Raw genomic sequence first — 57671 nt, forward strand, 5'->3', positions numbered from 1 at the left:
TCACTTTGGGGTATGACCTAGGTAGCCTGCTGAACAACACTAAGATAGCCAAGAGCGCCCGCATTTATGTAAGCGCAGAGAACTGGTTTGGGTCCGACAAGTATGACGGCGGCTTTAACCCGGAGGCAGTGAACACCGGAGGCGACGACTATGGCGCTTTCCCGCTTTCCAAATCCATAACTGCCGGATTAAACGTCACCTTTTAATTTAAAGCTAAACCTATCGTGATGAAAAAGAAATCAATCTACATATGCGCACTGCTGGCGCTAAGCCTGGGCTCCTGCAGCGACAAGCTCGACCAGGCCCCTTTATCGGATGCCAGTACCGCGAACTTTTACCGCAACACCGACGATTTTGTGCAGGCTGTGAACGGCACCTACGCCCAACTGCGCCCATTCCCGGACCGGTATTACGACCTTTCCGAAACCAGGTCAGACAATGTGTACGGCTCCTCTTCTACGGGCGTGCGCGACTGGGACCCGATCAACGATTTTGCCATTACCCTGGCGAACAATGCCTTGATCGCTGAAGCCTGGAACAACAACTTCAACGGCATTATGCGGGCCAACACCGTGCTGGACAAATTGAACGCGAGCGTGGTGCCCGATCCGGTGCTCCGCGGCCGCTTGGAAGGGGAGGCAAGGTTCCTGCGGGCGCTCTATTACTTCGACCTGGTGCGCTGGTTCGGTAAGCTGCCGATCATGGACAAAGTGGTGTCGCCGGCCGAGGCGCTGGAGATTTCCCGTAGCCCGGTGGCCGATGTATACAAGCTGATTATGGACGATCTGAAAAAGTCCATAGAACTGCTGCCCGACACCAGGTATGCCGGCACCAACATAGGCCGGGCCAACTCCTGGGCCGCGCAGGCCTTGCTGGCCCGCGTGCACCTGACCCGTTCGGGTCCTACGTACAACACAGAGGGGCCGGGGCTTGGCGTGAGCGAATACTCGGATGCGCTTACGCTGCTGAACAACATCATCAACAACAGCCCCTATGCCTGGGTAAGCAATTATGCCAGCATCTTCTCTTACAAAAACGAGAACAACAGCGACATCATTTTTGATGTACAGTTCCAGAGCGGCAACGGCCTGGGCACTACCCTTCCGGGGTATATGGGCACACCGGCCTACTTTAACGCCACGCCAGGTATTCCGCTGCCACAGTCGAGTGTGGAGATGCGCGAGATCTCCGATGATTTGCTGAACGCTTATCCGGAAAACGACGTGCGGAAAGCCGTGACGGTGCAGCAGGGGTTCACGGATGCGAACGGCTTTACCGAAACCCGCGCCTTCTACCGTAAATTCTTGGATGAGACCAGCCCGGGAGCCGACCGCTTCGACTGGCCGATCAACTTCCCGCTGATCCGGTACACCGATGTGCTGCTGATGAAGGCGGAGGCCATCCTGCAGGGCGCCTCCGGGGGCTCGCAGCAGGAAGCGCTGGACATTGTGAACAGGGTGCGGGCAAGGGCAGGGGTAGCGCCGCTTGACAACCTGACGCTGGACTTGCTGCTGGAGGAAAGAAGGCTGGAGTTTGCCGGCGAGGGGCTACGCTGGCATGACCTGGTGCGCACCGGCAAAGCCATCGAAACGATGAACGCCTGGCTGCCACAGGAGGATGAACTGAACCGTATGCCGGAGTCCATCGAGCCTTTCAACGTTATTTACCCGATCCCTTTTACCCAGCTCACCGTGAAGGACGGGCTGTACCAGCAAAACCCAGGGTATTAGGTATAAAGCCATACATGCATCATTTCTCAAAAGGAGCGGCCCCTGTTGGTGCCGCTCCTTTTTTTATGGCCGGGATTTCCTGTTTCACGGGGTGCAGCGGTATGTCTCCCCATGCAGCCACTAGGCCAGACCGGACAGAGCAGGATAGCTGCGCTGGAAGAATTGCCTATATTTATCCAGGTGCCAACCCTTGCTACTGCTATTCTCCTGTTTTGTAGAGGGAACTGGCAGCTGGGGGGAAGTCCTTGTGTTTTGTCCTTCAATAGTTTAGACGATAAAAAAGATGTTGTATCGCTTGAAGCAGATCTTTGCGATTTTGTTTGTTCTGCAGGGGGTTTGCCTGTCTGTGCAAGCCCAGCAAAATGCAGGGAATTACCAATCGGGCTTCCGAAAACAGGGCAATGAGGTGTTTTTTAGGAACGCCAACGCTGACGTGACGCTAGAGTTTATCACCCCGATTGTGTTCCGGGTTCGGGCCAGTTGGGACAAACAGTTCGCGCCGAACGAGCCTTACATGGTCGTGCGGTATGATTGGCCCTCCGTTGCGGTAAAAACTGCGGAACAGGCCAGCCATTTCCTGCTCCAGACCGATAGCCTCGATATCAAGGTAAGCAAAGCACCCTTCGGGATAGCCGTTTATACCAAGCAAGGCAAACTGCTGACAGCGGATGCCTCAGGGAGCAGCCTTGCCAAAGACGGACAAGCCGTGTCGGTGCGCAAGCAGTTGGCCCCTGACGAGCATTTCTTCGGTTTTGGCGAGCGCATGGACTTCCTGGACCAGCGCAACAAGAAACTCAGCATGAACGTGGGGCGTGGCAAAGGGCTGCCGCACCACGTGGGAGCCTATAATGTGCTGGAAGCGAACTATGCGCCGGTGCCCTTTTTCATGAGTACCCGCGGTTACGGCATCTTCTTCCATACAGCCTATCCAACGGAATGGGACATGGGGATGAGCCAGCCAGACACCTACAGCTTCAAGGCTGAAGGCGGCGAGCTGGACTACTACTTTATGTATGGCCCGGACTTCAAAACACTTTTGGGTAGCTATACCTCCCTCACCGGCAAATCGCCGCTGTTGCCTGACTTTGCACTGGGCCTGCACATGGGCACCTACAGTGGCGGCACCTGGGGCCACGAAGCCGAGACCTCCGACCAGTATGTAGTGGCGCTGGGGCGCAAATTCCGTACCCACGGCATCCCGGTGGATATCCTTCACCTGGACTCCACCTGGCGCATCTTCGGGAAGGAAGGCGGAAAGGGCGCAACCTCTTTTGAGTGGCGGCCTACCTTTAAAGACCCCAAAGGTATGTTTGATAGCCTCTATGCGATGAATTTCAAGATGGTGGGCCTGCACCTGCGCCCCCGCTTTGACAACGGCAACACGCTGAACCTGCTGGCCATGGCCCAGGAAAAAGGCTTTGTATACCCTGAGCAGGGTAAGCCGGGGGAGTTTGTGAACTTTTTTGACCAGAAAGCGGTGGACTGGTGGTGGCAAAACGGCGTGAAGCGCATTGCCGACCAAGGCGCCATGTTCCTGAAAACGGATGAGGGCAGTGCCTTTGGAGCGCTGGCCAACGAAAGCGAGAAAGTGGGCCCGACCGGCGAGGATATCAAGTGGAAGCACAATATTTTCCCGGTCATCTACACCAGGGCCTCTTTTGAGAAATTCCAGGAGCACAACGGCATCCGGGGTATGGCCCATACCCGCGAGGGGTATGCCGGCATCCAGCGCTACCCCTTCATCTGGGCCGGCGACTGGCCAAGCGAGTGGCAGTACTTTGCGCCGGTCATCAAGGCCGGGCTGAACATCGGCCTGTCGGGCATAAGCTATTGGTCGCATAACATGGGCGGCTTTGAGCACGTGGCTGACCCGGAGCTCTACATCCGATGGGTGCAGTTCGGCATGTTCAGCCCCATCGCGCACCTGCTGGGTATGGAGCACCCCACCTACAAAGAGCCCTGGAACTACGGCGAGGATGCCCTGCGGAATTTCAAGAGATACGACCTGCTGCGCTACCGGCTCATCCCCTACATCTACAGCAACGCCTACGTGAACCATTCCACCGGTGTGCCGCTGATGCGCGCGCTGGTGCTGGAAAACCAAAACGATCCGAACGTTTACGACATCACAGACCAGTACATGTTCGGCAACAGCCTGCTAGTGAACCCTGTCACAACCAAAGGGGCCAAAACCCGCACCGTGTACCTGCCCGAGGGCACCTGGTTCGATTACTGGACCGGGAAAAAGTACGAAGGCAAGCAGTACGTGCACGTGCTGACCCCACTGGATACCATCCCGGTGTTTGCCAAAGGCGGCGCGATCATACCCATGCAGCCAGAGATGAAGTACTTCGGGGAGAAGCCCGTCAAAACGATCACGCTGGAAATATTCCCGCACGGCGCCTCCAGCTTCGAGCTGTATGAGGATGACGGCAAAAGCCTGGACTATCAGAACGGGGAATATGCCACCACGAAAATCACCGCTGATTTGACAGATAAAGAATTAAACCTGGCCATCGGGAAACCGGCGGGCAAGTATAAAACCACGGAGCATGATTACCTGGCCAAAATCCACTGGAACGACCGGAAAGCACCTGCCAGCATTACCGAAAACGGGAAGAAAACAAAGGCTGCGGCCAGCGCGGCAGCTCTGGAACGCGGGGCAGGATGGTATTATGATGCCCAAAACAACCTGCTCTGGATCAGGACCAAGCGTACCAACAAAGACGCGATTACACTGCGGGTGCAGCACTAACCTGGGCAAGGTATAGGCTGCTGAAGGCTACCCGCAAAGGCAGTTGTTGGTTGACATGGCTACAAGAAATAAGATAAACGCTAACTGGATGATGAAGAAACGTATCCTGAACCTCTCGCTCATTTTTGCGACTGGACTTCTGCTGAGCCTGTCGCCGCAGGAAAAACGGCCCAACATCATCGTGATCCTGGCCGACGACATGGGCTATTCGGACATCGGCAGTTTTGGCTCTGAGATCGAGACCCCGCACCTCGACGCGCTGGCAGACGGCGGCCTGAAGATGACGCAGTTTTACAATGCCTCCCGCTGCTGCCCTACGCGTGCCTCCCTGCTTACGGGGCTTTACCCGCACCAGGCGGGGGTAGGGCATATGGTGAATGAGCGCGAGCAGCCCGGCTACCGCGGCATGCTGAACGAGGAGTGCGTGACCATAGCCGAGGCGTTGAAAGAAGGCGGCTATAGCACCTATATGGCCGGCAAATGGCACCTCAACGACCGCCCCGAGCACTGGCCTGTACGGCAGGGCTTCGACCGGTACTTTGGCCTGCTGGACGGTGCCAACAGCTATTTTGGCAACCGCCCATACCGGCCCAACCAGAAACTGACTTACGCCCTCGATGACAAGGAATACACGCCCGGCAAAGATTTTTATGCCACCGATGCCTATACCGACTATGCGTTGAAATTCATGGAGGAAGGCAGGGGAAAGGGTAAACCATTCTTTTTATACCTGGCCTATACCGCTCCGCACTGGCCCTTGCACGCCTTGCCCGAGGACATCGCCAAATATAACAACCACTACATGAAAGGCTGGGACAAGCTGCGCGAGGAGCGTTTCCGGCGGATGCAAAAGATGGGCATCATCAGCCGGGACACGCAGCTGTCGCCCCGCGACGAAGACGTGCCCGCGTGGGCCTCAGTAACAGCGCAGGACAAGAAGCGATGGGCAGGGAAAATGGCCGTTTACGCGGCGATGGTAGACCGGATGGACCAGAACATTGGCAAGATCCGGCAAAAGCTAAAAGAACTTGGGCAGGACAAAAACACAGTAATCATGTTCCTGTCTGATAACGGCGGCAGCTACGAAGCAATTGAGGGGCCGGGCTTTACACCTGAGATTCTGGCGGCCAGCAAAAAGCCTGCTGCCGACCCTACCTCGTTCACAGCCTACCAGCATGAGGGTGCCAACCTGAGCAATACCCCCTTTCGCAAATTTAAGCGTTGGGAGCACGAAGGTGGAATTTCTACGCCGTTCATCGCCCACTACCCGGGCGTTATACCTGCCGGTCAGGTAAACCACCAACCCGCGCACCTCATCGATTTGATGGCCACCAGCCTGGACCTGGCTGGGGTGCGCTATCCTGAGGCCTACCGTGGCAAAGCCATCAAGCCGCTGGAGGGTATAAGCCTGGTGCCGCTGCTGAAAGGGCAGCCCTGGCAAGGGCATGAGGCGATTTTCTTTGAGCACGAGGGCAACCGCGCGGTGCGGCAAGGCGACTGGAAACTGGTCTCGGTTTACCCGGAAGATGACTGGGCGCTGTACAACATGCAATCCGACCGGTCAGAGCTGAACGACCTGAGCCACAAGTTTCCGGAAAAGGTGAAGGCGATGGAAAAACTATACACTGCCTGGGCGAACCGTTCGGAAGTACTGCCTTTTGCAGAACTGGAGGCATATGACCGCGCGCGAAAGCGCAGGTAAGCTGCTTTCAAAAGCTTGTTCACAGCCATTGATTCTGGCCCGCTGCCCCACTCAGATTATAAAACTGACATGATGGAAATGATAGAGCCATAGCGGGTACGCTTGATCCCCTTCCACGGATTTAGGGTGGGGTATCGCACCAAAAAATAGATTATCAGACTAAAGAACAAAATATACCCATGCAGCGAATCGCATTTAAGATGAAACTAAAGCCCGGCTATGCGGCCGAGTACCAAAAGCGGCACGATGCAATCTGGCCGGAGCTTTCGCAACTGCTCCGGGAAACCGGTATAAGCGACTATTCTATTTTCCTGGAGGAAGAGACGAATACGTTGTTTGCCGTGCAAAAGCAAAGCGGAGCCTCCTCTCAGGATCTGGGCAGCACTGAGGTGGTGCAGAAATGGTGGGCTTACATGGCCGATATCATGGAAACCAACCCGGACAACTCGCCGGTTAGCGCCCCTCTGCGGGAAGTGTTTTATCTGGCGTAGTCAGCTTGTACAATCAAGCGGACCACTGAACTACGCCTGCTCCTCAGATGAATAGGGGTAGGTTGATTTATACCTTGCAGCAGCTGATACTTATAATTTGAGGTACCAGCAGCAGCTTATCGTAAGATTTTGATACGACACATGATGCATAAACTTAAACTCTTCCCGGCATTTATCCTGTGCGGCATGCTCCTGACCAACTGCCGCCAGCCGCAGGCCAGCGATACAGCAGCAGCCACCACAGCAACCCCTGAGGCGGCTGCACAGGTATGGCCGGAAGTTCAGACCAAAATGCGCCCCTGGACCCGCTGGTGGTGGATGGGAAGTGCCGTGGATGAACAGAACATCGAAAGGCTGCTGAAGGAGTATGCCGATGCAGGGATAGGAGGCGTGGAAATAGCGCCGATTTATGGAGCCATGGGGCATGAGAACCGCTACATAGACTTCCTCTCTCCCCGCTGGATGGACATCCTGGACTACACCGTGAAGCAAGCGGGTAAGGAGGGAATGACCGTGGACATGACCCAGGGGACGGGATGGCCCTTCGGCGGTCCGCAGGTGACGCCGGAACACGCCGCTTCCAGGTTGCTGGTGCAAACCTATACCCTCCGCGCCGGACAAAAGCTGCAGGAGAGAATACAGGCAAAGGACCCGAAGCAGCAGGAAGTAAAGGCCGCTTTGCAGGCATTGATGGCCTACGGCAGCAAGGGGGAAGTGCTGAACATCACGGATCAGGTAGGGCCGGACGGCACGCTGAACTGGACTCCGAAAAGTGGGAAATGGAACCTTTATGCCGCCTTCAACGGAAGAACCCGGCAGATGGTGAAGCGCGCCGCCCCCGGCGGCGTGGGCTATACCCTCAACCACCTCTCAAAAGACGCCGTGGCAGCCTACCTGGACCGGTTCAGCAGGACGTTTGGCAGCCAGAACTATGGTGTGCGGGCCTTCTACAACGACAGTTACGAAGTATACGGCGCGGACTGGTCGGCAGGTTTTTTCGAGGAGTTTGAGCAGCGCAGGGGGTACGACTTGCGCCGCTACCTGCGGGAGTTAGTTAGTGGAGAGCATACCGAAACCGTGGCACGGCTCAAGGCAGATTACCGCGAAACGATGGGCGAAATGCTGCTCGACAATTTCTACGAACCCTGGAATGCCTGGGCGCATGCGCGTAACAGCTTCACCAAAAACCAGGCACACGGCTCCCCAGGCAACCTGCTCGACCTGTACGCCGCCGTGGACATCCCGGAGTGCGAAACCTTTGGCTCCAGCTACTTCCCGATTCCGGGCCTGCGCCGCGACAGCGCTGACGTCCGCAATGTGGACCCTGACCCGATTATGCTCAAGTTTGCCTCTTCGGCAGCGCACGTAACGGGTAAAAAACTTATCTCGAGCGAGACATTTACCTGGCTCGGCGAGCATTTCAAAACCTCGTATTCCCAAATGAAACCGGAGGTAGAGCAGGTGTTCCTTTCCGGTGTTAACCATGTGTTTTACCATGGCGTCACCTATTCGCCGGAAGATGTGGCCTGGCCGGGATGGCTGTTCTACGCCTCGCTTAACCTGACGCCGGCCAACAGCCTGTGGCCACAGTTCAATGGGTTTAACAACTACATCACACGGGTGCAGTCGGTGCTGCAGTCCGGGCAAGCGGATAATGAGCTGCTGGTCTACTGGCCCATCCACGACGTGTGGAGCAAGCCGGAAGGTATGGAAATGCTGATCAAGGTGCACGACATCGACGAGTGGCTGCACCCGACACAGTTTTATAAGCAGTCGCAGCAACTGATGGATGCGGGCTACTCCCTGGATTTCGTATCGGATAAAATGCTGCAGGAAACCAGCGTGAAAGACGGCCAACTGCTGACTGCGGCCACGGCGCCGACGCATAAGGTGCTCATCATTCCGAAGGCGAAGTACATGGCCGTGGAAACCTTGGAGCGAATCATTCAGTTGGCCAGGCAAGGCGCTACGGTGGTGGTGCAGGAACTGCCTGCCGACGTGCCGGGCCTCCACAACCTGGAAGCCAGGCGCGCGCAACTGAAGCAACTGAAAGCGTCCCTCGCCTTCACGGACGCTGGCAGCGGCATCAGGCAAATGAAGACAGGTGCCGGAGAAATCCTGTTGGCTACGGATGTGCAGCGCGCACTGGAGCACAAGGGCGTGCAGCGGGAAGCCTTAACCGATACGGGCCTGAAGTTTATCCGTCGGCAGCTGCAGGACGGGAAATACTACTACCTGGTAAATCATACCCCCAACGCCATCGACACAACCGTGCCGCTGAACTTACAAGCACCTGGTGTTGTGCTGCTGGACCCGCAGAGCGGGAAAACCGGGATGGCCATGGCAAACGCGGCAGGAGACAAAACAAATGTGCGGGTGCAACTGCAGCCCGGGGAGGCACTGATCCTGCAGGCCACCTCCAAGCCCAGTGCGCAGCTAATGGCATGGCGCTACCTCGAACAGGCGGGCAGCCCGCAGGAGGTAAAGGGTGAGTGGGCGCTGCACTTCACAAAGGGCGGACCGGCGCTCCCCGCCGACCAAAAGTTGAACGAGCTGGTATCCTGGACGAAGCTCAGCGATCAGAAAGGACAGGCATTCTCCGGCTCCGGCGAGTATACCACCACCTTTAATCTGCCGGCCAAGCAGGCGGAGGAATATGTGCTGGACCTGGGCCAAGTGCGGGAAAGCGCCCGCGTTTGGCTGAACGGGCAGGAAGTAGGAACCTTATGGGGCATTCCGTTCCGGGCCAGGGTGGGGCAGTATCTAAAACCAGGCAAGAACACCCTGAAGGTTGAGGTAGCTAACCTCATGGCCAACCGCATCCGGCACATGGACCAGCAGAAAATTGAATGGCGGAAATACCACGAGATCAATTTCGTGAACATTGACTACAAACCCTTCGACGCCTCTGTCTGGCTACCCATGCCCTCAGGTTTGCTGGGGCCGGTAACCATTACCCCCTACAGCGTATCGGCACCACAAAAAGCACGCACATTGGGGTATAAGTAACAATGCAATCGATAGATTATGAATTGAATGGCAGCCAACCTCAAATTTGCCTGCCATTTTCATTGCTCCTGCCTTTGCGCCCTTACCAGGCGAAGCGTATACCTGACAGGATGCCGCAGGATGCATTTATGTTTGGTATGCGTTAGCTTTAGCGTACCTCGAACGCTACATTCATACGCAATGCAACGACGCTCCTTTATTTCTTTCCTGGCCATCGGAACCCCGCTGCTGGCAACTGGCCCCACGCTTTTTACGCTACCCGGCATTCGGCAGCCGGATGAGCTAGCTTCTCCCTTCAGCAAAAGGCTGAAGCCGCTTGGGCGCAGGTTGGAAATGGAGGGCTATTACGTATGGGGTACCAGCCCGATCATCGGGCCGGACGGGAAAGTGCATGTGTTTTTTTCCCGCTGGGCCGCTGATAGGAAAATGGGTGGATGGATCAACAGTTCTGAGATTGCCCATGCTGTAGCTGACACGCCGGAGGCTCCGTTTCAATTTGTCTCCACGGTGCTGGCACCCCGGGGCGAAGGCTACTGGGATGGCACCACCTGCCACAACCCGCACATCAAGCTGGTGGACGGCAGATACTGCCTGTTTTATATGGGCAACGCCAACAGAAAAACAGACACAAAGCGCGTGGGGCTTGCCGTGGCCGATTCCCCTTACGGGCCATGGGAGCGACCAGACCAGCCGCTGCTGGAGGCCGGTACAGGCAATGCTTGGGACAACCACTGCACCTCTAACCCCTCCTTTATCAAACACCCCAACGGGGAGTACTGGCTCTACTACAAATCCTGGAATACTGAAGAATACGAAAACTATACTGACCCCAAGATCAGGGGAAACCGGAAATACGGCCTGGCCACTGCCGATAAGTTACAGGGCCCCTATACCCGGTTCGAGGGCAACCCGATTCTGGACTACTCCGGCAGGGGAAACAACGTGCAGGCAGAGGACGGGTATGTATGGCACGAGAGCGGTAAGTTCAGGATGATCATGCGCGACATGGGCATCTTCAACCACCAGTACGGCCTCTACCTGGAGTCTGGGGATGGTATAAAGTGGAGCGAGCCTAAAATAGCGTATTACAATACCGACCATTACTTCAGTCAGCCGCCCGCCCCCGCGCACCTCTCCAAATACGGCCGCTTCGAGCGGCCGCAACTCCTGCTGCAAAACAATCGGCCCACGCACCTTTTCCTGGCATCGCAGGGTGGCAAATACAATACCTCCAGCGCCTTTGTCTTCCAAATCAGCCCTGGAGGCTAATATGAGCTAGACCTGACAGGCAGGTTCCCCAGGAAGCATGTTCGCACCATCTTATACCGCCTTTGCTGTGTCATTTTGATTTGCAAGAAATGCCAAGGCAGTAATCGCTTGTTGGTAATCGCGGGAACAACGGCTAAGTTCTACTCCCAAAAAAATGTTACGCTAATCAGCTTCAACTTATGTACAAGCAGTACGCTAATCTTCTCCTCCAAAAAGCTGCCCTGTTGGCAACTGTCGCTTTCCTCTCCGGTTGCAGTTCCTCCGAGCCCTCCACGAGCCGCAAAAGCACCGCCATAGACCGCCATGCGTTGGTCAGCCGCCATAATATCACCTTGACAGCACCGGATACCCTCGCCTCCCTGTCGGTGGGCAACGGCGACTTCGCCTTTACCGTGGATGTGACGGGGTTGCAGAGTTACCCGGAGTACTATGAGAACGGGGTGCCGCTGGGCACGCAATCGCAATGGGGCTGGCATAGCACCCCAACAGCCCAAAATTATACCCTGGCAGACGTGACCCGCTACGACACGACCGAAACCGGCCGGGTGATCCCTTTCCCGGTGCAGCACAAAGGCATTGGCCGCAAAGTGGAGGCGATGAACTGGTTGCGCGCCAACCCGCACCGGCTGCACCTTGGGCTGGTTGGTTTGGTACTGCTGAAGGAAAATGGGGAGCAGGTGCCGGTGCAGGAACTGCAGAAAGTCAGCCAGACACTTAACCTCTGGACCGGAAAAATAGAGAGCAGGTACGAGGTAGATGGTGTCCCGGTAAAAGTGGAACTGTTCGGACACCAGGAAAAGGATGGCTTTGCCGCCCGTGTTACCTCGCCGCTGATTGCCCAAAACAGGCTGAGGGTATCGTTCAGGTTTCCGTATGGGGCGGAGTGCCATGTGTGCCCCGGTTACGATTGGCAGCACCCCGGCGCGCATACCACCACGCTTTCCGGCGCTGAGGGAGATGCCAGCCAGGTGCAGTTAAAGCGACAGTTGGATGCCACTACCTACTACACCGCTGTGGACTGGCAACAGAAAGGCAGCTTCAGCAAAAAAGGAAAACATCATTTCGAGCTAACCCCCTATCCGGCAGCGGATACCCTGGCGTTTTCCGTTCTGTTTGGCCGGGAGCCGCAGCTTGATATACCAGACTTTGAGCAGACGCAGGCGAACAGCAAGGCGCAATGGGACGAATTCTGGAAAGAAGGGGGCGCGGTGGATTTTTCAGGCTCCACAGACCCGCGCGCCCCCGAGCTGGAGCGGCGCGTGGTGCTGTCGCAGTACCTCACCAAAATCCAAGCTTCAGGAGATCTGCCGCCACAGGAAACCGGGCTGACCATGAACAGCTGGTATGGCAAGCCGCACCTGGAGATGCACTGGTGGCACGGGGTGCATTTTGCGCTGTGGAACCGCCTGCCGCTCCTGGAGAGAAGCCTCGGCTGGTATGAAAAGGTGCTGCCCAAAGCCCGCGCAACAGCGGCATGGCAGGGGTATGAGGGCGTGCGGTGGCAGAAAATGACAGAGCCGGGCGGCAGCGAAAGCCCTTCCAGCATCGGGCCCTACCTCATCTGGCAACAGCCGCACATCATCTATTTCTCGGAACTGGTATACCGGCAGAAACCCACTCAGGCAACCCTGGAGAAGTATAAAACGCTGGTGTTTGAGACCGCGGATTTTATGGCCTCCTTGCCAACTTACGCCGAGAAGGAACGGCAATATCACCTGGCGGCACCGCTCATACCGGCCCAGGAGCTTTTCCCGGCCAGCGAGACCAATGACCCGCCTTTTGAGCTGGCTTACTGGCAGTATGGGTTATCGGTGGCGCAGGAGTGGCGCAGGCGGCTGGGGCTGTCAGCAAACAAGAAATGGCAGGAGGTGCTAAATCAGCTGGCACCACTGCCCGTGAAAGACGGCTTATACCTGCCAAGCGCCACGCATCCGCAGGCCTATGCCAGCGATTCCTTCCGCCGCGACCACCCGGTGGTAGTGGGCGCATACGGCCTCCTGCCGCTTAGCCCGAAAGTAGACACGGTTATCATGAAAAACACCTTCGGGGAAATACTGCGAAACTGGCAATGGGACACTACCTGGGGCTGGGACTACCCGATGATGGCGATGAGCGCCGCCCGGTTGAATATGCCTGAAAAAGCGGTGGATGCGCTGTTAATGGACGTGCAGAAAAACACCTATTTACCCAACGGGCACAACTACCAGGATGAGCGCCTGCGCATCTACCTGCCGGGCAACGGCGGCCTGCTCACCGCAGTGGCCATGATGGCTGCCGGCTGGGACGGTGCTCCAGACAAAACTGCGCCTGGCTTCCCGGACAATGGCAAATGGAAGGTGAAGTGGGAAGGCCTGCAGCGAATGCCCTGATTCAAAACGATGCCTTTTGCAGCGTTGCCTTAGCGTGCTAAAAGAAAGCGAAGTTGCCTAACGCAAGTGAAGCCGGGATTAAGCTGCACACTGGCAGGACAGTGCAGGATGCCCTGGCAGAAAATAAAGTGTAGCTTAGCTAGTGTTAGAGATTTAGCGGGCAACTGTTAAAAAAGTATAGTGAGTAGAGTGTGGTTTATTTTGAAATGAGGCTGTCCCGGAAGGTCACTTTTAGGGCAGCCTCTTTTTGTTGCCACACACCATAGCGAAGAAGCGGGTTAGCTGTGCCAGTGGCGTGTATTCCGCAGCGTTCCTCCTAGGCCAGCCTTTTGAAATAAGGCATGCATGATGTCCTGCGAGCGCTTGCGAGGCGTGCAGTCGCACTGATAGCAAAGCCTGATTCAGCCCTAAGCGCCACCCTGCTGCCACCGGGAATACAGCCGTGCGGAACAGGCCTTGGAGGAGATCGCGCCTGCTTGAGAACAAACCCTGAGCAGTTAGAAGCAGGGCTGCAGTGCTGCAGTGCCCCTTTGTTGAGAACAGTTATACCGCTACCGATATGAAAAATAGAAAATTCGCCATTTTGCTGGGAATGCAGCTGCTGCTTTGCCCGCTTGCCCATGCCCAAGAAGTGCTGGAGACGGGTGCTCAGAAGCCCATGCCCCAAGAGTGGATCGATAAAGACACCGGGCATAAAGTGGTGCGCCTTTCCCGAAACGGCGGGAGCAACGCGAGCTTTTACTTTCACAACAATCCGTTTCTGAGGCAAAAGGGCAAGGAGGGCGATGCAATGGTATACTACCACACCGATGCACAGGGCGTGAAGCAGCTGTATGCCGTGAACCTGAAAACGTTGAAGTCGGAGCAGATTACCCGGAACGCCTCTGAGAAACGGGGGGAGCTCCTGGCCCGTCGCCGCCGGGAGGCCTTCTACCAGAGCCGCGACAGCGTGTTCGCCACCAGCATCGACACCAAGCAGACCCGGTTGGTCTATGTTTTCCCGGAGGGTATGGATGGCAGTATCTCTACCCTGAACGCTAACGAGACGCTGCTGGCCGGGAGCTTTGCCGGCCCCGAGAAAGCCCGGATCTACCAGCAGTACCCGGAAAAGAGCGACTACTTTAACCGCATCTTCGACGCCAAAATCCCACATACACTCTTCACGATCGACATTGAGAAAGGCAAGCTGGAGGAAATACACCGGGAGGACACCTGGCTTGGGCACATCCAGTTTTCGCCCACCGACCCAAACCTGCTCATGTTTTGCCATGAGGGCCCCTGGCACAAGGTAGACCGCATCTGGACCTACCACATGCAAAGCGGCGAGGTGAAGAAAATGCACACACGCACGGTGGAAGGGGAAATTGCCGGCCATGAGTTTTTTAGCCCCGATGGGAAAACGATCTGGTTCGACCAGCAGGTGCCCCGCGGCAAGACCTTTTACCTGACGGGCGCGGATGTGAAAACAGGCGGGGAAAAGCGTTACCAACTGCAGCGGAACGAATGGTCGATCCACTTCAACGTGTCCCCGGACCAGAAGCTGTTTGCCGGCGACGGCAGCGACCCTGGGCAGGTGGCCAAGGCAGAAGACGGGCAGTGGATCTATCTGTTCCGACCTGAAGGGAACCGCCTGAAGTCGGAGCGGCTGGTGAACATGAAGCACCACTACTACAAACTAGAGCCGAATGTCCACTTCTCGCCGGACGGTAATTGGATCATCTTCCGGGCCAACTTTGAGGGCGAGAGCCAGGTGTATGCCGTGGAAATTGAGAAGCATGGGAAGAAACTGGGAGCAAGGTAAAGTCCTGCAGGCAGGGCTGTGCGCTGAAATCAATTAGCGAAAGTGCCGCCGCGCGAACAAGAGAAGTGCAGGGAGAGTATGTCTGACGATGAAAATCATACATGGCCCGTCCTGACAGAGTCGGCAAAGGGATAGAGCCTGATGTGCTTGGCCGGTGGCGGGACCGTTTGCCGATGTGTGATCACACGCTAACGTCTATCAGCGATGTATGCCAGGATCATGTGCAGGGCTTCAGATTCGTAAGGCATGTAAACGCTGCCAGGGAGGTGGAAGCCCTTGTAAGAAGTATAGCGCTTTAACGTGGAGATGCGGATACACTTCCAGGCAACTAGCACGAGCACCTGTGCTTGGCCCCGGCATTGTGCTCGACAGAATTTCGATTGACTTGTGGGTACTGAAACCAGCTTACGGCGCTATGCTAGAAACACGAAAGCAGACGGCGGTCATGAGAAGGCAATGCCTGCCGCTACGGGCAGCAAGACAGAGCAGGACAGTTTCTTCCGTGAAAGCGCGTAGCTTTCAATGTTATAACCCATTGGCCACGACAAAAATAAAACATGCAAACCAAAAGACTCCTTTACCTCCTTTTCCTGCTCCTGGGTATAACGGAAGCTTACGCCAAAGGCCCTGTTACCCGCCAGGTGAAATACCTGTCAGGTACCGACAACGAGCACACCGTTGCCTGGGATTTTCAGGTGACCGGGGGGCGGAAAAGCGGGTACTGGACGCAGATACAGGTTCCCTCGCATTGGGAGCAGCAGGGCTTTGGCACTTACAACTATGGCCGCGACTACGTGACCTATGGCAAGAATTTCCGCTTTGCCGATGAGAAGGGGATGTATAAGCATACCTTTCAGGTGCCGAAAGCCTGGAAGGGGCAGGACGTATACATGGTGTTCGAAGGCTCTATGACCGACACCGAGGTGAAGGTGAACGGCAAGACAGCCGGCCCGATCCACCAGGGTGCTTTTTATGAGTTCAGGTATAACATCAGCGATAAGCTGGAATATGGCAAAGAGAACCTGCTGGAAGTAACGGTGAGCAAAATGTCGGCTGCCCCGTCGGTGAACAACGCCGAGCGCCTGGCTGATTACTGGATTTTCGGAGGCATCTTCCGGCCGGTATACCTCGAGGCGTTCCCGCAGGAGCACATCGCGTTCACGGCCATCGATGCGAAGGCTGACGGTAAGTTCTCGATGAATGTGCACCTGAGAAACCCGCAGGCAAGACATGTGGTAGTGGCCGAGATTCTGGATGCCAATGGCAAGGTGGTAAGCACCGGGAAAGCCACAATAGCTGCTGCGGACACCTTGGTGAACCTGAAGACCAACGTGCCGAGCCCGCTGCAGTGGACCGCCGAGACCCCGCATTTATACAGCGTGCGCACTGCCATCAAGGCAGGCCGGAAAACGCTGTACCAGACCACCGACAAGTTCGGTTTCCGGACCATCGAGATTCGGGAGGGAGACGGCATTTACCTGAACGGTACCAAAATCAAGATGAAGGGCGTGAACCGCCATGTCTGGTGGCCGGAAACGGGCCGCTCCGTCAATGCCAACATCGACCTGATGGATGTCAAGCTGATCAAGGAGATGAACATGAACGCCGTGCGCTGCGCACATTACCCCCCGGACAAAAGCTTTCTCCAGATCTGCGACTCGCTGGGCCTGTATGTGCTCGACGAACTAGCCGGTTGGCAGAATGCCTACAGCACCGAGGCCGGAGCACCGCTCGTAAAGGAAATGACGATCCGGGATGCCAACCACCCGTCCATCATCTTCTGGAGCAACGGAAACGAGGGCGGCCATAACAAAGAGCTGGACGACGACTACCATTTCTACGACCTCTCGAAACGCCCGGTCATCCATGCGCACCACCGCCCGGGCAATGAGTTCAACGGCATCGACTGTAACCACTACGAGGATTATTATAGCACCAAGAAATTACTGGAAGGCCCGAACATCTACATGCCCACCGAGTTTCTGCACGCCCAGGACGATGGCGGGGGCGGCACCTCGCTGGCCGATTTCTGGGAGCTGCACTGGAACGCGAAACTGGGCGCAGGCGGCTTTCTATGGGACTTGGCCGACGAAGGCGTGGTGCGTACCGACCAGAATGGCATCATCGATGTGAACCGGGTGAACGCGCCGGATGGTCTGGTGGGCCCGCACCGCGAGAAGGAGGGAAGCTTCTACGCCATCAAGGAGATCTACTCGCCGGTACACATCAAGCTGGACAAGCTACCTGCTGATTTCCAGGGCGAAATTCCGGTGGAAAACCGCTTCCACTTCACCAACCTCAGCCAATGCACGTTTCAGTGGCAGCTGGCCGATTACCCCAAACCGACAGATCAGGAGACCGGCTATATCATCCGGAAGCAGGGAACCGGGGCTGGCCCGGCGATAGCGCCCGTTGCGAAAGGCAACCTGAGCCTGACCCTGCCTGCTGACTGGAAAACCTATGACGTGCTGCTGCTGTCGGCTTTCGACCCGCACCAGCAACTACTGTATACCTGGACCTGGAACACGAAAAGCAGCGACATGCTGCTGGACGGGCTTGTGGCGCTTAAAGGGGAGAGCCCCGTGGAGGTGGCAGAGACAGACTCGACCATTACCCTGAAGGGCGGTGAGATCGGCGTGAAACTCAACAAGCAGAAAGGCACCATCTCGGAACTGACCAACACCAAAAGCAAGAACCTTTCCTTCGGCAATGGCCCGGTGTTGGTGGCTGGCACCGCTACCGTAGCCAGTGTGAAGCACTACCCAGAAAGCGATGGCCACGTAGTGGAGGTGTGGTATAACGGCGACTTGCAGTACGCCAAATGGAAAATGCACCCGAGCGGCTGGCTAAGCCTGGAGTACGCTTACAGCCTGAACGGCGCATACCCCTTTACCGGCATCAGCTTTACCTACCCCGAGAATTTTGTAATCGGTGCCAAGTGGCTGGGCAGAGGCCCCTACCGCGTCTGGAAAAACAGGGAGCAGGGCATGCCGCTGGGGGTATGGGAAAACGCTTACAACGACACCCATACCGGCAGCGCCCCCTGGATTTACCCGGAATTCAAAGGCTATTTCGCTGACGTGACCTGGATGGAGTTTAATACCGCCGAGGGCAAGTTTTTGGTAGCCAGCAAAGAAGACGACCTGTATGTGCGCCGCTTGGATTTCTACGGCCTGTCCGGTGTGAAGCCACACCCAACGCTCCCGGCTGGTAATATCTCGTTTCTGGATAACATTCCGCCGTTGGGTACCAAACTGGCCCTGAACGTGAGCAGCAACACCCGAAACCTGGGCCCGCTAGGGGAGATGAACCAGGTGAATGGCACGATTCGGCGCACGCTCTACTTTTATTTTGGCCTTCCTGAAGCAGATGACTCCGCCCCCGAACAGTTTAACCGCCCCGTGAAAGACGAACTGTTTTAAGCTGGCGCGGTGGGAAAGGGGTATGCTAACGCATAGCAGCCTTAAGGCTGCTTCTGCGTCCTATAATGGGGACAGGTCTCGACCCAATGCTGTAAACGTAAGGCGAAGCTGTCATGCCGAGCCTTTGCGAGGAATCTGGAAAATCGCATGACCATAAAAAATTCCAGATCTCTCCTTTCGTCGAGATGACAGATTGGATACAGCTGTTTCTTAAGTAGACGGCATTGGGGCGCGACCTGTTCGCGGACTGCCCCCAGCAATGTACAGGAGAAAGGAATCAAGCTTTAAAGAAACATACTGCCGTTTGCACATCAAGCAGGGATAGGTATGGGAACGAGTGGGCAAATCTTGACCCGTCCCTGCGAAATGCTTTGAACCTGCGTGCTTATACAGAAAGAAGGCAGACTTACAGGTTTACATTGGAGCTGTGTTCGATGTTCAGTTTGCTGTTGTCTTTTGTTTGGAGCGAGAAGTCATTGAATTTCCAGTCCTGGGCGTAGTTTATTTCGCCTGCCGTGCCGGCCTCGATGGAAATGTCATTCAAGTGGAAATTCTCTACGGAGGATTGCGGGATGCCGCTGGCTGAGAGGCCTTTTTTAGCGTCCGTGACGGTAATGTCTGTGATAAACACATCCCGGAACTTGGGGATACCCAGTGCCTCCGGTTCTACTTTCTGGAGCATCGTTTTCCAGTGCTGCGGAATGGTTTCGTAGGCGTAGCCTTCCGGCAGCGTGCTGTAGCTATAGCTCGGGTTCCAGTTCATCGACACCTCGATCGGCACGCCGACGCCATTCATCTCGATGTCCTGCATGTAAATATTCTCCACCGTGCCGCCACGCGTAATGGCCGATTTGAAGCGGATGCCGACACCCGTGCCCTTGGCTTTCAGGTTATACGCCAGCACATGCCGGATGCCGCCGGAGGTTTCGCTGCCAAACGTGATCAGGCCACCGCCCGCCCGCGAGATACAGTCCCGGATCACGACGTACTCAGTGGGGCGGTTCACGCGCAGGCCGTCCCAGTCGCGGCCCGCCTTCAGGCAAAAATTATCGTCGTTGCAGTCGATGTCGCAGTTCTGCACCAGCACGTAGGAAGAGGAGTCGATGTCGATGCCATCCGTGCTGGGGCCATGCCCGTCGATGTTGTTCTGGATCACGACGCCGTCAACCGTGATGTGGTCGGAGTACAGCACATGGATCGTCCAGAAACCCGCCTGTTTCATGGTGATGTCTTTGATCGTGACATCCGACGACTCCGATACGAGCAGTGTGCGCGGGCGTTTGGCGTCATAGTCCACGATCCAGCGCAGTCCTTTTGGCTCATACGCCTTGCGCAAGCTCCAGTAGGCGTCCCAGAACGGCTTGCCCTGCGCATGCACCACCCCTTTGCCGGAGATAGCCACATTCTCCTGCTCCAACACATTGATCAGCGCGGAAGGCCATTTCATCTCGATGCCTGCCACGCGGGTGTCAATCTCCGGGTAATCCGTTAAATCTTGGCTGCCTAACAGTTGCACCCCTTCGTCGAGGCGCAAATGCACGCCGCTTTTCAGGTAGATGGAGCCCGTCAGGTAGTCTCCCGGCTGAAATGAAACGATGCCACCACCCTTGGCAGCGCAGGCATCGATGGCGGCTTGTATGGCGTTGGTGTTAAGCGTCTTTCCGTCGTTCACGGCACCGTATTCCACGGCATCGAAAACCTGCTTCTTCCGGGGCATATTTTTAGCGCCTACCTCATTGGCCCAACCGGGTTTTCCGTCGTCTGCCAAGGCGGGTTTAACGGTGCAGCCGGCCGCAAGGAGCAGGAGCAGGACGAGAGATGCGAACGTGGTTAGCGGCTGATATTTCATGTTGTCTAAGGAATGGTAGAGGATAAATTGAATCGGGCACAGAGGACAACCCTGGGTATTTTCGCAAGGATTTTCGTGGGCAGTTGCCGCATCTGTGCAGGTCAGATTTTTATACCATCCAATTTAAGGAATCATTCCCAAAGGCCTGTCCTGTGCCATCCTGCCCGGCAAGCCATACCATGATACGGCAGGATGCAGTTTGACCAGGTGTTGTGTATCATTGCTATAGGAGCTCATCTAGCCGCGCCCCACAGGTTACAGGCAGGAGACGGCCGTGGAAGAGGCCAATTCTCCGCCTCAGTTCCCTTTTAGCAGGCGCCGCTGCGCCGCGAGATCCATCAAAAAATAGTTGAACAAACTGCACGTATCATGACACACACCGTCGCCTGCATGCTCCTGGTTCTTCGGGAAAGATGTTATCTGCAACCGTGCCAAAAGGGTATGAAAAAACTACTGGCAGGGCTGTGTGCCTTAGCGCTATACCCCGCAGCGCAGGCACAGGTCATCAACGGCGTTGATTATTCGGCGATGGCAAACGTATACCATACTTTCGATATGGCAGGCACCGATGTGTTCGGGCAGCGTTTCCCTTCCGAGAGCCTGACGATTATGGATCCTGTGACGGGCGTGAAAGTTACTGCCCTCACCACTTCCCGACACAGCAGTTCCAAGATATACCAGGACCACCCCAACTGGACCGCCGATGGCAAGCACATCGTCTTCAGCTCGAACCGGAATACGGCAGCGGGCGGCAACGTGACCTTCGCCACTAACCGCGAGGCACGGGGAGGGCGGCAATTCTATGCCCTTTCAATGGACAACCATGAGATTGTGCAGGTAACAACCGGAAGCAACACGCGGGACCTGCTGCTGGGGCACAAGCGCAATGTCGCCTTTTATATTCGGGACAACCAGGTGATCGAGTACAACCTCGGTAAGCTGCTGGCTGACAGTGAGCGTGGCAACGTGCAGGACGTAGCGAAGTATGAAAAGGTAGTAGCCACGCTGCCAGACAGTTTAAAGCCGGGCAGTACGTGCCTGGACATAAACGACAAACGTATTTTCTTCTCGGCAAAAGCGGGGGAGAATAACTCAGCCATCTACAGCATCGCGCTGGATTTGGGCAAGACCACCAAACTGACGGAAGTTCCCTTCCGGACAGGCCATTTTCAGGCTAACCCCTATGTGTCAGGTGAGATGATGTATTGCTGGGAAACCGGCGGTGACGCGCCACAGCGGATGTGGCTCCTGAGTGTGGACGTGCAGGGCAACGTAACCAACCGGCCAATTTACCAGGAGAAAGCTGACGAGTGGGTGACGCATGAGGTGTTTGCCGGCCCGGACCACGTGCTTTTTAATGTGATGGGCCACCTGGACCGTTTGCGTAAGAATCCCACGGGCATTATGCTGCTAAACATTCGCACGAACGAGGAGAAGCTTTTGGGACAGGCGAAAGAGCTGGGCGGATACTGGCACAGTGCGGGCACCAAAGACCTGAAGTGGGCTGTGGGCGACTCATTCGACGGCAATATATACCGCCTGGACATTGAGAAAGGGACCTCCACCCTGCTCACCACCGGCCACCGGCCTACCACCAAGAGTCCCTTTTCCAGCGAGGCCCATGCCCACCAGTCCATCAGCCCCGACGGCAAGTGGGTGCTTTTCAACTCCAGTCTCCTGACAGACAGCGATATCATGCTGCTACCCCTGCACCCAGAGAAGTCCACAGCGAAACGCTAACTGACATAAAACTAACCAGAACACCCTGGAGGATCATCTCTTTTGCAAGCGAAAACCTTCCGGGTGTTTTGTTTTAGGTATAGAAGATTCAAGCACAAAGCTCGTTGTCAGTTTCCGTCCGGTTTCACGGCTGTTACATCCGGGCTTTGGGGGAGTCTCCAGTCGGCAAAGGCATCCGGGTGGGCAGGGTCGAAGGGCTGTACGTCTTCCCGCAGGTAATCGGCGAGCTTGAGCTTGTTGCTTTTTATACCCTCCACAATGCCCCGGGCAAGTTGGTAGGCGCCATAAGTGCTGAAATGGGTATTGTCTTCCAGGGCTTTCTCCTGGCCGGGGAAGGTATGGGCGGAGTAGTGCACAAAGGCTTTCTTTGATTCCTCAGGGCCCATTGCCTCGTAAAAAACCTTGCTCATGGCATTCAGGTCGATCAGGGCCACGCCTTCTTCCTGTGCTGTCCGGCGGACTGCCTCCGGGTAATCGCCGAGCGTGTTGACGATGTGGCCCTGCGCATCGAAACTACGGCGGTGCATGGAAGTAACCAGCACCGGGATTGCCCCTCGTTTGCGCGCTTCGGTAATGAAGTGCCTGAGCATGGCCTTGTAAGTCGTGAACGGCTCGACGTGCGAGGAACCGGGTTTCTGGTCGTTGTGGGCGAACTCAATGAAAAGGTAATCGTTGGGTTTGATCACGCTCAGCACTTTGGCCAACCTTTTCTCGCCCACAAAGGCTTTGAGTGTTTCACCCGATTCGGCATAGTTGGCAACCACCACACCCGGTTTGAAGAAGCGCGGCACCATCTGGCCCCAGGCGGCCCAGGGCTCATGCTCCTGATCTACCACCGTAGAGTTCCCCGCCAGGTATACCGTGATCACATCCTCCACCTGCCGGATTTCGACGGCAGCCACAGCGGGGCGTTCGTTGTTGAATTCCAGTGTCAACTTGTCGTCCCAGTTCAGGTAACTTACTTCCCGCGGCTTCAGCCGGATACTATCTTCCATGTTAATGCGGGGCGTGCGCACATTCACGGTAAAAACATGCTTTTCCACTTTGCCCAAGGGTGTCTGCACTGCCTCCAGCATCAGGCGCCGCGACTCAGCCTTCACGGTGGTTTTGGAGGTGCCTTCCGGGTCGCCGAGCAGCACAGTCACTTCATAGTTTCCCTCCGGCAGATCCACGGTAAAGTAAAAAGGAACGCTACCCGTAATGAAGTCGCTTGTCAGGGCATCTTTCCCTTTCCGGCTAATGGCCGCTAAGGGTGCCCCGGAGGTGATGCCATACCCACGTGCTGCCGTATACGCTGTGCCCGGCAGCACTTGCGCATATCCCTCCGCCACCACCCCGGAGCCAAAGTCAAACCGCTTCTTCAGCAAGTTTGTTTCTGCGGCCATAGCAGACGCTACGGTAGTAGCTGCTGCTTCAGGCGGTGCGGTTTGGCAGGCGACCGAAAGGCAACAAATGCCAGCAAGCAGCACGGATTTGGCTGGGCGCATAGGGTATAGAAAGGCGTTGAAAGAGTGTATTGTCATATAGGAGCTACCATGTTGGGCTGAGGCTACCGGGCAGAGAACTGCACCGAGCTGTCGTTCATTTCGTATTTGCTGTTTTTGAGCAGGTGGATGATCTCGGCACCGGCCAGCAGCACAGGGCCATACCCATGCGCGGCATACACACTGATGGGTCGGTAAAAGTAGAAGGCCGGGTCAAAGGCCATTCCTGTGCCCACACAGGTGCCCTCTACCTGCCCCTTGGCGTTTACCTTTGTCGCCACGGCGTTCCAGGCCAGCAGCACCATAGGTCCATACGCCTGCCTGTCTATCCAGCCGCGGTTTATGGCCCGGGCAATGGAATAGGCATAAATGGCGGTGGCCGAGGTCTCCAGGTAGGAGTTGTTGCGGTCCAGGAGCTGGTGCCAGAATCCCTCGCCAGACTGGTAAGCGGCAAGCCCCGCCACATGCGCGCGCAACTGCGCCAATACCTTAGGGTAGCCCACATGGTTTTCTGGCAGCACGTCCAGCAGCTCTACCAGCGTCATCACGGCCCAGCCGTTGGCGCGCGCCCAATGAAACTGCGGGTGCGGTTCCATGCCCTGTACCCAGCCGTGCATGTATAGCCCCTTTTCTTTGTTGAACATCCGCTCCGAGATCTGCACGACCTGTTTCACGGCCTCATCATAGTATTGCTGCTCGCCTGTCAGTTTACCCATTTGCGCCAGTGCCGGCACACTCATAAACATGTCGTCCAGCCAGATGGTGTTGGGCAAAGGCCGGTTGCGGGCCAGAGTGCCGTCCGGAAGGCGGAACTCTTTGTGCATGATGTAATCGATGTAGTTATCGATGAGGGGGCGCAGGTTTGCCTTGGTAACGCCTGCCCGGCTCGCTTTGATCATTGCGGCGGCCATGGCCCCGGCATCATCCAGGGCACGCGGCTGCAGTACTTGCCGGAGCGGCGTTTCCAGGTCGGGGTTTTTATTGAGCTCTTTGCGGTAATAAGGGGCCAGTTCTGCCAGGAAACCCAGGCGCTGGGCGGTATAATTGGTGAAGCGGGCATCGCCGGTGGCCTCGCCGGCCAGCAGCATACCAGCATAGGTCACGCCCCACTCATAGCTCGTCAGCCGGAAATCGCCCTGCTCCATAACGATGCTGTTGCGCAGTTTTTTCAGATCCGTGACGGGCTTTTTGGTTTCCTTGTCGAGTAGCCGGGCGGGGGTGGCGGCATCGAGGTAGGCATGTACCCGTTGCAGAACCTGCGTCACATCCTTTGCAGTGGCTTGCCCATAAGGGGTGGGGTAGTCGGGCTGCATGGCGTGCAAGGGGGTGGTAGTGTCTGATACCTTCGCAGGGGTAACCTGTGCCTGTGCCGACTGGAACATGGTTGCCAGCGACAGCGTGAGGCAGGCTCGCCAAACGATTTTTCCTACTCCCTGCCGGTTACAATTAAAGGAAAACTGAGCTGCATTTTTCATTTGTTCATCATTTTAAATATAGCCATCGATTTTGTCCGCCACAATTGCCTCCTGCCTCTAACACAGCCACAGTTAACGCCCGATACAAGTGGTCAGTAGAGTCGGCGAACCGGTCGGCCGTATGTGTTTTTCTAGTGCACCCGTATATCGTAGCGCCGCAAAAAAATGCAGAGCTGCAGGAGCGGGTCACTTTACTTCTATCTTCACTTTTGCCGCTAGTTGCTCGGCGAGGTTTTGCACATAAGCCTTAAAGTCCGCCTCGTTCCGGAAGCGCTCATCACTCATTTCCCATCCGCCCACAGCGTAGTAGGTTACGGGCTGTTTCTCCCGCACCTTCATTCTGGCAAAGTATGCCCGCGAGAGGCTGCCCGTGGAAGGTGCCTCCATATACCCCAAGTAGGCGTCTTTTGGCAGTATCAGGGCGAGGCCCAGCAGCCATTCGTTGTCATACGTTTCGCGGTCATGCGTGAGCAGCGCCACCCAATCAGCATTCATATCGATTTCCGTCACCCGGCTGGTTTGGTCCAGGTTGTTTATCCCGATCAGCAACGTCTCATCCCCTTGCAAGCCGGATACGCTGGCCGTGTTTTGGTAAGCATACATGCCGGGCCAGATAGCGGGTTGCTCCGAGAGGGTATAGCTCCGGTTGGTGCCGTCAGGCTGCCAGCCCTCGTACCCCAGGCGCAGCATCGCGCGAACAGGGCCTTCCGTGGCGAGTTGCAGCGTGGTGCTTTCCACGTTGTTGATGGAATCGTTGGCCGTAACGCCCAGGCGGTAGGGGGTGTCGCCGATCTGCAAGGCGATGCCGCCGATGCCGGTGGAGTTGCCCACGGCCATGATGTCGCGGCCCCAGTCCTCCATCACATGGTAATTGTCTTCCACTGCCCCGGCTGCGTTCACGCCCACCGTCTCCGGCGACATGTAGGACACGCGCTTCCCGAACAGATCCTTGGCGTTGCGCCCGTCGAAATAATGCCGGAAGCCTACTTTGTCGTTTTCCCACATGGGGCCATCGGTTTGGTACGGCTGGTAGCCATACCCTGCGCTTTTGGGCAGTTGGTTGGCAAGCAGGGTGTCGCTGGTGCGGGGTTGTACGGGTGTGTCTTTCGAGGTGCGCTTTCCGAACCGTGCATGGGTGCGGGCGGTATACTGCGGCTGCGTGGCCAGCCACGAAAGCTGCAGCGTCCGGGTTCCGTTTGGCGGCAGGTCCGTCACGAAGAAAAGCTCGTCCCATTGCGCATCGCCGTCCAGGTCGTCTGCCTGTACAGCCACGGTGTCGCCCTGCGCGGTCAGCAGCAGCGGGAAATAGGTCCCTTCGGGGATGTCTGTCAGCTCCGCCCGCTTGATGGAAACGGCCTTGTCGGTCAGGTGGAGGGCAGTTGGGTTGGTGAGTGTGATTTCCTGCGTTTGCTTTTCTGTTTGGCAGGAAAAAAGTATACCCAACAGGCAGCTGGCAGTAAGCGGGGAGAGGCGTTTTTTCAGCATAGTGATGACGTTGATGTGCAGCATTTCAGGTTTAATCAAATATAGTGATGCCCTGCCGCAAAGCTATCCTGCCCTGACCTGCCTTCGGAACCGCTCGCGGCTGGCTTTGCAGGATAGTGCAGGATAGGAGATAGGGGAGCAAAGGTTAACTTGGCTTTCTACTACATCATCAAGGTTAACGTAATAGCATGCGCACGTATCATTTCCCCTATTGGACAAGTCTCTTGTTCGGTGTTTTTATGATGGGCTGTACCGCCAAAGTGGGTACCACCAGCCAGCTTCCCCAAAAGAAGGAAGTGCTGGAAACCCTTACCCTGGCCAATGCCTATTTTATGCAGAAGTGGCCCGACCCCGGCAAGGAGGTCGTGACAAACAAAACGCGCCCGAGCAACCTCTGGACCCGCGCCGTATATTATGAGGGGCTGATGGCGCTCTACGAGGCCGACCCGCAGCAGCGGTACTATGACTATGCCGTGGAGTGGGGCGAGAAGCACAACTGGGGCCTGCGCAACGGCATGGAAACCCGCGATGCCGACGACCAGGCCGCCGGGCAGACGTACCTCGACCTCTACCGGATCGACCCCAGGCCCGAGCGGATCCGCGACATCAGGGCCTCCGTTGACCGGATGGTGAACTCTGAAAAGAAAGACGACTGGCACTGGATTGATGCCCTGCAAATGGCCATGCCGGTATACGCCAAGCTAGGGGTGCTTTACCAGGACGATGCCTACTACGAGAAGATGTATGATCTTTACGCGGCGGCAAAAAATGACATCGGAGGCGGTCTTTACAATACTAAGGATAGCCTCTGGTGGCGCGATGCCGATTTTGTGGCCCCTTACACAGCACCCAACGGCGAAGACTGCTACTGGTCGAGGGGTAACGGGTGGGTAGTGGCGGCGCTCGTGCGTGTGCTGGAGATCATGCCAAAGGATGCCCCGCACCGTGCCGAGTACCAGCAAACGTACCTCGAGATGATGAAGGCCCTGGTGCCGCTACAGCGCCCGGACGGCTTCTGGAACGTGAGTCTCCACGACCCCACGCATTTTGGCGGGAAGGAAACCACGGGCACGGCCCTGTTTGTGTATGGCATGGCCTGGGGTGTGAACAACGGCTTGCTGGACCCAAAGGTATACACCCCTGTGATTGCAAAGGCCTGGGATGCGATGGAAAAGGACGCGGTACACCCGAATGGCTTTTTAGGCTACGTGCAGGGCACGGGCAAGGAGCCGAAAGACGGGCAGCCGGTTACCTATACCAGCAAGCCGGATTTTGAAGATTACGGCCTCGGCTGCTTCCTGCTGGCGGGCACCGAGATCATGAAAATGAAATAGCCCCGCGCAAAGCGACAAAGAGAAAAAAGGGGAGCATCCGCTGCGATAGGCAACGAACGCTCCCCTTTTTTGTGCCTCACACAGCTACTGAAGCTTCCCGAACTCCGCTTTAGTTACTGTAAAAATAGAGCCGTGGCGCATGCCTTTCGGAAATGAAATCTGATCCGAGATATCCTCCCAGTTTTTTAAGTCCGATGACCGGACAGCCCCCATGCTGTGTGCGGTGTATTTGTCGAAGTACACGATCCAGTTGCCATCCTGGCGCAAAGCTGTCGGGCCCTCCGCCCAATAGTTGCCCGTGATGGGGGCGCTGGCCGCGCTATAGGGGCCGGTCAGGTGTTGAGCATAGGCAACGCGCAGGTTTTTGGCGGCGGGCTCGCGGGTTTCGTCTTTCAGGAACATCACATACCGGTCACCGTCAGGCACGATGGTGGCATCGATCACGTTAAAGCCCGGCTCGTAAAGCAGCTTCGTGTCCGAAAAAGTCTCAAAGTCCCTGGTCGTGGTGTAGTACATGCGGTGGTTATACCCATTGTCGGCGGTCGACTGCGTTTCGGGGTATAGGCCCGTGATAGTGGTAGCCCAGTAAATCATGTATGCTTTGTTTTGGGCGTTGTAGGTAATCTCGGGAGCCCAGGTATTGCGGGCGTTGGGCTCGTGCGCCATCACGGGTATAAACCGCTGCTCCGACCAGTGCACCAGGTCTGGGGAACTGGCGTACCCAATCCCTTTCTCGTTCCAGCTAACCGTCCAGACCATATGGAAGCGGCCGTCGCCGCCCCGGATAATGCAGGGGTCGCGCATCAGCTTGTCGTTTCCGGCAGTGGGCTTCACAAAAATCGAGTCCTGTTTCAGGGCTTGCCAGTTATACCCGTCCAGGCTGTAGGCCAGGTGCAGGCCATCGCCGTTCCCCTTAAAATACGAGAACAGGTATACCTCCTCTCCCCGGTCGGGTTGCTGTTGGGTTGGGAGGCCGGCACAAGCCGAAAGCGACAGAAGCAACAGGAACAGTAATTTTTTCATGGATAAAGGCTGAATTTAATTTCAAACAGAGGGTGTGACGCTTGTGAGATTGATGCAAAGCGAGCAGCGGCGGGGGTGGCATGCGTGGTAGGGCAGGTATAAAACTGCGGGTTAAATATCTGATGAATACGGCTAAGTTGCAACCTCATCCTCGAAACTCCTGAGACCCCTCCGGTTTTCCTGCATCAAAACGCTTCACTCCAATTGGGTCACGTATAAACGAAATGCCTTTCCTCTCCATGGCATGGCTACTCCCGCCACGGCATACCGGACACTACAGGATATAGGCGTGGAAAAAAAATGGCACTTTGTAGTTCGCTCCTAAAATGACACTCCCAACGCGTGACTTCTAGTATAAAAGGCAGCTGCTGCATGAAGAAAAAGAAAGGTATAAGATTCAGTTTTTCAAAATTTTCGATCATAGGTTTGCTGCTATTTGTCGCTGGCAATACGATGGCGCAACGCGTGTTGGAGAACCTGGACCGCGGCCTGGTGGCGGTAAACCAGGGAGAAGGAAACGTATACGTGGGGTGGCGCATGCTGGGCACTGACCCGGACGACGTGGCCTTTAACCTGTACCGCCAGACAGGCACGGCATCGCCCGTCAGGCTAAACAGCGCACCCCTCACCGAGAGCACCAATTTTGTAGACACCGGGGCCGACCTGCAGCAGCCGAATACTTATTTTGTGAAGACGGTTGCCAGGGGCAAAGCGCGAAAAACAGCCGGGAGCTTTACGCTCGCTGCGCAGGCACCTGTACAGCAGTATTTATCCATCCCCTTGCAAACCCCTGCGGGCTATACCCCCAACGATGCCGCTATCGGTGACCTCGATGGCGATGGCATGTACGAGATCGTGCTGCACCAGGCGGGCCGCAGCCGCGACAACTCCATGAAGGGCTTTACAGACGAGCCGATCTTTCAGGCTTACAAACTGGACGGCACTTTGCTCTGGACCATCAATCTGGGCAAAAACATACGCGAAGGCGCGCATTATACCCAGTTCATCGTGATTGACATGGATGGCGACGGCAAGGCCGAGTTCGCCTGCAAAACCGCCGATGGTACCTTAGACGGTAAAGGGAAAGCGATCGGGGAGGCAACAGCAGACTGGCGCAACGCAGATGGCAAGATACTGGAAGGGCCTGAGTTTTACACCGTGTTCAGTGGGCAAACCGGCGAGGCCCTGGCCACCACTGATTATATTCCGGCGCGGGGCAACCTGGGCGGCTGGGGCGGTGTTGGCGGGAATGGCAAAAACGATGCCTCCGGCAACCGGGCAGACCGCTTCGTGGCCGGGGCCGCTTACCTCGACGGCAGGCTGCCAAGCGTGCTGATGTGCCGCGGCTATTACGGCCGCTCCGTTATTGCTGCCTGGGACTACCGCAACGGCAAACTGACCTCCCGCTGGGTTTTTGATTCGAAAGACGGTAGCAACCCCTATTCCGGCATGGGTAACCATGGCCTCAGCGTAGCGGATGTGGATGCGGACGGAAGAGACGAAGTGGTTTACGGGGCCATGGTGGTAGACGATGATGGCACGGGTTTGTATACCACCGGCCTGCGGCACGGCGATGCCCTGCACGTCACGGACCTGGACCCTGCAAGGCCCGGCCTGGAGGTGTTTGGTGTGCACGAGATAGAAGAAGAAACCACTGGACCCGGCGTAGCCATGTTTGATGCCCGGACGGGGGAAGTCCTGTGGTCTGGCCTGGATGGGCAGGACGCGGGCAGGGGCGTGGCCGCCAACATAGACCCGGCCAACCCCGGGGCCGAGATGTGGTTCTCGGGCGCAGAAGGCCTGCTGAACCTGAAGGGGGAGCGCATTGGCGACAACCCGCCCTCCACCAACTTTCTTATTTGGTGGGACGGCGACCTTACCCGCGAGTTACTGAACAGCAACCACATCGATAAGTATGGGCAGGGCCGCCTGTTCACCGCCGAAGGCTGCACCTCGAACAATGGCTCCAAGGCCACGCCCGCGCTCAGTGCCGACATCCTGGGTGACTGGCGCGAGGAGGTAATCTTCCGGACAAACGACAACCAGGAGCTGCGGATTTTCACGACCACGATCCCGACCACACACCGCATGCCCACGCTCATGCACGATGCGCAGTACCGCATGGCCATCGCCTGGCAGAACACGGGGTATAACCAGCCGTCGCACCCCAGCTTCTACCTCGGCGAGGACAGGGAACTCCCCAAGCGTGCCCCGGTGAGGGTGGCCAAGTCTAAAAACAGAAAATAACCAATGAGACTTCAAAAAGCTATATCTCTCTTCTTTGTGCCATTGCTCTTCTTGGTTGCCTGTGCCGTCGGGTTTAACCCAAAGCAAAAGCCCACGCTCTACATCATCGGCGACTCCACCGTGCGAAACACCAACGAGGGCTATGGCGGCTGGGGATCCTACATTGCAGAGCAGTTCGACACGACAAAAATCCGGGTGAGCAACCAGGCGATGGCAGGCCGCAGCACCCGTACCTTTATCAAGGAGGGCCGCTGGGACAGGGTGCTCACCGCGCTTAAGCCGGGGGATTTCGTGCTCATGCAGTTCGGCCACAACGAGGGCAGCGAACCGGATACCTCACGTGCTGGTTACCGCGGCGTGTTGCGCGGCACAGGACCGGAAACGAAGAAGCTGACGTGGAAAGACGGTGAGCAGGAAGTGGTGCATACCTATGGCTGGTACCTGACCAAATTCGTGCGTGAGGCCAAAGAGAAAGGCGCTACCCCGATCATCGCCTCCATGATTCCGCGCAACCAGTGGGAAGGCGGAAAGGTGTTGCGTGCCGACGACACCTTTGGCAAATGGGCCCGGGAAGTGGCCGAAGCCGAAGGGGTTCACTTCATAAACCTGAACAAGATAACGGCTGAAAAGTACGAGCAGCTCGGCCCCGAAAAAGTGAAGGCGCTTTTCCCCACCGACCATACCCATACCAACCCCGAAGGTGCCCGGATAAATGCGGCTTCGGTGGCGGAGGGTCTGAAGTTGAACAAGCGGCACCCTTTAAAGAAATACCTGAAAAGGCCCAGCTGACGTTTGCCCTCAGCGGCACTTGTTTCGCATCCCCTTTTTCATGGTAATTTAACTTCGATCTCATCAATTTTCTACCTATGGCATTCTATACCCCTTTCAAAAGCAACTATACCTATCTGGCTCTCGTGCTCGTCTTTTTTTCAGCTTCCTGTGTGGCGCTCAAGGGCAACCAGCCCAAGCCCACTTTGTACCTGATCGGCGACTCTACCGTGAAGAACGGTCAGGGCAGGGGAGACGGAGGCTTGTGGGGATGGGGCGACTTCCTGGCCCCGCATTTCGACACCGCCCGGATAAACGTGGAAAACCATGCCCTTGGCGGGACCAGCAGCCGCACGTTCCGGACACAGGGCCACTGGAACAAAGTGCTGCCCAACATCCAGCCCGGAGATTATGTGCTGATACAGTTTGGCCACAACGACAGCAGCCCCGTCAACGACACGCTGCGCGCACGCGGCACCCTCAAAAACAATTCCGACGAAGCCGTGGAGATAGACAACCTCATCACCAAAAAACACGAAGTGGTGCACTCCTATGGCTGGTACCTGCGCCAGTATATCTCCGAGATCAAGGCCAAGGGGGCGACCCCTCTTATCCTGACACCCGTGCCGCGCAATGTATGGGAAAACGGCAAAGCCAACCGCAACAGCGCGGACTATGGCAAGTGGGCCGCCGAAGCTGCGCAGCAGGAAAACGTTTTTTTTATCGACCTGAACCAACGCATCGCAGACCGTTACGAGCAGGAGGGGGAGGCGAAAGTGAGGAGCGCCTACTTTAACACCAAGGACCATACCCATACCATCGAGGCGGGGGCCAAGGTAAACGCAGCGGTGCTAGCAGAAGGCATCCGGGACACGAAGAAGCTGGACCTGGGCAAGTACCTGATCAAGCAAGGCAAAACGGCAGGTATGGCCTCCGGGCGCTAAGCAAGGATGGGGTTGGGTATGGCTTGCTGTTGGAGTTGGATAGCCGGTTAAGTTATGGTTGACTCAGTGTTTTAGCTTGGCTTAAAGTTTAGAATAAACGTGTATACCCGCCTTCCATTTACTTTAATCTCTAGAGAGATTGGGGTTGCTCGGGATGTGTTGTTTTACTTCGACTGACAACAGCCAGGACGGAGAGCGTCTTTCATGTTCTTGCGCCTTTAAAGTCCCATCAGAATTAACAAAAGCTAATTGTATGGATGAGTTTCGGGTGGCGGCTATTCTTATCGTTAACTGTTCCCGCCAGATTAGCCACAAGTCACGAGCAGTAAACTGAAAATAGAACAACAGGTTACTGAAGCAATTCTTGGAGGAACATCTGATGTTAAGTTAACCAGAAGCAAAAAAGCCTCGCCAGCATAAACTGACAAGGCTTTTAAAGTCGGGGTGGCAGGATTCGAACCTACGACCTCCACATCCCAAATGTGGCGCGATACCGGGCTACGCTACACCCCGAACTTGAGCCAGCTGGGGAAAGCCCTGTGTCAAAACAAGGCTTTCTTGGCTGGTGCACCCGAGAGGATTCGAACCCCTAACCCTCGGAGCCGAAATCCGATATTCTATCCAGTTGAACTACGGGTGCAAGTGCTGCAAAAATAGGAACTAAGTTGATAAAAGAAAAAATTATACCCTAAATTTTACTGCCCGCTGAGTGCGAAACTCCACAGTTGGTTCTGTTACAGTTGGTTGCTTATGTGAAACGCCTCAAGTTATTTTCATACGCCTCACCCATACCAGGTCATTGATACAGAAATAGCCCCAAAAGACCACTGGTCATACCTGGCCTAAAGGTTTGATCGGGTTCTGTAACAGGGCCTAAAGGAGTAGCGCACCTGCTTGGATGTTAGCCAGAAGCATGGCCCGGGAGAGCTAAGGAGGTAGCACCTTATTCATTTAAAAAAATAAATTTAAATAAATGGGCCTTTCGGGTAGAGTGTTATATAACATAAGATGACAGATATTGTAATTTGATGAGGTGTATCATGTTTTAGGTATAAGCTCATGTAGTTAAAATTATATTAATGGCTCTGTTTAGGAGCGATTTAAGTGAATAGGGTAGAATTATTGCAATCTCAATGGTTTAACTATATTTGCTGCACAAAGAGTTGTGTTTTAATTTTTGAGCCATTGATATGGAAATCGAACAGAACTCAATAATGTGGGAGAACCTTAACGCATTACCGATTCTATTTTGCTTATTCGACCAGGGAGGGACCTGTATAAAGGCCAGTAATGCTTGCAAAAGTATACTAGGCTTTGAAAGCAGCATGCTGGCAGGTCGGAATTTTACAGATATGCTGCTGTCGGATAGCGGCCCTGCTGCCAAAACTGCTATACATCATCTGCAGCAAGGCATTAATTCGCCTGGCCTAAGAAGCTATTTCCGGCGCCAGGGTGGTGGAAAGGTACTGCTGGAGTGGTCGGGGGTATGGGACCAGGCAAATCGCACATTCTTTTGTGCTATGCAGCAAGTGCCTGCGCACGTTCCGGCCGATGTACAGGAACAGCGTTACCAAGCCCTGTTTAACAACAGCCCTAACCTTATCTTTTTCGAAGACTCCATGGGGCTGGTGACGGATGCGAACCAAAGCCTGCTCGATACCTTCGGAATAAACAAGCTGCAGGTAATCAGGCAGACCGCGGCAACGTTTTTAGCGCCTGAGATGGCTAACCTAAACAGCCAATACCTTTGTTTTGCCTTGCAGGGGAGTGAAATGCGCTTCGATCTGAAACAGGAGATCAACGGGGAGATGAAGTATTTTGACGTCATCAAACACCCCATAGTAACAGCCGGCAAAGTGGTGTATGTGCAGACCGTCGCGAAGGACATCACGCCTATTTTTCGCTCGTACGAAGTTATACAGCAGCAGGCCTGGAAACTAAACACGGTATTTGAAAGTATCACAGACGCGCTTTACCTGCTGGATAAGAACTGGAACTTCACTTACATCAACAGCGAAGCACAGAGGCTCCTGAACCTGGACCGGGCTTATCACATCGGCAAAAACATCTGGGAGGTTTTCCCGGAAGAGATTCACGGGAAGTTTTACCAGGAGTACTACGCCGCTGCCCAGACTGATAAATCGGTGCATTTCGAGGCCTACTATAGCCCGGGCAACATGTGGGTAGAGGTTAAGGCTTTCCCATCCTCCGAAGGTTTGTCTGTGTACTTCTCCGATATCACAGCGCGTGTCAGGGCAAAACAGGAGCTGGAAAAGCTGTCATTAGTGGCTAGCAAAACAAATAACAGCGTTATTATAGCCGACAAGCATTATAAGATAGAGTGGGTGAACGAAGGTTTTACGCGCCTGCTTGGCTATTCGATGGAGGAGGCCCTGGGCAAGAGCCCATCAGATCTGTTGCATAACCACCAAACAGACAGAATGGCTTTTACCGCGCTGCAGGAAAAGCTCAGGCACGGAGAAGCCATTTCTCTGGAAACGCTGAACAGTAACAAAAGCGGTGAGGAGGTATGGCTGTCGGTGGAGATAAACGCTGTTTTTGATGAAGCAGGCGAAATCTCCCGTTTCGTGGAAGTGCAGACGGACATCACATCGCTGAAGGAATCTGAGCTGGAGCTGAGCAAGCTAGCCAAAGACCTGTTCCGACAGAACAACGCTCTCCAGCAGTTTACTTACATCGTGTCGCACAACCTGCGGCTGCCGGTTGCCAACGCAATCGGGCTTACGAACCTGCTCACTAAACTCGACAAACATTCGGAGGTCTACGACAAAGCGGTAGCCAACCTAAAGCTGAGCATGGGCACGCTTGACACCGTGCTCCGGGACATCAACACGATCCTAACTCTACAGGACAGCAAAGTAGACCTGGTGCAGGAAGAGATAGATTTAAACGCCGTTTTGCAACAAGCCCTATGCGCACTGCAGGGGCCATTGCTGGAAAGTGGAGGGCATTTGCACAATGATCTGGAGCCAGGGCTTATGCTGCGAGGGAACAAGGCGTACCTCTACAGTATTTTTTACAACCTGCTTTCCAACGCGATCAAGTACAGGGCTGAGGAGCGCGTACTGAAAGTGCTTGTGCGGAGCCTGAGCCATACTGCAAAGGGCGTGTTACTCTCTTTTGAAGACAATGGCTCTGGCTTTAACATGAAACAGGCCAGCAACCATGTCTTTAAACTGTACAAACGGTTTCATAAGGACAGGAAGGGGAAAGGCATTGGCCTGTATCTGGTTAAGGCACACGTAGAGGCGATGGGCGGCCACATAGAAGTGGTAAGCCATACTGGCATCGGTACGAAGTTTTTGATTTTCTTACCTCAGAACTGACCCATTTTATGTTATTAAATACTCAATCCTGTCTCTCCCCCGAGGAGCAGCGGCTGGCGAAATTGCACAGCTACCGGGCCACGCCTTATTACAAGCAGTCTGGCACCTTCCAGCACATCGCCCGCATGGCAGCGCATATTTTTAATGTGCCGATCGCCTTGGTAAACTTTGTGGACAACACAGAGGTGTTAACGGTTGCTAACCACGGTTTAGGTGACTTATATAGCTCTGCCCGGGAGATAAGCCTTTGTTCGATGGCCATTGAGCAGGACGCGGTGCTGGTGTTCGAGAGCGCGCGCGACGAACCATGCCTGCTATCAAACCCGGCAGTACACGGCAACCTGGGCGTGCAGTTTTACGCCGGAGCGCCACTGTTCACACCTGATGGCTATAAAATAGGGGTTTTGATGATCGTGGATATGCTGCCTCGCAAGTTCTCCGCCGATGACCGCGACATGCTGGTAAGCCTGGCGGCATTGGTAGTAGAGGAGCTGGAAGCCCATCAGTCGTTGGGTGTTCAGTTGGATGAAGCAGCAAGCCAATTATGGAATTAAGGCATCTACAAGTGCTTTAAATCCGGTGCTACGCGCACCGCTTCATGCTTCATGAACGCACCGTTATACCTGCCCCCGCTAAATCTTTAGAACATTCCGGCCTGCTCGGGAGTTAGCTAAACTATACCTATGAAACAACAAAATTAAAGTGCTATGGAGAAATTGTATACGGCAGAAGTTACTGCCACAGGAGGTCGAAAAGGACGTGTAACATCATCGGATGGTGTAATCGATATGGAGCTGTCCGTACCCGAAGGGTTAGGGGGAGCGAAGGGTAAAAGTAACCCGGAGCAGCTGTTTGCGGCAGGGTATGCATCCTGCTTCCAAAGTGCCTTACTGGTTGTGGCCGGTAATCACAAGGAGCGCCTCGACCCGGAGTCCACAGTAACAGCACACGTGGATCTTCTGAAGAACGACGAAGGCGGTTATAGCCTGGGCGTAAAGTTAGCCGTAGACCTGAAAGGGGTGGATGGCGAAAAAGCCAGGCAAATGGTGGACGAGGCGCACCAGATCTGCCCCTACTCGGTGGGCACGCGCGGCAATATAAACGTAGAACTGGAAGTGGTTTAAGCTTTTAGAGTGAAAGACTTGAAATTCGCGTGAAGGATTTTAACTTGACTTAGCAAATTCGTATAAAACAGAACAGGCTGCCCATATGGGCAGCCTGTTCTGTTTTATACGAATGGGAGAGGGATTATTTCACCTCAGCCAATACTTGCTTTACTTTCTCTGCAGCTTCTTTCAGCGCCACGGCTGAGTAAACCTTCAGGCCAGACTCATCAATGATCTTAGCGCCTTCCTCAGCATTTGTTCCCTGCAGACGAACGATGATCGGCACACGGATGTCGCCGATGTTTTTGTAAGCCTCTACCACACCGTTGGCAACACGGTCGCAACGTACGATACCGCCGAAGATGTTGATCAGGATGGCCTTTACGTTTGGGTCTTTCAGGATAAGGCGGAAACCAGCCTCAACAGTCTGCGCGTTGGCCCCACCCCCTACGTCCAGGAAGTTAGCAGGATCACCGCCGGAAAGCTTGATGATGTCCATGGTTGCCATGGCCAAGCCAGCACCGTTCACCATACAGCCCACGTTGCCGTCCAGCTTCACATAGTTCAGGTTAGACTCGCTTGCCTCTACCTCCAAAGGATCTTCCTCTGATGTGTCGCGCAGCGCAGCCAGGTCCTTGTGGCGGAACAGGGCGTTATCATCCAGGTCAACTTTAGCGTCAACGGCCAGAATCTTGTTGTCTGACGTCTTCAGTACCGGGTTGATCTCGAACATGGAAGAGTCGGTTTCGATAAATGCCTTGTACAGGTTAGAAACAAACTTCACCATTTCTTTGAAAGCCTCACCCTCTAAGCCGAAAGCGAAAGCGATCTTACGCGCCTGGAAGCCCTGTAGGCCAACAGCCGGATCGATCCACTCCTTGATGATTTTCTCAGGAGACTTTTCTGCCACCTCTTCAATGTCCATACCACCCTCGGTAGAAGCCATGATCACGTTACGGCCTTTCGCGCGGTCCAGCAGGATGCTCAGGTAGAATTCCTTTGGCTCTGAGTCGCCAGGGTAATATACGTCTTGCGCTACCAGTACTTTCTGTACCAGCTTGCCCTCAGGGCCTGTCTGGTGTGTTACCAGGGTCATGCCCAGAATGTCATCAGCAACTTGCTTTACCTGGTCCAGGTTTTTGGCCAGCTTCACGCCGCCTCCCTTACCACGGCCACCCGCATGGATCTGAGCCTTGATAACATGCCAGCTAGTACCGGTTTCTTCGGTAAGCTTCATGGCAGCTTTAACAGCCTGGTCTGGCGTCTCAGCCACGATACCCTCCTGGATACGTACTCCGTAGCTTTTTAAAATTTCTTTAGCCTGATATTCGTGTATGTTCATGCTTTCAGTTTTAATGGACGCACGAAATTAAGCCTTTATTCCCTTAGATTCAAGTAAAGCTTGGGCAAATAAAGTGTTGGCCTAATATGTGCGCGGTATGGTTTTCTGCTTGTTAATGATCACTTGCTTTTCTGGCATCCCGGCAACTGCTCGTGTGTGTATGGCTGAAAATTACGGGGCTCAAAACCCGTACGCCAGTCAATCCAGCAACTTTGGGCTTTCGGGCAAAACCGAGCCAGTGCTTCCTGCCCATACGGTCAATCTGTGAATTAGGTATACCCTGCCAGGTAACTTAGGCAGCCCATCATGTGCCCGCCATACCCTCTCAGGCGGCTTCGAGCTGGGTAAATGTAAACTTTTTTGCACGGAAGCGTTAAGCATGTACCATGCAGCCAATCCCGAATAAAACCCTTTTGACGCGCTACCTTTTGTTGGTTCCCTTTCTGTTGCTTTGCTGCAGTTGCGGGAAGAAGAACTTCTACGCGGATACCCAGGTAACCAGCCCCGCTGAGTACCATAAACTGCTGACGGCACCCAATTCTATTGACAGCGTTACGGTGCAGGCAGGCAGCCATTACAAGCGAAGCTCCTTTTACGAACTACTGTGGGGAGCGCGCCACCGCTCTTCTTGGGCAACTCCCGTCACAGTCCCGATTTTGCGGCTGGATACGGTGAAGGGCGGACTAAGCGTAGAGAAAATAGGCGGAGGGATGCAGACCATCAGCGCTACTTTGGTCAGTAGCAATGGGATGACTTACGCCTTGCGCACCGTTGATAAGCGGCCCGAACTAAGCCTGCCGGCTGTGCTCCGCCATACCTTCATCGCAGATTTGGTACTTGACCAGACGGCTTCGCTGCAACCCTATGCGCCCTTGGTGGTGGCGCCACTTTCTGAAGCCGTAGGAGTCCCCCACGCCAATCCCGTGCTCTATTATGTAATACCCAACGATACCGCCCTGCAGCATCACAAGGAGCTGTTGAGCGGCAGGCTGTATACCCTGGAAGAGAAGTACAGTGACGCGCGTGCCTTGCGCGGGAACCTGGCGGCGGCTTATACCATCGTGGGCACAAAGGAGATGTTTAAGCGCACGAACGCCCATAACAGCCACGTGGTGGACCCAATGGCCTATGCCAAGGCCAGGCTCCTGGACTTGCTTATCGGAGACCGCGACAGGCACGAAGACCAGTGGGAATGGGCTGTGTTCAGGGAAGGAAACAGGCATGTGTACCGTCCGCTCCCCAAAGACAGGGACAATGCCTTTTTTATGTATGATGACGGCTTGCTGTCCTGGCTCTTTAGCCGCAAGTGGGCGCAGCGCAAGTTCGTATCCTTCCATGGCAACTACCACGATGTGAAGGGGCTCATGCTGAAGTCTGAGGAGTTGGATGCGGGCATCTTGCCGGGAGTAACGGCGCAGCAGTTCGACTCGCTGGCCCGCGAGATGCAGCATCACCTGACAGACCAGGTCATCGAAGCGGCTGTCAGAAGATTGCCTGCGGCGGTGTACCAGGAGTATGGCCCTACGCTGGCCCTGAAGCTGAAAAGCCGACGAGATGCCCTGGATGAAGCCACCGGCACGTTCTACAGGGTATTGGCTGAGGAGGTAGAAATTAAGGGAACAGACGACCCGGAGCGTTTCGAGATAACAGGTATAAACGAGCGGCAAGTGGCTATAAAGGTTCAGTCAGTTGCCGATGGGGCCGTGCTCTACCAAAGGACATTCCGGTACCCTGAAACAGAGGAAATTACGTTACGGGGGTTGGGAGGCAATGATGTGTTTGTGGTACTTGGTCAGGGAAAAAACAAGTTTAGAATCGCCATAAAAGGCGGGGACGGAGAAGACAGCCTGACCAGTGCAACAGACGACGGGAATAGGAGGAAAAAAGGGACCACCACCAGCGTGGAGGTGATGAAGTGATATTTTAACCCTAACAAAGAGGTTTGTAACGCATATCGGCCAAAGCTAGTAAACAGGGACAACTAAATAATCCTAGCCCTTCAAATTGAGATATGCCTGAAATTTATAGTTATTCCAAGCGTGTTGCCCTCGCCGCTTTTATCAGCCTGCTGCTCTTGGCGGGTTTTTATTTGATAGGGCAGTATATCTATTTTTTTCTCCTGGTTTTCTCTGCTGTTCTACTGGCGGTGCTGCTCTGTGGCATCACCGATTGGCTGGAGGCTAATTTAAAGCTGAAGCGCGGATTGGGTGTATTACTAGCGGCGCTGCTTTTCTTCGGGGTGATTGTGGGCATGTTCTGGCTGATTGCGCCTACCGTAGGGACGCAAGTACAGGAAATGCAGCAGGCGCTACCAGAAGCAATCTCGAAGGTAGAGGACTGGTTACGAAATTATGGCTGGGGCCAGCAACTGATTGAGCAAGTGCCCGAAGACCTGAGCAAGGCTATCCCAAAACAGAAGGCGCTGGTATCCAACCTGACGGGCGTTTTCTCATCTACCCTCAGTTTTCTGGCAGACCTGGGCATTGTTCTGATCACGGCTTTGTTCCTGGCCTCAGACCCTAAAATCTACACGGTGGGCTTTACCAAGCTGTTCCCGGTGCGGCACCGCTCCCGTTTGATTCAAGTGTTGGGGATGTGCTACAAAACGCTGCGCATGTGGCTGCTCGGGATGTTGGCGGCTATGGTAATCGTAGGGGTCACTACGGCCATCGGCTATCGTATGATCGGGCTCCCGTTGGCGTATGCCCTGGCGCTGCTCGCTTTTTTCCTCGCTTTTATCCCGAATGTGGGGCCATGGATTGCGGGGGTGCCGGCCATTCTGATTTCCCTGACCGTTGGCCCGCAAATGGCAGTTTACGTGCTGCTGATCTATGGCGGCATTCAGATGGTGGAAAGCTATTTGATCACTCCCATTATCTTCCAGAAAACCGTGGACCTGCCACCTGCGCTGCTCTTGTTTTTCCAGGTGTTGCTGGGTATCCTGCAGGGCGCGCTGGGCTTGCTGCTGGCAGCCCCGTTGCTGGCCGTGCTGATGGTAGTGGTGCAGGAACTTTACATCAAAGATGTGCTGGAGGCAAAGGCAGTTGAGGAGGAGCAGGTATAGCGTAGCAGGGGTTGAATAAAGCTGAGACCCTTCTGGGAAGCAGCATAACGGGTAAGCAACAAATATCCTTATATTTGTTGCTATGGCAGGAATATTGCCAGTATACAATAGCCACTAAATTTATCTGAGAAGTGCTGGAGGTTTCGAATATCTATAAAAAGTACGGTTCGCTGGAAGTGCTGAAAGGCATTAACTTATCTATTTCCGCTGGCGAGGTAGTGTCTATCGTAGGCGCATCCGGTGCCGGTAAAAGCACCTTGCTGCACATCCTGGGTACGCTCGATACCACCGACTCGGGCGAGGTGTACTTTGATGGCAAGAACATCGCCAAGATGAACGCCTCGGATATGGCCCGTTTCCGCAACCGGCATATCGGCTTTATCTTCCAGTTCCACAACCTGCTGCCGGAATTCACGGCGCTCGAAAACGCCTCACTGCCCGGCTTCTTGGCTGGCAGGCCAGAGAAAGTAGTACAGGAACAGGCCACAAAGCTGCTGGAAATGCTCGGACTGTCGCATCGCCTGCACCACAAGCCCTCTGAAATGTCTGGGGGCGAGCAGCAGCGCACCGCCGTGGCCCGCGCCCTGATCAATTCTCCCCGTATCATTTTTGCCGACGAGCCAAGCGGTAACCTCGACTCGCAGAATGCGCAGGAACTGCACGACATCTTTTTCAGGCTGCGCGATGAGTTCAACCAGACCTTCGTGATCGTGACGCACAATGAGCAACTGGCAGGTATGGCAGACCGCACCCTGGTAATGAAAGACGGTATGATTGTGCAGGAAGCTGCTACAGATGCGTTTAAAACCCCTTCTTCGTATAACCCGCCAGGGTAAGGGCATATACTTTTGCCACAGATCTGCGTATAATTTTTTTACGTTTCACCTCAACTTTTAGCTTTTAGGGACAGGAAGCGGAATAGCCCGGAAAATAATTCGAAAATAGTTTGTAACCACTTGGTTATCAGGGGGTTGTAATGCATGTTTTCTTTTATTTTTTGCACTATTTGTGTAGCCGTTCTGTTTAATGAATGTATCAAACTATGGAAGCTAAATGAGTATGAATCAGGATAATAAAGAGACTAAATCAGCAAAGAAACCAAAGATTGAAAGCTACGATATTGCAAAGTCTGATGAGACGCTTCATCTGGCAATCGATCTGGCAAAATTCATCAAGGAGAACCGCCTTTATCAGAATATACAAGGCAAGGAGTATGTGAACGTGGAGGGCTGGCAGTATGCCGGTTCCAGGTTAGGCATCCTGCCGGTGGTAGAGCATTTGGTGAATATCAGCACTGATGACGAAGTGAAGTACCAGGCCAAAGTGAATTTGCTGGACCTGCGCAGTCAGCAGGTGGTGGGAGCGGGCTTTGCCATTTGCTCTAACCGCGAGCAAGGCAAAAAATACTATCAGGAGTTTGCCATTGCTTCGATGGCCCAGACAAGGGCGATTGGTAAAGCATACCGTAACATCCTGGCCTGGATTATCCGGGCGGCAGGGTATGAGCCTACACCGGTAGAGGAAATGGATTATGCTGGCAATGACCAAAACGGTAAGCCAGCTGTGCCAACCGAGAAAAAGGTAACCATGAAATCGTCTACCCATACGGCCCCAGCCGCCGCCGCTGAAGAGGAGAAAAGCACGAGTGTGCGCTATGCCTCGGCCAAGCAAAAGGAGACGATCATCAGCTTATTGAATAACCCGACCATTACGCGTCAGGAGAAAACGAAGATGTTACTCAACATCAACCGCTTCGATGAAGAGCGTGCGGCGCAGGCCATCGAGAAGCTGAAGAAGGTGATCGAAGACCGCGAAGACGGCCAGTCGGCTGCGGCATAAGCTGCACTGAATAGCAGCAGTATAGAACGCCTGCCCCTTTTATTGGGGCAGGCGTTTTTTTATGGTGAAGCGTATACTAGGCAACCAAACCTAGCAGCCCATGACACGCTACAATTCCTTCGCTATTTCCTGGAGTATCCTGCTGCTGCTTACTGCGCTTTTACTTCCGTTTTCGGCATGTTGGGCGCAGCAAGACGATGCTGTGGCGGTCAAACCAATTAGTACAAACAGGCCTAATTTCTCACAAGGTTCAGATGTGGTGCCACAAGGCAGCGTGCAGGTAGAGGCTGGTATAAGTTATTACAAGGACACCCCGGCGAATGAGGAAATCAAGGCCCATACCTACCCGGATGTGCTGGTGCGGGTAGGCTTGCTGCAATGGCTGGAGCTGCAAGTAGCGGCGAGTGTGCAGGATTCGGTGGTGCGCGAAGGGGCAGTCCGCCGAAAAGTGAACGGCTTGGGGCCGCTGGCGGTGGGGCTTGTTACTCACTTGCTGGACGAGCAACGTTATACCCCTGAGCTGGCTTTTAAGGGAGCACTTACACTGCCCGTTGGCAATCGCGCGCTAATTCCAGATAACCCGGAACCATCCTTCACAGTGGCAGCATCGAAGCAAATCATTCCTCAGACAAGCCTGTTGCTGAATGCCGGGTATAGGTGGGAAGGCGGTGACCCGGTCAGGGAAGTGATCCTTGCCTTGAGTACGTCTGTAAGTGATGCCCTGTCAGTATACGCCGAAGCGGTAAACGATAAGCCGAAAGGTCAGCAAGCTGCTAACTTTGCCGATGTGGGAGTGCTGTGGCTGCTGAAGCCCAATTTGCAACTGGATGTAGCAGTAGGCAAGCAACTCAACGACATAGCAACCGATTTCTTTATTACCACGGGCATTTCGTTCAGGCTACCCCGGTAGTTTCGCAACCAAGACTTGCGTGTAGCTTTGGGCCATGAGCGCAGATACCTTATCTTCGCTGCATAATAGCGCGACTGCCTTGCAAGACATCCACCACATCCTGAAAACCTATTGGGGCTTTGAGCAATTCAGGCCTTTGCAGGAAGATATTGTCCGGTCGGTTTTGGCTGGGCAGGATACCTTGGCGCTCTTGCCGACCGGTGGGGGAAAGTCCGTTTGTTTCCAGGTGCCTGCGCTGGCCATGGAAGGGTTGTGCCTGGTCATCACCCCACTGATTGCCTTGATGAAGGACCAGGTGGCGCAGCTGAACCGCAGAGGTGTCTCGGCCATTGCCATCTATGCCGGTATGAGCCGGCGGGAGATTGACATCGCGCTGGACAACTGTGTGTACGGGAATGTAAAGTTCCTGTACCTCTCGCCGGAACGCCTGCTAACGGATCTGTTTCGGGAGCGGGTAAAGCGGATGAAAGTATGCCTGCTTGCCGTAGACGAAGCCCACTGTATCTCGCAGTGGGGGTATGATTTCCGGCCACCTTACCTGCAGTTGGCCGAACTTCGCGACACGCTGCCCACTATGCCAGTCGTTGCCCTGACGGCTACCGCCACAGCGGCTGTGCAGCAGGACATTCAGGAGAAACTGCGTTTTGTGCGGCCTAACCTCTTCCAGAAAAGCTTTGCCCGCACGAATCTATCCTACTCCTGCCTTGCCACGGAAGACAAAACCGGCCGCCTATTGGAGATTTTGCAACGTATGCCCGGCCAGAGCATTGTGTATGTGCGGAGTCGCCGGCAAACAGTGGAATTAGCAAAATTCCTGCAAAGCCGCCGTATCTCAGCGGCGCCCTATCATGCAGGCCTGAAGTTTGCCGAGCGGAACGCCGCGCAGCAAAGCTGGATAGAGGACAAGGTGCGGGTGATGGTGGCCACCAACGCCTTCGGCATGGGCATTGATAAACCGGACGTGCGCCTGGTAGTGCACATGGACCTGCCGGAGAGCCTGGAGGCATATTACCAGGAAGCGGGCCGTGCCGGCCGGGATGAGCACTATGCCTATGCCGTGTTGCTGGTGGGGCCAAACGATGCAGCGGATTTGCTCCAGAAAGTAGAGGAGGCGCACCCTGCACCTGACTTTATCCGGAGGGTATACCAGTGCCTGGCCAATTACTACCAGCTGGCGGTGGGCAGCGGTTTGCTCAGCAGCTTCGATTTTGAACTGGCTACGTTTGCAAAGCATTACAAGCTGCAGCCGCTGCAGGTGCATCACGCCATCAAGCGCCTGGAGGGCGAGGGGTATCTGCAGTTGAGTGAGAGTTACTACCTGCCGTCCCGGCTTCAGATTCTGCTGGAGAACCTAACCCTTTACGAGTTTCAGCTAGCCAACCCGGAGCACGACCGTTTTATCAGGTTAGTGCTGCGCCTGTATGGAGGCGAGGCGTTTACAAACTTCGTGAAGTTGTCGGAGCGGAAAATGGCCGGGCAGCTGAAGATTTCTGAAACGGAGCTGCGGCGAAAACTAGAGTTTCTGCACAAGCTACAGGTAATTGCCTACGAACCGCAGCACGACGCGCCGCAACTGCTTTTCCTGAAACCCCGCGAAGGCGCTGCTGCCTTGCCGCTCAACACAAAGCATTTAGCCACCATGCGGGAGCGGGCATTGCACCAGGCCCAGGAAATGGCACGTTACGCTACCAGCTCAACCCGCTGCCGCACGCAATTGCTCCTGGCTTACTTTGGGGAAGTGACAGACAAACGCTGCCGCATTTGCGACTACTGCCTGGCCGAGCGGAAAAAAGAACGTGACCACGAAGCGCAGGAGGTACTCAGAGGACAAGTAATGGCCCTGTTGCAAACGGAAGCACGCCTGCCCAAAGAGCTGGTGCAGGAATTTGAGCCTAAACACCTGGAAGCAGTCACGCAAGTCATGCGTGAGTTAATAGATTTAGGGCGATTGCGCTACCTGGAAAGCGGTAAGCTGGAGGCTGTTGGTTAAGGGATTAGCAGGCTGTGCGCTCCTTAACTGGCGGCGTCAATACCCTGGAATGAATATTGATGCTTGATAACATTTAAGCGATGCTTTACCTGCTGCAGGTTCTCATCCGAGAGCTTCTCCAAAGATATATCCCGCTTTTTCCCGCTCTTCATTCCCAGCACCACATGGAACAAGCGGATATCCATACTCTTTACCTCCTGCCACTGCACCACGATGGGCTTCTTGTGGCCCTTGTCTTTCAGAATAAACTCCCGGTCGGACAAGTGTAAATAGCGTTTCCCTAAAATGCCCAGGGGATCTTTGCCAGTTGAACGGATATACATCTGGTAACCATTGACGGGAAAAACCAGGAGCATCCACAATGATACCCAGCCTAGCTCATCCCAAAATAAAATCGGGTAGCCAAAAGCTAATGCGAGCATGAAGATATAATACAGCGTCTGGTAACTCCCCTTCGTTTTGATTGGATGCTGTTGCAACAGGTTGATGTATAGCTCTGGCGAAGCCGCCACATGGCCAAGCAACGTATCTCTTTTCTGTGTCATGGTTCAGGTGAAATATCAGGTTATCCTAATATAGGTGGAAGTGCCTGATCTTGCAATTAATTACCATTTAATAGCTAGATAATGTCACTTTTAAAAACCGACTTCGTCTAAACAAACAAGCTGGCTGCGCTGCAACAACAACCTACTTGTTTGATGCGCAACAGCACTCGCTAACACGTAACAACCCATCGCGCATGAAAGTAGCCTTCTTCAGCACTAAAAAATACGACAAGCAATTCTTCAGTGAGGCGAATGACGCCTTCGGTCATCACCTGGATTTTCTGGAAGTACCACTAAACGCGCATACTGCTATGCTGGCAAAAGGGTATGAGGCTGTGTGCGTTTTTGTAAACGACCAAGTGGGGAAAGAAGTACTGCAGGTACTGGCCCAGCAAGGCGTAAAGGTGATTGCCTTGCGTTGTGCCGGTTTTAACAACGTAGACCTGAAGGCTGCGGCAGAAATGCACATTAGGGTAGTACGGGTGCCGGCCTATTCGCCCTACTCAGTGGCAGAACATACCCTGGCGCTCATCCTGACCCTGAACCGGAAAACGCATCGGGCCTATAACCGGGTGAAGGAAGGCAACTTTGCACTGAATGGACTGATGGGCTTCGACCTGCATGGCAAAAAAGTCGGTCTGATTGGCCTAGGTAAAATTGGGTTGGTGACGGCGGATATCCTGAAAGGCTTTGGGTGCGAGGTGCTGGGGTATGATATCTCTGTAGTTCCGGAAGCCACGGAAATAGGCGTACGCCGAGTAGAACTAGACACCCTTTTCGCCGAATCCGATATTATCTCGCTCCACTGCCCGCTCACGCCCGAAACCAAACACCTCATCGACAATGCTTCCCTGCAGAAAATGAAGCAGGGCGTCATGCTCATTAACACCAGCCGGGGCGCCCTTATTGATACCAGGGCAGTGATTGGTGCGCTGAAAACCGAAAAGATCAGTTACCTGGGCCTGGATGTTTACGAAGAGGAGGCATCGCTTTTTTTTGAAGACAAGTCCGAGTCAGTGATTCAGGATGATGTGTTTATGCGGCTGCTTTCGTTCAACAATGTGCTGATTACTGGCCACCAAGCTTTCTTTACACAGGAAGCCCTGCAGGGCATTGCCTCCACCACACTGCAAAACCTGACCGACTTTGAAGCAGGCCGGCCGCTGCAGAACGAGGTAAAACCGTCTTGATTAATTTAATTGTGTTAGTATACCTGCAATTCATAAGTATACATGCACCCGCTTAATTCTTCAAGCTTTCCAGCAATTGTTGCAGTTGCTGGGCGGTATACACTTTGCCTCCTACTATCACAGCATGTAGCTGTTGGGTATGGCTGATGTTTTCCAACGGATTTTTATCAAGGATTACCAGGTCAGCTACTTTCCCCTCTGCTACCGTGCCATACTGTGCGTCTCTTTTCATCACCTTGGCTCCGTTGATGGTAGCTGTTTGGAGGGCTTGTAGCGGAGTAAGACCGGCCTCCACCATTTGCTCTAACTCCTTGTGCAGCGACAAGCCGGGGTATACATAGGAGTTATAGGCTCCTGCATCAGAACCAGCCAGGATGGTAACGCCGGCCTCCTGCATGGCGGGCAACATGCTGCGGAACTTGCTATTGAGGTTACGCATAAACTGCACCGTTTCCGCCGACTGTCGCTTGGCACTGTCAAAGCGGCGCGCATAGGTTCGCTCAATGCCATTGCCGATATAAGCCAGGTAGGCATCTGCGCTATGATTCTCCTGCTGCAGGTTGTTCAGCACCTGGCTGATATGGAGCGTAGGGACCACAGCTGTGTTGGACTTCGCCATCCGGCTGAAAAATTGATTAGCCGTGGCGGGGTCGTAGGTGTCGTAAAGCCAACCAAGGGTCGTGTAAAAGCTGATGGGCTGGTTGGTGAAGGAGCTGTTGCGCACCTGGGTTGTAATGCTGTCTTCCTGTGCCGAGCCGGCTTTAAAAGTATAGTACAAGTGCTCTGTTATGTCCAGCCCGCGGTCCATGGCGTCGCCGAGGGCAATAGTAAAAGGCATATGGCCGGAGGTGATCATTCCGCGGGCTTCGGCCTGCTTTACTATCGCCAGAAACACTTCTCCCGAAATCGTGCTGTCATAGATCTTAACAAAGTCTACCCCCAGGCTTTGGAGCGAGTCGAGAGCGGCAGGCACACCCGCTACAGAAGCTACCTCAATTGAGCCTTCCCACACCGGGTTGGGGCCGTCGAGTTTAGGGCCAGCGCTAATGATGCGGGGGCCGACGAGTTCACCGGCTTGTATTTGCTTGCGCCACTTTTGTATGGCAGGGTACAGGTCGCCGCCAGCGTCCCGCACTGTGGTGATGCCGTTAGCAATGTAGAGCGGGAGCAGTTGCCTGTTTTCCTCCTCCAACGCTTCTCCGCCGCGCAAATGGATGTGGTTGTCCCAAAGGCCCGGAATAACGTACTTGCCCTGTGCATCAAGAGAGACAATCGCTTTATAGGTTTTCGATGGCTTTGTGTCTTTTATAGCCGTCAGCACTCCCTCGTCAATCAGCAGGGTTTTGCCCGTCAGCACTTCCCCCGAGGTGACGTCTACCACATTGGCGTTGGTAATCACCAGGTCGTGGGTGGATTGCGTAAGAATAGCACAGCCGGCTAAAAGCAGGCAGCACAGGTAGATTGCAAACGTATTGCGCAGTTTCATGTAAGTTTGTTTTATGGTCGCATTGTATGGCAGTTTCAGCCGCCGTTTTTTCTGGCGGCAGCCGACAGGTCCAGTACCATGTGTTGGGTGGAAGGGCTAAAGCCTTGTCGTTCCCAAAACCGGATGGCGGCTACGTTCTTTACGGACACCTGCAGCTCAATGTGGTCGGCACCGTTGTCCAGGAGCCAGTTTTTTGCCGCTTCTACCAGCAAGTTTCCAATGCCCCTGCCACGGAAATCTGCTTTCACAATGGTTTCGCCCAGGTAGCCTTTGCGCGATAACCGGAAGCCGGGGGCGCTCTCCCTGAGGGTTGCCACAATAACACCCTGCCACTCCTCTTGGGGCACATACCCAAAAAAGCGGGTGCTTTTAGATTTTAAGCGCAACAGGAGTTCTTTGCGTAAGGTTGTTTCCGCATCGGGTTTATACCTGAAAATAGGGTGAAGCGGCTGGTGCAAATCCAGCAGTTCGCGCCACAGCGCATATACCTCGTCAATATCTTCAGGTTCGACTATTCTGATCACAGGCTGGTTTTTGGGGAAATATACGGCGGCCTCACTATAATTTCTGTGCAAACACTATATTTATTTACGACTCACAAACCCAGGTTTTATACCTGTTCAAGAGTGGTTGTGCAGCTCCTCTTTTTTCTTCCTATATCCGCAATACCTCAAAAGTAAGGTGTCTGTTTTCAATCCAGCATAGGTGACGTGATTAAAAAGCTGTGTTGCTGCAATAGCCAGGGTGCAAATCAATCAATTAAGATGTCGTATTTATCCAGCAGCCCGGTAACTCCGCTTAGCGAGAATTTAGCCTTTTTGATGCGGTTCGTTTCCGGGTCAATCGAATAATGGCTGGCTGTACGGAAATCCGTTTTCTCCAGAATAGCTTGTTGGAAAATAGCACGGGTCAGGTCGCAGTGGGCAAAAGTGGTGCTGGTTAAGTCTGCTTGCGTGAAGTTCGCTTCTTTGATGCTGCAATCCTGGAAGGTGATTTTCCGGAGCTTGCGCCTGATAAAGGAGGTGAAATCCAGGATGCAATTGTCAAACGACACCTCAAACAAGAATTCGCTGCAGGCGCCAAAGTCAACCCCGAGCAGTTTACAATTCGCGAAGGATACATTCTTTAAGCCGGTATGCGCCAATTGCATCATGCTCAGATTACACCCCTTAAAGCGGCAGTCGATGAACGCATTGCCGGAGAAATCACTATCCGAAAAATCACAGTCACGAAAGGTGCAAGCCTCAAATTCACGGCCCGCGATTACTTTGCCCACTTGGCTTACTTTCTCAAATAGTTTATCGGTATGATGGGTTTCCTGCATGTAGGAACGGTTTAAGGGGATGGTATACTGCGCAACAAGTTATACCTCATTGGCCTGGCTTACAAACTGAGGAGTGCTTTGTTCAGGTGGCTGGCCCAACTGGATCACAGGCCCGACCTGACACGTAAGGCATAATCCTGAAGAATGGCGGCAGTGGCTGTGTAAGCCCTGCTAAACGGCCCTGCTCATAAAATAGAGGTCGAAGCCATCTGCCCAATAGTCTGCTTCCACGCGCTGTAACTCAAAGCCTGCTTTTTGATAAAACCGGTAAACATGTTGCGTGGTCCGGACGACGATTTTGTTCACTGCAGGGTTTTCTTTGATCCGGTCTATTCTGTACCGTAGCAAGGCTTTCCCGATGCCCTTCCCCTGGAAGTTTGGGTGAATGATGTCCCACGAGATGAATACTGTTCTACCCGCATTAAAGCCCGTATTATACCCGCCACAGCCTATGATTTCGCTATCAGCTTCATAAACATAATAATGCTCGGCACGCTCCGCCAGGTAAACAAAAAAGTCTGCTTCTTCAGTAGGCGCAAAGTAAGCGGGCGTATTAAGGCGCAGCAACTGGATTAAGCTGTTTTTATCGGCACTGGTATAGGGTCTGATCATGGTATAAAGGAAGTATTACTTGTTTACAATGACTGTAATGTGCCGTTCAGCACATAGGTTTTCCCCTTTTGTGTTGGCAGTTGCACTACCTGGTTGCCGTAGCGCACCTGGCAGGTGTTGCCGAGTTTAGAAAGGATTTTTACTTCTTTCAACTGCCCATTCTCCCAGTCCATGTCTACTTCAAAACCACCGCGCGCCACGATGCCGTGGATGTAGCCCGTAGCCCAGGCGGTTGGCAGGGCCGGCAGCAGTTCCACTTCGCCGGCATGGCTTTGCAGCAGCATTTCCGTGATGCCGGCTGTGGCGCCAAAGTTACCGTCGATCTGGAAAGGCGGGTGGTTGTCGAACAGGTTAGGCAGCGTGGACTTGCGCAATAGGGCCAGCAGGTTCTCATAGGCGGCCTCACCATCCTGCAGGCGGGCAAAGAAATTGATGATCCAGGCGCGACTCCAGCCGGTATGGCCCCCGCCGTGCGACAAACGGTAGTCAATGGTTTTGCGGGCGGCTTCCAGCAGCTCGGGGTTTTGCTGTTTGGTGATCTGGCGGCCAGGGTGCAGGGCAAAGAGGTGCGAAATGTGTCGGTGTCCCGGCTCCGGCTCCTCAAACTCCTCGGTCCATTCCATAATGCGCCCGTCACCACCAATTTTGGTGGGTGCCAATCGTGTCAGCACGTTTTCGAGGCGACGACGGAAAGCGGCATCCTTGCGGAGTGTTTTACTGGCGGCAATGGTGTTTTCCAGTAGGTCGCGGATGATCATGTGGTCCATCGTCGGGCCCATCACCACGGTAGCTACCTTGCCGCTCTTTGTCTTAAAAGTATTTTCAGGGGAGATGGAAGGGCCGGAGACCAGCTGTTTTGTTTCCGGATTTTCGACGAGCCAATTAGCGCAAAATTCGGCAGCTTCTTTCATCACGGGGTAAGCCAGTTCTTTCAGGTAGTTGGTGTCTTCCGTGAACAGGTAATGCTCCCACAAATGCTGTACGCTCCAGGCCATACCCATCGGCCACATGGCCCACTGGGTTTGCCCGTAGGTTTCGGTAAAGTGCCACGGGTCGGTGGTGAAGTGGGCAACGGTTCCCTTCAGGCCATACATCTCCCGGGCGGTTTTGCGGGCATCGGGGCGCAGGGCATCCAGGAAGTTTAGAAACGGCAAATGCATTTCAGACAGGTTGGTCACCTCCGCGGGCCAGTAATTCATCTGGATGTTGATGTTGATATGGTAGTCGGCGCTCCAGGGCGGGGTCAGGCCGTCGGCCCAAATGCCCTGCAGGTTGGCAGGCAGGCTGCCGGGCCGTGAACTGCTGATGAGCAGGTAGCGGCCATACTGGTAATATAACTGCACGAGCTGCGGGTCTGTGTTCCCGTTTTGCAGCGCCAGCAGGCGGGCGTCTGTCGGGAAGTAGGCCGCATCCGAGGTGCCCAAATGCAGGTTTACGCGCTGGAAGTAGTGCTGGTAATCGGCAACGTGGTTTTGCTTCAGGATAGCATAAGGCTTTTGGGCAGCGGCCGTGAGCTGGCCCGCAGATTTTGCGGCAGGGTCTTCCTGCCAATAGTCGGTGGCAGCGGTCAGGAGCAACGTCACGGCATCGGCCTTCTCGATGCGGATGCCGTGACGTTGCTGTTGCACGGTACCGCCCTCAGCCAGCACTTTCAGCCGCGCTACCATACGCACCCCAGTGCCATCCCCAACATGCTCGGTCAGGGTTATTTCATCTCCGCGCAGTTCCAGTTTCGCCTTTTGGCCGGGTCTGCTTAAATCCAGCCCAAAAGACAGCGCACCGGCCTGGTCAGCTGTCAGGCGCACGACCAAGACCTGGTCTGGGGCGCTGGAAAAGACTTCGCGGGTATAGTTCACGTTGTTTGCACGGTAGCTTATTTTCGCCAGGGCAGTTTCAAGGTCCAGTTCGCGGCGGTAGTTACTTGCTTGTTCCGGGGCTGTGTCGAAGTGCAGGTTCAGGTCGCCGAGGGTTTGGTACGAGCTTTCAACAGTCTTATTGCCCATCATCTTTTCCTGCGCTAACTCTTGTGCCTCTGCGTATTTGCCGGTAAACAGCAGACCCCGAACTTCGGGCAGGGCTGCGCGGGCACCTGGGTTCACAAAGTCAGCGGGCTTGCCTGTCCATACTGTTTCTTCATTCAGTTGCAGCCTTTCGGTAGCTACCCCACCAAATAACATGGCCCCTAAACGGCCATTCCCCACCGGCAGTGCCTCATTCCATACCGATGCCGGTCGGCTATACCATAGCACCAGGCTGTCAGGCGCTTTTTGCTGCGCCTTTGTGCTGCCTGTGAGTAGGCTTAGCAGCAGGAGAACGAAAATACGCAGACGTGTAGGGGAGGGAAAATCGGGATGCGGCATGTGGGGCTTTGTATTTCTGGAGCGATATATAAATGTAAGTTAATTAAATATAAGAAACATGCAGCGCGGCGAAGTGCCTCTTTCCTTTATTGGGTTGAAGGAATAACCAGCGGTTGCGCGCGGCTGTAAAATAAAAATCCCCTGCCACTCCATCGAGCAACAGGGGATTGATTACTTATACAGGTGGCACTTTACCGGCCTCTGCCTTTCGTGTTCTTAGATGATTTGCGCGGAGGGCCACTCGTGGTGCCCCGGCCGCGGCCAGCAGCTGATGGTTTGTCCTTGCTGCGCACTGCTGTTTTGCCAACACCGCCTCTTCCGCGCAACAAGGCCGATTTCGGATTCACAAACTCGTCTTTCGGGTCAGCAGGAGCGGCCTTCGGTTTGCGCGTGGGTGCTTTCGGGCGGGCATTGCTGGCTGAACGGGCATTGCTGGCTGAACGGGCATTGCTGGCTCGGGGCTTGCTGTCTTCGCCGCGGGGAGGTCTTGCCTTCACCTTCGGTCGTTTGCTTGGAGCAGCCTCCTCCTCAAAATCTAGGAAAGAAGCCTCTTCCGTGTTCACCGAGTCGGCCACCATCTGGTGCAGCGTATCGGTTTCCTCTTGCGTGAGGTGGCGCCAGTTACCCACCGGCTGACTGCCCAGTTTAATGTTCATCACACGTGTGCGCTTCAGGCGGACCACTTTATACTCCAGTGCCTCGCACATACGGCGGATCTGGCGGTTCAGTCCCTGTGTCAGGATGATGCGGAATGTGTTTTTGCCTTGCTGGTGCACCGTGCATTTCTGCGTTACCGTATCCAGGATACGCACGCCGTTGCTCATCCGCGAGATAAACTCATTGGTGAGCGGCTTGTCTACCGTCACGATGTATTCCTTCTCGTGGAGGTTGCCCGCACGCAGGATCTTGTTGATGATGTCACCGTTGTTGGTCAGCAAAATCAGGCCTTCGGTAGGGTTATCGAGGCGCCCTATCGGAAAGATACGCTTCGGGAAACCGATGAAGTCGATGATGTTGTTCTTGTCTTTGGTGTCGGTGGTGGTGGTAACGCCGGCCGGTTTGTTAAAGGCAATGTATACCGGGCGGTCGGTTGGCTTTTTATGCTTGATCTGCTCTCCGTCCACAGCCACTTTGTCGCCGGCCTTTACGGTAGCACCCATCCGTGGCTCCTTGCCGTTAATGGTCACGCGGCCTTCCTCAATGTAGCGGTCGGCCTCGCGGCGGGAACAGAATCCGGAGTCGGAGATGAATTTATTCAGGCGTATGTTGCTATCTGTACTAGACATAGGTTACTTCTTTCTAAAATGTTGGCTTGCAGGCCAGGGGCTATTTGGTGCCAGGTGCGTAGCCCCAGCTTTTTATACGGTGCCAGCAGGGCAGGGGTGTTGATGGTAGAAGGCAGCCAAAGGGCCAAGCCTTGTGTTATTAGGTTCGTTGCCGTATTATCTGTGGAAGGTATAAATGTACAGCTTCTCTACTTTTTCGCGCGCCCACGGGGTTTTGCGCAGAAACTTCAGGCTGGACTTGATGCTGGGGTTGCTGTTAAAGCTGTTAATATTGATTTTATACCCCAGCTCTTCCCATCCATAATAGTCCACCAGTTTCACCAGGATCATCTCCAGTGTTTTGCCGTGCAGCGGGTTGTTTTTTTGCTCTTCCATCATACTCGGCACAAAATTAGTCAATTCCGGCACAAAAGAACATCGGAACCTCAATAATTAGAACAGCCGCACCCACAGGAGCCAGCGCTTGCCAGCCGGATGCGGCCGTTGTGCATTGCACCCTGGGCTAAACGTTACCCCTCAAAGCCTTCCAACACGATCATCCGCGTGTTAGAAGCGCGCTGGCGTATGGCCTTGGCCTCCGAGTATTCCGGTGAATTCCACCACTCCTTCGCCCGCTCCATGGTCGGGAACTGCAGCACCACGATGCGGTTTACAGGGCCTTCGCCTTCCAATTGCGCTGTTGCACCACCCCGCACGATAAACTTACCGTCGTAAGCGGCCAGTGTGGCAGGGGTGAGCTTTTTATAAGCTTCATAAGTAGCCGGGTCGGTTACTTCAACTTCTACAAGTACGTATGCTGGCATGGGTTTATATATATGTGTTCTGGAATTACAATTGAGATTGGAAAAGGTTTATGGCTGAGGTTAGGTGCTTTGCAGTGCCGGGTCCAACCACCCCCAGCACCTCAGCGCTACGCTCGTTAGTTTCGAACTCGCGTTCTCACTAATCCAAGGAGGGGAGTTTTCAGCTTTATGGGTTTCTCCCGCTCATCCCCTAAAGTGGTTTATCTGCTTTACCGGATTTTCCTTCTCTACTTTACTGGCGCCCCGAATGCTTTCGAGGCGTCTTAGAATAGTGTCGGGTTTGTAACCCGACTGGGCCAGAGGCCTACTTATACCTTACACGAACAAGACGCAAGCGAAGGCAATGTTTTTCTACGCTACTAAATTCCCCTCCTCGGAAGGGAAGGGGTGGGTTTGTCTGCTACTCGGCAGCAAGTAGAAATCGCCCCATACCCACTCAACAATTCAGCTTTCTTGCCAATAATCGCAAAGACGAAATGAGACTTAGCGGCTACTGGTTTTTGTCCTTTGGCTTAGGCTGTACGGCTGCGGCTTTGTTGCTTTCACGCAGTTGCTTTTTGAGTTGCCTGGAGGCGTGGTCGATGTTAAAGTAGAGCGGGAGCTTGGCACCATCCTCCGCTGACACATACTCCAGCACATCCAGGTAATTGCCATGCTTGTCTGTGTCCGATCCCATGCTGCCGATATCTGCTTTTAGGTACTTCAGGATAAAGTTCTGTCCGTCGATAGGGGTGAGGGAGAACAAGGCAGAATCCGGGTGCAGGCCAGTGCCGGACAAGGCCATGGCATCCATCACGCGCCTGAACTGCTTACTGAAATATGCGGAAGAATCAGGCTTGTGCAACTGGTGGTACGCAAACGAAAGCTCGATCAGCGTCATCTGGTTAAGGGGGTGCGTTTTGTTAAAGCTGCGTCCTTTCCTTACGGCCTCCCGGTAGAGTCCCTTGTCATTCAGGGTATAAATGGCCCGCTCGGTATTGAGGTCGGTATAGGCATTGTAGTTCTTGTCTGTTGTAAAGCCGATGAGCAGCGCCAGAACCTCGTAGTTAGAAAGAGACGGATCATTACGCAGAAACCGCTTCAGCTGCTTCGGGTAATGTAACTTATCCGACTGCTTCTGTGTGCGGGTCAGCACCTTGGGGTAATCCGTTTCATACGAAAAGTGAAACCCCTGCCCGAAAGCAGGCAGGGCCAGAAACGCAATAAATATAAAAAGGAAAGCTGATTTCATAATTTTAGTGGGTGATGGCGTCTAACAGCAGGTGGCAAATGAAGATTCCCTTCCGCAGGATTCTTTGATGCCCTTATTCAGAACAAAAATGATGCATCATAAAGTGCCTGCAGGTGATTTGGCAGTTTTGCCTGAGAAGCGCACCGGTGGTTTGCGGTGCTTGGTACCCTGCTCGTAGGCATAAGTCAGCCGGATCAGGGCAGGCTCGTCGAACATGCGGCCCAGGAACTGCAGGCCTGCCGGCAGGTTCTCGTAGGTAAAGCCCATTGGCACCGTAAAGGCCGGTTGGCCGGTATGGGGCGCAATGATCTGACTGTTGTCGCCTTTATACCCTTTCTC

General features: G+C 54.5%; 42 protein-coding genes and 2 tRNA genes (2 of these 44 running past the window's edge). 25 read left to right on the top strand and 19 right to left on the bottom strand.

Annotated elements, in window-relative coordinates; all coding sequences use genetic code 11:
- The 10 genes from ACXYMU_RS05545 to ACXYMU_RS05590 all read left to right on the top strand — a co-directional run.
- Positions 1-206: the final stretch of a SusC/RagA family TonB-linked outer membrane protein gene (locus ACXYMU_RS05545; RefSeq protein ID WP_458985369.1), read on the top strand. 2986 nt of this gene lie to the left of the window's left edge; 206 of the gene's 3192 nt are visible here — the last part of the coding sequence; the start codon falls outside the window, past its left edge; its stop codon occupies positions 204-206.
- 21 nt (positions 207-227) lie between these two features.
- Entirely contained in the window at positions 228-1730 is a 1503-nt protein-coding gene (locus ACXYMU_RS05550) for a RagB/SusD family nutrient uptake outer membrane protein (RefSeq protein WP_458985370.1), read from the top strand.
- A 295-nt stretch (positions 1731-2025) separates the two neighbouring features.
- On the top strand, positions 2026-4485 hold the full coding sequence (locus ACXYMU_RS05555) for a glycoside hydrolase family 31 protein (RefSeq protein ID WP_458985371.1): 2460 nt from the start codon (positions 2026-2028) through the stop codon (positions 4483-4485).
- A gap of 88 nt (positions 4486-4573) precedes the next feature.
- The gene (locus tag ACXYMU_RS05560; RefSeq protein WP_458985372.1) at positions 4574-6187 is read left to right on the top strand and encodes an arylsulfatase; all 1614 of its coding nucleotides are present in this window, start codon (positions 4574-4576) and stop codon (positions 6185-6187) included.
- Positions 6188-6366: 179 nt separating this feature from the next.
- Positions 6367-6678, top strand: a complete 312-nt coding sequence (gene rhaM, locus ACXYMU_RS05565; RefSeq protein WP_458985373.1) for an L-rhamnose mutarotase — start codon at positions 6367-6369, stop codon at positions 6676-6678.
- Positions 6679-6819: 141 nt separating this feature from the next.
- Positions 6820-9687: a glycosyl hydrolase gene (locus tag ACXYMU_RS05570; protein WP_458985374.1), complete on the top strand. Its 2868-nt coding sequence runs from the start codon at positions 6820-6822 to the stop codon at positions 9685-9687.
- A 180-nt stretch (positions 9688-9867) separates the two neighbouring features.
- Complete coding sequence (locus ACXYMU_RS05575; protein ID WP_458985375.1) at positions 9868-10956, top strand: glycoside hydrolase family protein; 1089 nt, start codon at positions 9868-9870, stop codon at positions 10954-10956.
- 179 nt (positions 10957-11135) lie between these two features.
- Positions 11136-13325 (top strand): hypothetical protein, encoded by a 2190-nt coding sequence (locus ACXYMU_RS05580; protein WP_458985376.1) that lies wholly within the window; start codon positions 11136-11138, stop codon positions 13323-13325.
- Between the two features lie 559 nt (positions 13326-13884).
- On the top strand, positions 13885-15126 hold the full coding sequence (locus tag ACXYMU_RS05585; RefSeq protein ID WP_458985377.1) for an oligogalacturonate lyase family protein: 1242 nt from the start codon (positions 13885-13887) through the stop codon (positions 15124-15126).
- Between the two features lie 557 nt (positions 15127-15683).
- The gene (locus tag ACXYMU_RS05590) at positions 15684-18548 is read left to right on the top strand and encodes a glycoside hydrolase family 2 TIM barrel-domain containing protein (RefSeq protein WP_458985378.1); all 2865 of its coding nucleotides are present in this window, start codon (positions 15684-15686) and stop codon (positions 18546-18548) included.
- 406 nt (positions 18549-18954) lie between these two features.
- Here the strand turns inward: ACXYMU_RS05590 and ACXYMU_RS05595 are convergent, their stop codons facing one another.
- Positions 18955-20397 carry a glycoside hydrolase family 28 protein gene (locus ACXYMU_RS05595; RefSeq protein WP_458985379.1) on the bottom strand — a complete coding sequence of 481 codons (1443 nt, stop codon included), beginning with the start codon at positions 20395-20397 and terminating at the stop codon, positions 18955-18957.
- Positions 20398-20838: 441 nt separating this feature from the next.
- Between ACXYMU_RS05595 and ACXYMU_RS05600 the strand changes: the two genes are divergently transcribed.
- On the top strand, positions 20839-22137 hold the full coding sequence (locus ACXYMU_RS05600; RefSeq protein WP_458985380.1) for a biopolymer transporter Tol: 1299 nt from the start codon (positions 20839-20841) through the stop codon (positions 22135-22137).
- Between the two features lie 107 nt (positions 22138-22244).
- Here ACXYMU_RS05600 and ACXYMU_RS05605 read toward each other — a convergent pair whose 3' ends face one another.
- From ACXYMU_RS05605 to ACXYMU_RS05615, 3 genes are all read right to left on the bottom strand, one after another.
- Positions 22245-23660, bottom strand: a complete 1416-nt coding sequence (locus ACXYMU_RS05605; protein WP_458985381.1) for a rhamnogalacturonan acetylesterase — start codon at positions 23658-23660, stop codon at positions 22245-22247.
- A gap of 26 nt (positions 23661-23686) precedes the next feature.
- The gene (locus ACXYMU_RS05610; protein WP_458985563.1) at positions 23687-25003 is read right to left on the bottom strand and encodes a glycoside hydrolase family 88/105 protein; all 1317 of its coding nucleotides are present in this window, start codon (positions 25001-25003) and stop codon (positions 23687-23689) included.
- A 279-nt stretch (positions 25004-25282) separates the two neighbouring features.
- Positions 25283-26581: a DUF4861 domain-containing protein gene (locus ACXYMU_RS05615; RefSeq protein WP_458985382.1), complete on the bottom strand. Its 1299-nt coding sequence runs from the start codon at positions 26579-26581 to the stop codon at positions 25283-25285.
- A gap of 239 nt (positions 26582-26820) precedes the next feature.
- Here ACXYMU_RS05615 and ACXYMU_RS05620 point away from each other — a divergent pair, with 239 nt between their 5' ends.
- Positions 26821-27915, top strand: a complete 1095-nt coding sequence (locus ACXYMU_RS05620) for a glycoside hydrolase family 88/105 protein (RefSeq protein ID WP_458985564.1) — start codon at positions 26821-26823, stop codon at positions 27913-27915.
- A gap of 84 nt (positions 27916-27999) precedes the next feature.
- Here the strand turns inward: ACXYMU_RS05620 and ACXYMU_RS05625 are convergent, their stop codons facing one another.
- Positions 28000-28938: a glycoside hydrolase family 43 protein gene (locus tag ACXYMU_RS05625; protein WP_458985383.1), complete on the bottom strand. Its 939-nt coding sequence runs from the start codon at positions 28936-28938 to the stop codon at positions 28000-28002.
- Positions 28939-29310: 372 nt separating this feature from the next.
- On the opposite strand from ACXYMU_RS05625, the gene ACXYMU_RS05630 reads away from it, so the two are divergent.
- The 3 genes from ACXYMU_RS05630 to ACXYMU_RS05640 all read left to right on the top strand — a co-directional run bounded on the left by ACXYMU_RS05630 (position 29311) and on the right by ACXYMU_RS05640 (position 32897).
- On the top strand, positions 29311-31185 hold the full coding sequence (locus tag ACXYMU_RS05630; RefSeq protein WP_458985384.1) for a rhamnogalacturonan lyase: 1875 nt from the start codon (positions 29311-29313) through the stop codon (positions 31183-31185).
- Positions 31186-31188: 3 nt separating this feature from the next.
- The gene (locus ACXYMU_RS05635; RefSeq protein WP_458985385.1) at positions 31189-31974 is read left to right on the top strand and encodes a rhamnogalacturonan acetylesterase; all 786 of its coding nucleotides are present in this window, start codon (positions 31189-31191) and stop codon (positions 31972-31974) included.
- A gap of 77 nt (positions 31975-32051) precedes the next feature.
- Positions 32052-32897 (top strand): rhamnogalacturonan acetylesterase, encoded by an 846-nt coding sequence (locus ACXYMU_RS05640; RefSeq protein WP_458985386.1) that lies wholly within the window; start codon positions 32052-32054, stop codon positions 32895-32897.
- A 439-nt stretch (positions 32898-33336) separates the two neighbouring features.
- Here the strand turns inward: ACXYMU_RS05640 and ACXYMU_RS05645 are convergent.
- Positions 33337-33410, bottom strand: a tRNA-Pro gene (locus ACXYMU_RS05645).
- Between the two features lie 50 nt (positions 33411-33460).
- Positions 33461-33537, bottom strand: a tRNA-Arg gene (locus ACXYMU_RS05650).
- Between the two features lie 712 nt (positions 33538-34249).
- Here ACXYMU_RS05650 and ACXYMU_RS05655 point away from each other — a divergent pair.
- From ACXYMU_RS05655 to ACXYMU_RS05665, 3 genes are all read left to right on the top strand, one after another.
- Positions 34250-36244, top strand: coding sequence for a PAS domain-containing sensor histidine kinase (locus ACXYMU_RS05655; RefSeq protein ID WP_458985387.1), 1995 nt, complete (start codon positions 34250-34252; stop codon positions 36242-36244).
- An 8-nt stretch (positions 36245-36252) separates the two neighbouring features.
- Positions 36253-36798, top strand: a complete 546-nt coding sequence (locus ACXYMU_RS05660; protein ID WP_458985388.1) for a GAF domain-containing protein — start codon at positions 36253-36255, stop codon at positions 36796-36798.
- A 153-nt stretch (positions 36799-36951) separates the two neighbouring features.
- A complete protein-coding gene (locus ACXYMU_RS05665) occupies positions 36952-37368 on the top strand; it encodes an organic hydroperoxide resistance protein (protein ID WP_458985389.1) in 417 nt (138 codons plus the stop codon).
- A 124-nt stretch (positions 37369-37492) separates the two neighbouring features.
- Here ACXYMU_RS05665 and sucC read toward each other — a convergent pair whose 3' ends face one another.
- Positions 37493-38692, bottom strand: a complete 1200-nt coding sequence (sucC, locus tag ACXYMU_RS05670; protein ID WP_458985390.1) for an ADP-forming succinate--CoA ligase subunit beta — start codon at positions 38690-38692, stop codon at positions 37493-37495.
- A gap of 386 nt (positions 38693-39078) precedes the next feature.
- Between sucC and ACXYMU_RS05675 the strand changes: the two genes are divergently transcribed.
- From ACXYMU_RS05675 to ACXYMU_RS05700, 6 genes are all read left to right on the top strand, one after another.
- Positions 39079-40611: a hypothetical protein gene (locus ACXYMU_RS05675; RefSeq protein ID WP_458985391.1), complete on the top strand. Its 1533-nt coding sequence runs from the start codon at positions 39079-39081 to the stop codon at positions 40609-40611.
- Between the two features lie 92 nt (positions 40612-40703).
- Complete coding sequence (locus ACXYMU_RS05680; protein ID WP_458985392.1) at positions 40704-41756, top strand: AI-2E family transporter; 1053 nt, start codon at positions 40704-40706, stop codon at positions 41754-41756.
- A gap of 131 nt (positions 41757-41887) precedes the next feature.
- A complete protein-coding gene (locus ACXYMU_RS05685) occupies positions 41888-42592 on the top strand; it encodes an ABC transporter ATP-binding protein (protein WP_458985393.1) in 705 nt (234 codons plus the stop codon).
- 223 nt (positions 42593-42815) lie between these two features.
- Entirely contained in the window at positions 42816-43595 is a 780-nt protein-coding gene (locus ACXYMU_RS05690; RefSeq protein ID WP_458985394.1) for a hypothetical protein, read from the top strand.
- 100 nt (positions 43596-43695) lie between these two features.
- Positions 43696-44505 carry a transporter gene (locus ACXYMU_RS05695; protein WP_458985395.1) on the top strand — a complete coding sequence of 270 codons (810 nt, stop codon included), beginning with the start codon at positions 43696-43698 and terminating at the stop codon, positions 44503-44505.
- Between the two features lie 34 nt (positions 44506-44539).
- A complete protein-coding gene (locus ACXYMU_RS05700; protein ID WP_458985396.1) occupies positions 44540-46495 on the top strand; it encodes a RecQ family ATP-dependent DNA helicase in 1956 nt (651 codons plus the stop codon).
- 23 nt (positions 46496-46518) lie between these two features.
- Here the strand turns inward: ACXYMU_RS05700 and ACXYMU_RS05705 are convergent, their stop codons facing one another.
- Complete coding sequence (locus ACXYMU_RS05705) at positions 46519-47040, bottom strand: hypothetical protein (protein ID WP_458985397.1); 522 nt, start codon at positions 47038-47040, stop codon at positions 46519-46521.
- A gap of 194 nt (positions 47041-47234) precedes the next feature.
- On the opposite strand from ACXYMU_RS05705, the gene ACXYMU_RS05710 reads away from it, so the two are divergent.
- Complete coding sequence (locus tag ACXYMU_RS05710; RefSeq protein WP_458985398.1) at positions 47235-48230, top strand: 2-hydroxyacid dehydrogenase; 996 nt, start codon at positions 47235-47237, stop codon at positions 48228-48230.
- 52 nt (positions 48231-48282) lie between these two features.
- Here the strand turns inward: ACXYMU_RS05710 and ACXYMU_RS05715 are convergent, their stop codons facing one another.
- The 10 genes from ACXYMU_RS05715 to ACXYMU_RS05760 form a co-directional block, all read right to left on the bottom strand.
- Positions 48283-49716, bottom strand: coding sequence for an amidohydrolase family protein (locus tag ACXYMU_RS05715; RefSeq protein WP_458985399.1), 1434 nt, complete (start codon positions 49714-49716; stop codon positions 48283-48285).
- Between the two features lie 35 nt (positions 49717-49751).
- Positions 49752-50240 carry a GNAT family N-acetyltransferase gene (locus ACXYMU_RS05720; RefSeq protein WP_458985400.1) on the bottom strand — a complete coding sequence of 163 codons (489 nt, stop codon included), beginning with the start codon at positions 50238-50240 and terminating at the stop codon, positions 49752-49754.
- 227 nt (positions 50241-50467) lie between these two features.
- Positions 50468-51040 (bottom strand): pentapeptide repeat-containing protein, encoded by a 573-nt coding sequence (locus ACXYMU_RS05725; protein WP_458985401.1) that lies wholly within the window; start codon positions 51038-51040, stop codon positions 50468-50470.
- Between the two features lie 171 nt (positions 51041-51211).
- On the bottom strand, positions 51212-51652 hold the full coding sequence (locus ACXYMU_RS05730; protein ID WP_458985402.1) for a GNAT family N-acetyltransferase: 441 nt from the start codon (positions 51650-51652) through the stop codon (positions 51212-51214).
- Positions 51653-51675: 23 nt separating this feature from the next.
- Positions 51676-54012 carry a glycoside hydrolase family 95 protein gene (locus tag ACXYMU_RS05735; protein ID WP_458985403.1) on the bottom strand — a complete coding sequence of 779 codons (2337 nt, stop codon included), beginning with the start codon at positions 54010-54012 and terminating at the stop codon, positions 51676-51678.
- Positions 54013-54203: 191 nt separating this feature from the next.
- Complete coding sequence (gene rluF / locus ACXYMU_RS05740; RefSeq protein WP_458985404.1) at positions 54204-55298, bottom strand: 23S rRNA pseudouridine(2604) synthase RluF; 1095 nt, start codon at positions 55296-55298, stop codon at positions 54204-54206.
- A gap of 156 nt (positions 55299-55454) precedes the next feature.
- A complete protein-coding gene (locus ACXYMU_RS05745) occupies positions 55455-55676 on the bottom strand; it encodes a VF530 family protein (RefSeq protein WP_458985405.1) in 222 nt (73 codons plus the stop codon).
- Positions 55677-55807: 131 nt separating this feature from the next.
- Complete coding sequence (locus tag ACXYMU_RS05750; RefSeq protein WP_458985406.1) at positions 55808-56101, bottom strand: DUF1330 domain-containing protein; 294 nt, start codon at positions 56099-56101, stop codon at positions 55808-55810.
- A gap of 490 nt (positions 56102-56591) precedes the next feature.
- The gene (locus ACXYMU_RS05755; protein WP_458985407.1) at positions 56592-57332 is read right to left on the bottom strand and encodes a DUF4919 domain-containing protein; all 741 of its coding nucleotides are present in this window, start codon (positions 57330-57332) and stop codon (positions 56592-56594) included.
- Between the two features lie 96 nt (positions 57333-57428).
- A protein-coding gene (locus ACXYMU_RS05760) for an amidase (RefSeq protein ID WP_458985408.1) crosses the window boundary here: on the bottom strand, positions 57429-57671 show its 3' end. The gene runs 1350 nt beyond the window's last position; 243 of the gene's 1593 nt are visible here — the last part of the coding sequence; the start codon falls outside the window, past its right edge; its stop codon occupies positions 57429-57431.

The organism is Pontibacter sp. CAU 1760 (assembly GCF_054482735.1).

Coding starts and splice junctions, on each gene's coding strand:
- ACXYMU_RS05550 (WP_458985370.1), top strand. CDS start 228: ATGAAAAAGAAATCAATCTACATATGCGCACTGCTGGCGCTAAGCCTG.
- ACXYMU_RS05560 (WP_458985372.1), top strand. CDS start 4,574: ATGATGAAGAAACGTATCCTGAACCTCTCGCTCATTTTTGCGACTGGA.
- rhaM (WP_458985373.1), top strand. CDS start 6,367: ATGCAGCGAATCGCATTTAAGATGAAACTAAAGCCCGGCTATGCGGCC.
- ACXYMU_RS05570 (WP_458985374.1), top strand. CDS start 6,820: ATGATGCATAAACTTAAACTCTTCCCGGCATTTATCCTGTGCGGCATG.
- ACXYMU_RS05575 (WP_458985375.1), top strand. CDS start 9,868: ATGCAACGACGCTCCTTTATTTCTTTCCTGGCCATCGGAACCCCGCTG.
- ACXYMU_RS05580 (WP_458985376.1), top strand. CDS start 11,136: ATGTACAAGCAGTACGCTAATCTTCTCCTCCAAAAAGCTGCCCTGTTG.
- ACXYMU_RS05585 (WP_458985377.1), top strand. CDS start 13,885: ATGAAAAATAGAAAATTCGCCATTTTGCTGGGAATGCAGCTGCTGCTT.
- ACXYMU_RS05590 (WP_458985378.1), top strand. CDS start 15,684: ATGCAAACCAAAAGACTCCTTTACCTCCTTTTCCTGCTCCTGGGTATA.
- ACXYMU_RS05595 (WP_458985379.1), bottom strand. CDS start 20,397: ATGAAATATCAGCCGCTAACCACGTTCGCATCTCTCGTCCTGCTCCTG.
- ACXYMU_RS05600 (WP_458985380.1), top strand. CDS start 20,839: ATGAAAAAACTACTGGCAGGGCTGTGTGCCTTAGCGCTATACCCCGCA.
- ACXYMU_RS05605 (WP_458985381.1), bottom strand. CDS start 23,660: ATGACAATACACTCTTTCAACGCCTTTCTATACCCTATGCGCCCAGCC.
- ACXYMU_RS05610 (WP_458985563.1), bottom strand. CDS start 25,003: ATGTTCCAGTCGGCACAGGCACAGGTTACCCCTGCGAAGGTATCAGAC.
- ACXYMU_RS05615 (WP_458985382.1), bottom strand. CDS start 26,581: ATGCTGAAAAAACGCCTCTCCCCGCTTACTGCCAGCTGCCTGTTGGGT.
- ACXYMU_RS05620 (WP_458985564.1), top strand. CDS start 26,821: ATGATGGGCTGTACCGCCAAAGTGGGTACCACCAGCCAGCTTCCCCAA.
- ACXYMU_RS05625 (WP_458985383.1), bottom strand. CDS start 28,938: ATGAAAAAATTACTGTTCCTGTTGCTTCTGTCGCTTTCGGCTTGTGCC.
- ACXYMU_RS05630 (WP_458985384.1), top strand. CDS start 29,311: ATGAAGAAAAAGAAAGGTATAAGATTCAGTTTTTCAAAATTTTCGATC.
- ACXYMU_RS05635 (WP_458985385.1), top strand. CDS start 31,189: ATGAGACTTCAAAAAGCTATATCTCTCTTCTTTGTGCCATTGCTCTTC.
- ACXYMU_RS05640 (WP_458985386.1), top strand. CDS start 32,052: ATGGCATTCTATACCCCTTTCAAAAGCAACTATACCTATCTGGCTCTC.
- ACXYMU_RS05655 (WP_458985387.1), top strand. CDS start 34,250: ATGCTGCTGTCGGATAGCGGCCCTGCTGCCAAAACTGCTATACATCAT.
- ACXYMU_RS05660 (WP_458985388.1), top strand. CDS start 36,253: ATGTTATTAAATACTCAATCCTGTCTCTCCCCCGAGGAGCAGCGGCTG.
- ACXYMU_RS05665 (WP_458985389.1), top strand. CDS start 36,952: ATGGAGAAATTGTATACGGCAGAAGTTACTGCCACAGGAGGTCGAAAA.
- sucC (WP_458985390.1), bottom strand. CDS start 38,692: ATGAACATACACGAATATCAGGCTAAAGAAATTTTAAAAAGCTACGGA.
- ACXYMU_RS05675 (WP_458985391.1), top strand. CDS start 39,079: ATGCAGCCAATCCCGAATAAAACCCTTTTGACGCGCTACCTTTTGTTG.
- ACXYMU_RS05680 (WP_458985392.1), top strand. CDS start 40,704: ATGCCTGAAATTTATAGTTATTCCAAGCGTGTTGCCCTCGCCGCTTTT.
- ACXYMU_RS05690 (WP_458985394.1), top strand. CDS start 42,816: ATGAATCAGGATAATAAAGAGACTAAATCAGCAAAGAAACCAAAGATT.
- ACXYMU_RS05695 (WP_458985395.1), top strand. CDS start 43,696: ATGACACGCTACAATTCCTTCGCTATTTCCTGGAGTATCCTGCTGCTG.
- ACXYMU_RS05700 (WP_458985396.1), top strand. CDS start 44,540: ATGAGCGCAGATACCTTATCTTCGCTGCATAATAGCGCGACTGCCTTG.
- ACXYMU_RS05705 (WP_458985397.1), bottom strand. CDS start 47,040: ATGACACAGAAAAGAGATACGTTGCTTGGCCATGTGGCGGCTTCGCCA.
- ACXYMU_RS05710 (WP_458985398.1), top strand. CDS start 47,235: ATGAAAGTAGCCTTCTTCAGCACTAAAAAATACGACAAGCAATTCTTC.
- ACXYMU_RS05715 (WP_458985399.1), bottom strand. CDS start 49,716: ATGAAACTGCGCAATACGTTTGCAATCTACCTGTGCTGCCTGCTTTTA.
- ACXYMU_RS05725 (WP_458985401.1), bottom strand. CDS start 51,040: ATGCAGGAAACCCATCATACCGATAAACTATTTGAGAAAGTAAGCCAA.
- ACXYMU_RS05730 (WP_458985402.1), bottom strand. CDS start 51,652: ATGATCAGACCCTATACCAGTGCCGATAAAAACAGCTTAATCCAGTTG.
- ACXYMU_RS05735 (WP_458985403.1), bottom strand. CDS start 54,012: ATGCCGCATCCCGATTTTCCCTCCCCTACACGTCTGCGTATTTTCGTT.
- rluF (WP_458985404.1), bottom strand. CDS start 55,298: ATGTCTAGTACAGATAGCAACATACGCCTGAATAAATTCATCTCCGAC.
- ACXYMU_RS05745 (WP_458985405.1), bottom strand. CDS start 55,676: ATGATGGAAGAGCAAAAAAACAACCCGCTGCACGGCAAAACACTGGAG.
- ACXYMU_RS05750 (WP_458985406.1), bottom strand. CDS start 56,101: ATGCCAGCATACGTACTTGTAGAAGTTGAAGTAACCGACCCGGCTACT.
- ACXYMU_RS05755 (WP_458985407.1), bottom strand. CDS start 57,332: ATGAAATCAGCTTTCCTTTTTATATTTATTGCGTTTCTGGCCCTGCCT.